General features: G+C 64.2%; 54 protein-coding genes (2 of these 54 only partly in view). 27 read left to right on the top strand and 27 right to left on the bottom strand.

All coding sequences use genetic code 11. The features are described 5' to 3' along the window. Positions 1-289 carry the end of an acyl-CoA dehydrogenase family protein gene (locus ACFQX9_RS26970; protein WP_085351673.1) on the top strand. The gene continues 872 nt to the left of window position 1, outside the view, so only the last 289 of its 1,161 coding nucleotides appear in the window; its start codon lies beyond the left edge, outside the window; the stop codon is at positions 287-289. 15 nt (positions 290-304) lie between these two features. Further along, entirely contained in the window at positions 305-1,123 is an 819-nt protein-coding gene (locus ACFQX9_RS26965; RefSeq protein WP_018452966.1) for an enoyl-CoA hydratase/isomerase family protein, read from the top strand. Between the two features lie 101 nt (positions 1,124-1,224). Here ACFQX9_RS26965 and ACFQX9_RS26960 read toward each other — a convergent pair whose 3' ends face one another. From ACFQX9_RS26960 to ACFQX9_RS26945, 4 genes are all read right to left on the bottom strand, one after another. Then, the gene (locus tag ACFQX9_RS26960) at positions 1,225-3,393 is read right to left on the bottom strand and encodes an acetate--CoA ligase family protein (RefSeq protein ID WP_377791090.1); all 2,169 of its coding nucleotides are present in this window, start codon (positions 3,391-3,393) and stop codon (positions 1,225-1,227) included. Between the two features lie 137 nt (positions 3,394-3,530). Next, positions 3,531-4,283 carry a hypothetical protein gene (locus tag ACFQX9_RS26955; RefSeq protein WP_026232430.1) on the bottom strand — a complete coding sequence of 251 codons (753 nt, stop codon included), beginning with the start codon at positions 4,281-4,283 and terminating at the stop codon, positions 3,531-3,533. 2 nt (positions 4,284-4,285) lie between these two features. Beyond that, positions 4,286-5,077, bottom strand: coding sequence for an enoyl-CoA hydratase (locus tag ACFQX9_RS26950; protein ID WP_085351625.1), 792 nt, complete (start codon positions 5,075-5,077; stop codon positions 4,286-4,288). Between the two features lie 134 nt (positions 5,078-5,211). Continuing rightward, positions 5,212-6,417, bottom strand: coding sequence for an ABC transporter substrate-binding protein (locus tag ACFQX9_RS26945; protein WP_018452962.1), 1,206 nt, complete (start codon positions 6,415-6,417; stop codon positions 5,212-5,214). Between the two features lie 254 nt (positions 6,418-6,671). Here ACFQX9_RS26945 and ACFQX9_RS26940 point away from each other — a divergent pair, with 254 nt between their 5' ends. Both ACFQX9_RS26940 and ACFQX9_RS26935 read left to right on the top strand, forming a co-directional pair. Then, a complete protein-coding gene (locus ACFQX9_RS26940; protein WP_377791089.1) occupies positions 6,672-7,511 on the top strand; it encodes a thermonuclease family protein in 840 nt (279 codons plus the stop codon). Positions 7,512-7,645: 134 nt separating this feature from the next. Then, a complete protein-coding gene (locus ACFQX9_RS26935; protein ID WP_018452960.1) occupies positions 7,646-9,037 on the top strand; it encodes a M48 family metalloprotease in 1,392 nt (463 codons plus the stop codon). Positions 9,038-9,235: 198 nt separating this feature from the next. Here ACFQX9_RS26935 and ACFQX9_RS26930 read toward each other — a convergent pair whose 3' ends face one another. Next, positions 9,236-10,561, bottom strand: a complete 1,326-nt coding sequence (locus tag ACFQX9_RS26930; protein WP_007604615.1) for an MFS transporter — start codon at positions 10,559-10,561, stop codon at positions 9,236-9,238. A gap of 181 nt (positions 10,562-10,742) precedes the next feature. Here ACFQX9_RS26930 and cyoA point away from each other — a divergent pair, with 181 nt between their 5' ends. From cyoA to ACFQX9_RS26895, 7 genes are read left to right on the top strand one after another with little or no spacing between them, the layout of a single operon-like run. After that, positions 10,743-11,903: a ubiquinol oxidase subunit II gene (cyoA, locus tag ACFQX9_RS26925; RefSeq protein ID WP_377791088.1), complete on the top strand. Its 1,161-nt coding sequence runs from the start codon at positions 10,743-10,745 to the stop codon at positions 11,901-11,903. An 11-nt stretch (positions 11,904-11,914) separates the two neighbouring features. Further along, positions 11,915-13,912 (top strand): cytochrome o ubiquinol oxidase subunit I, encoded by a 1,998-nt coding sequence (cyoB, locus tag ACFQX9_RS26920; protein WP_368509061.1) that lies wholly within the window; start codon positions 11,915-11,917, stop codon positions 13,910-13,912. Continuing rightward, entirely contained in the window at positions 13,913-14,542 is a 630-nt protein-coding gene (gene cyoC, locus ACFQX9_RS26915) for a cytochrome o ubiquinol oxidase subunit III (RefSeq protein WP_377791087.1), read from the top strand. After that, a complete protein-coding gene (cyoD, locus tag ACFQX9_RS26910; protein WP_018452955.1) occupies positions 14,539-14,925 on the top strand; it encodes a cytochrome o ubiquinol oxidase subunit IV in 387 nt (128 codons plus the stop codon). Before cyoC ends, cyoD begins: the two co-directional genes overlap by 4 nt. Next, the gene (locus ACFQX9_RS26905) at positions 14,922-15,782 is read left to right on the top strand and encodes an SURF1 family protein (RefSeq protein WP_377791086.1); all 861 of its coding nucleotides are present in this window, start codon (positions 14,922-14,924) and stop codon (positions 15,780-15,782) included. Before cyoD ends, ACFQX9_RS26905 begins: the two co-directional genes overlap by 4 nt. Continuing rightward, positions 15,754-17,133, top strand: a complete 1,380-nt coding sequence (locus tag ACFQX9_RS26900; protein WP_377791085.1) for an ATP-binding protein — start codon at positions 15,754-15,756, stop codon at positions 17,131-17,133. Before ACFQX9_RS26905 ends, ACFQX9_RS26900 begins: the two co-directional genes overlap by 29 nt. Continuing rightward, positions 17,123-17,656, top strand: a complete 534-nt coding sequence (locus ACFQX9_RS26895) for a response regulator transcription factor (RefSeq protein WP_018452952.1) — start codon at positions 17,123-17,125, stop codon at positions 17,654-17,656. Before ACFQX9_RS26900 ends, ACFQX9_RS26895 begins: the two co-directional genes overlap by 11 nt. A 37-nt stretch (positions 17,657-17,693) precedes the next feature. Here ACFQX9_RS26895 and ACFQX9_RS26890 read toward each other — a convergent pair whose 3' ends face one another. Beyond that, positions 17,694-18,404, bottom strand: coding sequence for a glutathione S-transferase family protein (locus ACFQX9_RS26890; protein ID WP_204512782.1), 711 nt, complete (start codon positions 18,402-18,404; stop codon positions 17,694-17,696). A 109-nt stretch (positions 18,405-18,513) separates the two neighbouring features. Here ACFQX9_RS26890 and ACFQX9_RS26885 point away from each other — a divergent pair, with 109 nt between their 5' ends. Then, positions 18,514-18,885, top strand: a complete 372-nt coding sequence (locus ACFQX9_RS26885; protein WP_377791084.1) for a winged helix-turn-helix transcriptional regulator — start codon at positions 18,514-18,516, stop codon at positions 18,883-18,885. A 135-nt stretch (positions 18,886-19,020) separates the two neighbouring features. Here the strand turns inward: ACFQX9_RS26885 and ACFQX9_RS26880 are convergent, their stop codons facing one another. From ACFQX9_RS26880 to ACFQX9_RS26860, 5 genes are all read right to left on the bottom strand, one after another. Beyond that, positions 19,021-19,845 carry a CarD family transcriptional regulator gene (locus tag ACFQX9_RS26880; protein ID WP_018452949.1) on the bottom strand — a complete coding sequence of 275 codons (825 nt, stop codon included), beginning with the start codon at positions 19,843-19,845 and terminating at the stop codon, positions 19,021-19,023. A 343-nt stretch (positions 19,846-20,188) separates the two neighbouring features. Beyond that, complete coding sequence (gene fdxA / locus ACFQX9_RS26875; protein ID WP_018452948.1) at positions 20,189-20,527, bottom strand: ferredoxin FdxA; 339 nt, start codon at positions 20,525-20,527, stop codon at positions 20,189-20,191. Positions 20,528-20,659: 132 nt separating this feature from the next. Further along, complete coding sequence (locus ACFQX9_RS26870) at positions 20,660-20,929, bottom strand: RNA-binding S4 domain-containing protein (protein WP_083926310.1); 270 nt, start codon at positions 20,927-20,929, stop codon at positions 20,660-20,662. Between the two features lie 22 nt (positions 20,930-20,951). Next, positions 20,952-24,335: a helicase-related protein gene (locus ACFQX9_RS26865; protein WP_377791083.1), complete on the bottom strand. Its 3,384-nt coding sequence runs from the start codon at positions 24,333-24,335 to the stop codon at positions 20,952-20,954. A 677-nt stretch (positions 24,336-25,012) separates the two neighbouring features. Next, the gene (locus tag ACFQX9_RS26860) at positions 25,013-25,822 is read right to left on the bottom strand and encodes a DUF3108 domain-containing protein (protein WP_377791120.1); all 810 of its coding nucleotides are present in this window, start codon (positions 25,820-25,822) and stop codon (positions 25,013-25,015) included. A 676-nt stretch (positions 25,823-26,498) separates the two neighbouring features. Here ACFQX9_RS26860 and rpmB point away from each other — a divergent pair. The 3 genes from rpmB to ACFQX9_RS26845 all read left to right on the top strand — a co-directional run bounded on the left by rpmB (position 26,499) and on the right by ACFQX9_RS26845 (position 30,601). Then, positions 26,499-26,810 carry a 50S ribosomal protein L28 gene (gene rpmB / locus ACFQX9_RS26855; RefSeq protein WP_026232426.1) on the top strand — a complete coding sequence of 104 codons (312 nt, stop codon included), beginning with the start codon at positions 26,499-26,501 and terminating at the stop codon, positions 26,808-26,810. Positions 26,811-27,024: 214 nt separating this feature from the next. Beyond that, positions 27,025-28,791: an ATP-dependent endonuclease gene (locus tag ACFQX9_RS26850; protein ID WP_377791119.1), complete on the top strand. Its 1,767-nt coding sequence runs from the start codon at positions 27,025-27,027 to the stop codon at positions 28,789-28,791. Between the two features lie 4 nt (positions 28,792-28,795). After that, positions 28,796-30,601, top strand: coding sequence for a UvrD-helicase domain-containing protein (locus ACFQX9_RS26845; protein ID WP_377791082.1), 1,806 nt, complete (start codon positions 28,796-28,798; stop codon positions 30,599-30,601). A 73-nt stretch (positions 30,602-30,674) separates the two neighbouring features. Here ACFQX9_RS26845 and ACFQX9_RS26840 read toward each other — a convergent pair whose 3' ends face one another. The 3 genes from ACFQX9_RS26840 to ACFQX9_RS26830 all read right to left on the bottom strand — a co-directional run bounded on the left by ACFQX9_RS26840 (position 30,675) and on the right by ACFQX9_RS26830 (position 31,669). Beyond that, entirely contained in the window at positions 30,675-30,953 is a 279-nt protein-coding gene (locus ACFQX9_RS26840; RefSeq protein ID WP_007599254.1) for a DUF1488 family protein, read from the bottom strand. A 160-nt stretch (positions 30,954-31,113) separates the two neighbouring features. Further along, a complete protein-coding gene (locus ACFQX9_RS26835; protein ID WP_085351639.1) occupies positions 31,114-31,410 on the bottom strand; it encodes a hypothetical protein in 297 nt (98 codons plus the stop codon). Beyond that, positions 31,403-31,669: a hypothetical protein gene (locus ACFQX9_RS26830; RefSeq protein WP_377791081.1), complete on the bottom strand. Its 267-nt coding sequence runs from the start codon at positions 31,667-31,669 to the stop codon at positions 31,403-31,405. The genes ACFQX9_RS26835 and ACFQX9_RS26830 overlap by 8 nt, the downstream gene beginning before the upstream one ends. Before the next feature lie 361 nt (positions 31,670-32,030). Between ACFQX9_RS26830 and ACFQX9_RS26825 the strand changes: the two genes are divergently transcribed. The 3 genes from ACFQX9_RS26825 (at position 32,031) to ACFQX9_RS26815 (ending at position 34,392) form a co-directional block, all read left to right on the top strand. Continuing rightward, positions 32,031-32,162 carry a hypothetical protein gene (locus ACFQX9_RS26825; RefSeq protein WP_007599247.1) on the top strand — a complete coding sequence of 44 codons (132 nt, stop codon included), beginning with the start codon at positions 32,031-32,033 and terminating at the stop codon, positions 32,160-32,162. Positions 32,163-32,456: 294 nt separating this feature from the next. Then, positions 32,457-33,794 (top strand): DUF2235 domain-containing protein, encoded by a 1,338-nt coding sequence (locus ACFQX9_RS26820; protein WP_377791080.1) that lies wholly within the window; start codon positions 32,457-32,459, stop codon positions 33,792-33,794. Positions 33,795-34,146: 352 nt separating this feature from the next. Then, positions 34,147-34,392: a PilZ domain-containing protein gene (locus ACFQX9_RS26815; RefSeq protein ID WP_007599245.1), complete on the top strand. Its 246-nt coding sequence runs from the start codon at positions 34,147-34,149 to the stop codon at positions 34,390-34,392. A gap of 243 nt (positions 34,393-34,635) precedes the next feature. Here the strand turns inward: ACFQX9_RS26815 and ACFQX9_RS26810 are convergent, their stop codons facing one another. The 5 genes from ACFQX9_RS26810 to cobS form a co-directional block, all read right to left on the bottom strand. Beyond that, positions 34,636-35,046, bottom strand: a complete 411-nt coding sequence (locus ACFQX9_RS26810; protein WP_026232425.1) for a hypothetical protein — start codon at positions 35,044-35,046, stop codon at positions 34,636-34,638. Positions 35,047-35,327: 281 nt separating this feature from the next. Next, on the bottom strand, positions 35,328-36,440 hold the full coding sequence (locus ACFQX9_RS26805; RefSeq protein WP_377791079.1) for an NADH:flavin oxidoreductase/NADH oxidase: 1,113 nt from the start codon (positions 36,438-36,440) through the stop codon (positions 35,328-35,330). A 118-nt stretch (positions 36,441-36,558) separates the two neighbouring features. After that, entirely contained in the window at positions 36,559-37,620 is a 1,062-nt protein-coding gene (locus ACFQX9_RS26800) for an esterase-like activity of phytase family protein (RefSeq protein WP_377791078.1), read from the bottom strand. After that, a complete protein-coding gene (gene cobT, locus ACFQX9_RS26795) occupies positions 37,617-39,521 on the bottom strand; it encodes a cobaltochelatase subunit CobT (RefSeq protein ID WP_018452934.1) in 1,905 nt (634 codons plus the stop codon). The genes ACFQX9_RS26800 and cobT overlap by 4 nt, the downstream gene beginning before the upstream one ends. Before the next feature lie 162 nt (positions 39,522-39,683). Then, on the bottom strand, positions 39,684-40,682 hold the full coding sequence (gene cobS, locus ACFQX9_RS26790; protein WP_018452933.1) for a cobaltochelatase subunit CobS: 999 nt from the start codon (positions 40,680-40,682) through the stop codon (positions 39,684-39,686). A gap of 296 nt (positions 40,683-40,978) precedes the next feature. On the opposite strand from cobS, the gene ACFQX9_RS26785 reads away from it, so the two are divergent. From ACFQX9_RS26785 to ACFQX9_RS26775, 3 genes are all read left to right on the top strand, one after another. Beyond that, positions 40,979-41,638, top strand: coding sequence for a DedA family protein (locus tag ACFQX9_RS26785; protein WP_377791077.1), 660 nt, complete (start codon positions 40,979-40,981; stop codon positions 41,636-41,638). 105 nt (positions 41,639-41,743) lie between these two features. Beyond that, on the top strand, positions 41,744-41,956 hold the full coding sequence (locus tag ACFQX9_RS26780) for an antitoxin MazE-like protein (RefSeq protein WP_143273843.1): 213 nt from the start codon (positions 41,744-41,746) through the stop codon (positions 41,954-41,956). Further along, on the top strand, positions 41,937-42,272 hold the full coding sequence (locus tag ACFQX9_RS26775) for a type II toxin-antitoxin system PemK/MazF family toxin (RefSeq protein WP_377791076.1): 336 nt from the start codon (positions 41,937-41,939) through the stop codon (positions 42,270-42,272). Before ACFQX9_RS26780 ends, ACFQX9_RS26775 begins: the two co-directional genes overlap by 20 nt. A 48-nt stretch (positions 42,273-42,320) precedes the next feature. Here ACFQX9_RS26775 and ACFQX9_RS26770 read toward each other — a convergent pair whose 3' ends face one another. Continuing rightward, positions 42,321-43,541 carry a citrate/2-methylcitrate synthase gene (locus ACFQX9_RS26770; protein WP_377791075.1) on the bottom strand — a complete coding sequence of 407 codons (1,221 nt, stop codon included), beginning with the start codon at positions 43,539-43,541 and terminating at the stop codon, positions 42,321-42,323. 74 nt (positions 43,542-43,615) lie between these two features. On the opposite strand from ACFQX9_RS26770, the gene ACFQX9_RS26765 reads away from it, so the two are divergent. Beyond that, positions 43,616-44,710, top strand: coding sequence for a citrate synthase/methylcitrate synthase (locus ACFQX9_RS26765; RefSeq protein ID WP_377791074.1), 1,095 nt, complete (start codon positions 43,616-43,618; stop codon positions 44,708-44,710). A gap of 198 nt (positions 44,711-44,908) precedes the next feature. Here ACFQX9_RS26765 and ACFQX9_RS26760 read toward each other — a convergent pair whose 3' ends face one another. Beyond that, positions 44,909-45,544: a J domain-containing protein gene (locus ACFQX9_RS26760; RefSeq protein WP_027515160.1), complete on the bottom strand. Its 636-nt coding sequence runs from the start codon at positions 45,542-45,544 to the stop codon at positions 44,909-44,911. Between the two features lie 152 nt (positions 45,545-45,696). Here ACFQX9_RS26760 and ACFQX9_RS26755 point away from each other — a divergent pair, with 152 nt between their 5' ends. After that, on the top strand, positions 45,697-45,972 hold the full coding sequence (locus ACFQX9_RS26755; protein WP_026232423.1) for a BolA family transcriptional regulator: 276 nt from the start codon (positions 45,697-45,699) through the stop codon (positions 45,970-45,972). Positions 45,973-46,114: 142 nt separating this feature from the next. On the opposite strand, the gene ACFQX9_RS26750 is transcribed toward ACFQX9_RS26755, so the two are convergent. The 3 genes from ACFQX9_RS26750 to ACFQX9_RS26740 form a co-directional block, all read right to left on the bottom strand. Further along, on the bottom strand, positions 46,115-47,419 hold the full coding sequence (locus ACFQX9_RS26750) for an HlyC/CorC family transporter (RefSeq protein WP_018452925.1): 1,305 nt from the start codon (positions 47,417-47,419) through the stop codon (positions 46,115-46,117). A gap of 90 nt (positions 47,420-47,509) precedes the next feature. Continuing rightward, on the bottom strand, positions 47,510-48,658 hold the full coding sequence (gene aroB, locus ACFQX9_RS26745; RefSeq protein WP_377791073.1) for a 3-dehydroquinate synthase: 1,149 nt from the start codon (positions 48,656-48,658) through the stop codon (positions 47,510-47,512). Next, on the bottom strand, positions 48,655-49,278 hold the full coding sequence (locus ACFQX9_RS26740) for a shikimate kinase (RefSeq protein ID WP_085384097.1): 624 nt from the start codon (positions 49,276-49,278) through the stop codon (positions 48,655-48,657). Before ACFQX9_RS26740 ends, aroB begins: the two co-directional genes overlap by 4 nt. A 184-nt stretch (positions 49,279-49,462) precedes the next feature. On the opposite strand from ACFQX9_RS26740, the gene ACFQX9_RS26735 reads away from it, so the two are divergent. The 4 genes from ACFQX9_RS26735 to ACFQX9_RS26720 all read left to right on the top strand — a co-directional run bounded on the left by ACFQX9_RS26735 (position 49,463) and on the right by ACFQX9_RS26720 (position 53,810). Then, complete coding sequence (locus ACFQX9_RS26735; RefSeq protein ID WP_035669499.1) at positions 49,463-49,609, top strand: hypothetical protein; 147 nt, start codon at positions 49,463-49,465, stop codon at positions 49,607-49,609. Positions 49,610-49,625: 16 nt separating this feature from the next. Beyond that, a complete protein-coding gene (xerD, locus tag ACFQX9_RS26730) occupies positions 49,626-50,609 on the top strand; it encodes a site-specific tyrosine recombinase XerD (protein WP_247360805.1) in 984 nt (327 codons plus the stop codon). A 281-nt stretch (positions 50,610-50,890) separates the two neighbouring features. Beyond that, positions 50,891-51,853 carry an acetyl-CoA carboxylase carboxyltransferase subunit alpha gene (locus tag ACFQX9_RS26725; RefSeq protein ID WP_007599220.1) on the top strand — a complete coding sequence of 321 codons (963 nt, stop codon included), beginning with the start codon at positions 50,891-50,893 and terminating at the stop codon, positions 51,851-51,853. A 412-nt stretch (positions 51,854-52,265) separates the two neighbouring features. Next, positions 52,266-53,810: a L,D-transpeptidase family protein gene (locus tag ACFQX9_RS26720; protein WP_377791072.1), complete on the top strand. Its 1,545-nt coding sequence runs from the start codon at positions 52,266-52,268 to the stop codon at positions 53,808-53,810. Positions 53,811-53,996: 186 nt separating this feature from the next. Here the strand turns inward: ACFQX9_RS26720 and ACFQX9_RS26715 are convergent, their stop codons facing one another. The 3 genes in view from ACFQX9_RS26715 to ACFQX9_RS26705 are tightly spaced (each overlapping or abutting the next) and all read right to left on the bottom strand, a layout consistent with a single transcriptional unit that may run on beyond the window. Continuing rightward, a complete protein-coding gene (locus ACFQX9_RS26715) occupies positions 53,997-54,692 on the bottom strand; it encodes an ABC transporter ATP-binding protein (RefSeq protein WP_026232421.1) in 696 nt (231 codons plus the stop codon). After that, positions 54,685-55,419, bottom strand: coding sequence for an ABC transporter ATP-binding protein (locus tag ACFQX9_RS26710; RefSeq protein ID WP_018452918.1), 735 nt, complete (start codon positions 55,417-55,419; stop codon positions 54,685-54,687). The genes ACFQX9_RS26715 and ACFQX9_RS26710 overlap by 8 nt, the downstream gene beginning before the upstream one ends. Further along, positions 55,406-56,155 carry the 3' portion of a branched-chain amino acid ABC transporter permease gene (locus ACFQX9_RS26705; RefSeq protein WP_018452917.1) on the bottom strand. Its footprint extends 357 nt past the window's final position, so 750 of the gene's 1,107 nt are visible here — the last part of the coding sequence; its start codon lies beyond the right edge, outside the window — the gene reads right to left on this strand; the stop codon is at positions 55,406-55,408. Before ACFQX9_RS26705 ends, ACFQX9_RS26710 begins: the two co-directional genes overlap by 14 nt.

The following is a 56,155-nucleotide window of genomic DNA, read 5'->3' as shown; positions in this document are numbered from 1 at the left end:
GCTCCACACCATGCGGCGCATGTCGGTCTCGGTCGCGGGCATGCTGCAAGCCGGCAAGGAGCCGGTCGTCGAAGCCTCCATCGTCAAGGACATCGGCACGGTGTGGGAACAGCAGCTGCCGCACCGCGTGCGCGATCTCGCCGCCTTCGTCGAGGAGACCGCGACCAACCGCGAGACGCTGGAGCGGCAGCTCGACTTCGCCATCAAAACCGCGCCGAAACTCACCATCCAGGGCGGCACCACCGAGGTGCTGCGCGGCATCATCGCCCGCGGGCTTGGTTTGCGCTAATCATTCGAGGACATCATGAGCACCTATAAAGATATCGGCGTCGAAAAAGTTGGTCACGTCGGCACCATCGAGATCCGCCGCCCGCCGCTCAACTTCTTCGACATTTCGCTGATCAACCAGATCGCGGACGCACTCGACGAGTTCGATCGCGACATCGAGATTCGCGCCTCGGTGCTATCGGCCCAGGGCAAGGCGTTTTGCGCCGGCGCCAATTTCCAGGACCCGGCACGACAGGCGCAAGAGGCGCGCGAAGCCGATAAGACGGCCAAGGGCGATCCGGCCGATAGCCTCGGGGCGATCAATCATCTCTACATCCAGGCCGTGCGCATCTTCCGCGCCAAGAAGCCGATCGTCGCGGCCGTGCAGGGCGCCGCCATCGGCGGCGGACTGGGCCTCGCGGTCTCGGCGGACTTCCGGGTCACCTGCCCCGAAGCGCGCTTCTCCGCGAACTTTACAAAGCTCGGCTTTCATCCCGGCTTCGGCCTGACTGTGACGCTGCCCGAGCTGATCGGAAAGAACAACGCCGAGCTGATGTTCTACACCAGCCGCCGCGTCACCGGTGAGGAGGCCTTCAAATGGGGCCTCGCCAACGAGCTGGTGCCGCAGGACCAGGTCAAGGCGGCCGCACTGAAGCTCGCCGGTGAAATCGCCGAATGCTCCCCGCTCGGCCTCGTCTCCACCCGCGCCACGATGCGCGCTGGCCTCGCCGATCGCGTGATGGCCGCGACCAATCACGAGCTCGAGGAGCAGACCCGACTGCGCGCCACGGAAGACTTCAAGGAAGGCGTGAAGGCCACGGAAGAGCGGCGGGTCGCGAATTTCAGGGGGCGGTAGGTCCTTTCTTCCTTCTCCCCTTGTGGGAGAAGGTGGCGCGAAGCGCCGGATGAGGGGTTATCTCCGCAAGCCATTCTCTTGCGCTTGTGGAGAGAGACCCCTCACCCGTCTCGCCGCTTCGCGGCGAGCCACCCTCTCCCACAAGGGGAGAGGGATGATCTCCGCCCCACCACCAGCGCGTCCACGATCGTCACGCCCTGCCCTTCCGCGTGCACCAGCACCGGGTTGAGCTCGATCTCCGCGATCTCCTCTGCATGTTGCGCGGCAATCACGGAAATGTCCGCGATCAACTGCGAGACCGCCGCAACATCCGCCATCGCCGCCCCGCGAAATCCCGTCAATAGCGGCGCGGCTTTCAAGCGCGCCAGCATCGTGCCGGCTTCTTCCGCGCTGACCGGCGCCGGGCGGTAGACGACGTCGCGGAACAATTCGGTCGTGATGCCGCCAAGGCCCACCATCACCATCGGCCCGAACGTCGCGTCTGTCATGGTGCCGATGATGATCTCGACACCCTGCTTCGCCATCGGGCAGACCAGCACGCCCTGAATGGCCGCCTCAGGCCTGTGCTGGCGCACATTGTTGAGCAGCGCCTCGAACGCCAGAAACGCTTCGCCCTTTGTGGTGATATTGACGCGAACGCCGCCGACCTCGCTCTTGTGCGCGATGTCCGGCGACTGGATCTTCAGCACCAGCGGAAAGCCGACGCGGGCGACGGCATCATCGAGCTCGCCCTTGTCCTTCACCAGCACTTCATCCGGCAGCGCGATGCCGGCGGCGCGGAGCAATGTCTTGCTGTCGGCTTCCGAGAGCGCAGGCGATTTCAGCTGTGCTGAGATGTCCCGCGCGGGGACTTGCGCCCCGTCCGCGGGCTTCTGCAGCTCGAAGGTGGCATAATCGACGAGCTGCCGCATCGCGACGCCGACATAAGTGAGGCCGGAGAGCACCACGACGCCGGATTTGGCAAGCTCGCGCCGCGCGAAATCGGACGGTACCGTGTAGGAATAGAACACCACCGGCTTGTGCTGCGCGGCCAGCACCGGCGTCAGCTCGGCTTCCTTGAAGGGCTTCCGGACGTCGCTCGACAGCGACAGCACGATCAGGATTGCGTCGATCTCGTCCGACGCGGTGAGCACATCGACGCTCTTTTGCAAGCCGCCCGAGGTCACGCCCTGCGCCGTGACGTCGATCGGGTTGCGCGCGGTGCCGTAGGACGGCATCAGCGCCTTAATCTCCGCCTGGACTTTTTCGGAGAGCTCCGGCACCCGCAAGCCTTGCAGCGCCACGGCATCGGCGGCCCAGATGCCGGCGCCGCCGGAGACGGTGACCACGGCGACACGATCGCCTTTCGACAACGGATTGCTCGCAAGCACAGCTGCGATCGTCAGCGCCTCGTCGAGATCGTTGGAGACGATGAAGCCATATTTGGCGAACACCGCGTCGTAGGCCGCCGACCATCCGGCCATGCTCGCGGTGTGCGAGGCGGCCGCGCGCATCCCGGCGCCGGAGCGGCCGACCTTCGTGACGATGACAGGCTTTTTCAGTTCGGCGGCGCGCCGCGCTGCCGCGAGAAACTTGTCGACGTCGCGAATGCCTTCGATGAACAGCAGGATCACGTCCGTTGAAGCGTCCTGCACCATGTAATCCAGAAACTCGCCGGCCCCGAGATCGGATTCGTTGCCGGCACTGACGACATAGCTCACGGCAATGCCGAGCGCACTGGCGCGGTGATAATACGCAAAGCCGATGCCGCCGCTCTGCGCCACGATGCCGATCCGCTTCGTCGTGGCGACCAGCGGCACCACGCTCGGCTTGACGTCCACGGCGGGACTGAACGTCGCCGCCACGCGCTGCTTCTGGCTGAAAAAGCCTTCGGCATTCGGACCGGAAATCCGCATGCCGGTGCGCCTCGCCAGCGCCGCGATCGCGTCCTGCATCGCCGCGCTCTCCCCGCCCTCCTCGGCGAAGCCGGAGGAGATGATAACAGCGTTCTTCACGCCGGCGGCGGCGCATTGTTCGAGCGCGGCGAGCACCGCGCGGGCGGGGATGAGGATGATTGCGAGATCGACCGGCGCGCCGATGTCGGTGATCGATTTGTAGCAAATGAGGCCGTCGATCTCGGCGTAGTTCGGGTTCACCGGATAGATTTTTCCGGGATACTCGTTCTTGCGCAACATCGACAGCAGGCGCCCCGGAATCTTCTCGTGATCGCGCGAAGCACCGATCAGCGCGATGCTGGCGGGTGCAAAGAAGCTGTCGAGCGGATGCGGCATGTGCAGATTCCAATTGTCGGTCTGGCGCTACCCCCGGTCATGGCCGGGCCTGTCTCGCCTGCGCGGCCGAAGCCGCTTCGGCCGCGCAGGCGGGACAGGCCTGGGCATGACGACACAACGAGAACTAGCGCAAGTGGTCAAGCAGCGAGCCGAAATGTCACGCCGCTCAGCAGAAACTCATTGCCCGCCACCGCGAGCCCCTTGGCCTTGGCGGCATGCAGCACCTGGGCCACATCTGTCACCTGAAACTCCAGCGCGCTCATGATTTCGCTGGCGCCCTTCACGAACCGGAAGGTCGCGTTGGTCAGCTTCAGTTCGACATCGCCACTCGGCGCCACGCCGATGAGCTTGCCCCAATGCTCGGCCAGCCCTTGCGGGTCCGGGCTCTGTATTTCCACGCTCGTCAACGCCTGCGTCACGTCCTTGCGGATGAATTTATGCCAGTCTGGCCCCGCTGGCGGATAAGGCCCCAAAATGTCGTCGCTGCCTTCGGTGTGGTTGAACTCGATGAAGGCGGCGCGACAGTCGCGGGGATGGAGCTGCACGCCGTGATAGGGCGCGTGGTCGATCACGTTGGCGGTGCGCACGCCCAGAGCGTTGGCGTTACGGCCGCGCTCGTCGGGATCGTTGCAGCAGAAGATCGCCATGTAGCCGCCGCGGCCGCCGCTCTTCTCGATGAAGCGGCCGGCCGTGGTGCCCTCCTTGAACGGCGCGACCACCTCCAGCAGGATCGTGTCGACCGGCAGCAGCGCGTTCTCCAGGCCGTATTTCGCGACGTTGCCGTCGCGGTAGCAGACAGCGAGGCCCATGATGTCAGCGATATCCGCGATCACGGGCGCGAGCTGCGGCGCGACCAGGCAGATCTGCCGCAACCGCATATAGGGCGCCATCGTCATGCGCCCTTGAAGGTCGGCTTGCGCTTCTCGACGAACGCCTTTGCGGCCTCCTTGTGATCCTCGGTATCGCTGCAGCGGGTGTGATGGATCGCCTCGCCGTCGAAGCAATCCTCCAGCGCGAGATGCTCGGCATTGTTGATGTTGCGCTTGATGAAGCCAAGCGCGATCGACGGGCCCTGCGCCAGCGACAGTGCGAGCTCGTGCGCGGCCGTATCGATCTCGGCGTCGGGGACAACCTTGGTCACCATGCCGATCGCATGTGCTTCCTTCGCGGTCAGCACCGGCGAGGTCAGATAGAGCTCGCGCGCCCGCGCACTGCCGAGCAGCTGGGTGAGGAAATAGGTGCCGCCGTAATCGCCGGAGAAGCCGACTTTTGCGAAGGCGGTGGTGATCTTGCAGGATTCGGAAGCGACGCGGAGGTCGCACGACAGCGCCATCGACAGACCCGCGCCGGCCGCAGCACCATCGAGCTGTGCCACCACGGGCTTTGGCATCTGGTGCAGGATACGCGACACTTCCATGCCGCGGCGCAGGTTCGCCATCTTCACTTCGAACGGCAGCGGCGCCCGGCCCTCGGCCATCGACTTGACGTCGCCGCCGACGCAGAAACTGCCGCCCGCGCCCTTGAACAAGACCGCGCGCACCTCCGGATCATCCGCCGCGCGCCGTGCCGCCACGACCAGCCCGGCCACCATGTCCGGGTTGAGCGCGTTCTTGCGCTCGGGCCGGTTCATGGTGATGGTGAGCAGCCCGCCTTCGAGCTTCTGCAGGACCATATCGTTGCTCATGGGACGTCTCCCTTGTTGTTGTTTGCTTCGGTCTATCGACGCTCGTCATTGCGAGCGAAGCGAAGCAATCCAGAGATGTTTCCGCGGAGACAGCCTGGATTGCTTCGTCGCTTCGTTCCTCGCAATGACGGTGTTTATTTCTTCACCAACGGGCAGCGCGACTGCTCCAGCGACTGGAACGCCTCGCTGCCGGGCACGGTGGCGAGCAGCTTGTAGTCGTCCCAGCGGCCCTTGGATTCCGACGGCTTCTTGACCTCGAACAGGTACATGTCGTGCAGCATGCGGCCGTCCTCGCGGATCTTGCCGTTCTTGGCGAAGAAGTCGTTGATCGGCGTCTCCTTCATCACTTTCATCACCGTCGCAGCGTCGGTCGTGCCGGCTGCCTTCACCGCTTTCAGATAGTGAGTCACGGACGAATAGACACCAGCTTGCGCCGAGGTCGGCGGCCGCTTCATACGCTCCTGGAAGCGCTTCGAGAACGCGCGGGTGTCATCGTTGAGATCCCAGTAGAAGGCTTCCGCCAGCAACAGGCCCTGCGCGGTCTCGAGTCCGATGGAGTCGATATCGGTCACGAAGGCGAGCAGCGGCGAGACCTTCTGGCCGCCCTTGGTGATGCCGAACTCGGCCGCCTGCTTGATGGCGTTGACGGTGTCGCCGCCGGCGTTCGCAAGCCCGATCACCTTGGCTTTCGAGGCCTGGGCCTGCAGCAGGAACGACGAGAAATCCGACGTGTTGAGGGGATGGCGCACGCTGCCGAGCACCTTGCCTCCGGTTTTGGTCACGACGGCGCTGGTGTCCTTTTCCAGATCCTGGCCGAAGGCGTAGTCGGCGGTGAGGAAGTACCAAGTGTCGAGGCCCGACTTCACGGCCGCAAGGCCGGTCACATTGGCCTGACCGTAGGTGTCGAACACGTAGTGAATGGTATAGGGACCGCAGGCCTCGTTGGTGAGGCGGATCGAGCCCGGGCCGTTGAACATGATGATCTTGTTGCGCGCTTTCGCGATCTCGCCGGCGGCGAGCGCGGTCGCGGAGGCCGCGACGTCATAGATCATTTCGACGCCCTGATTGTCGAGCATGTCGCGGGCGATATTGGCGGAGAGATCGGCCTTGTTCTGATGGTCGGCAGCCAGCACCTGGATCTTGCGGCCGAGCACCTCACCGCCAAAGTCCTCCACGGCCATCTTGGCCGCGGTCTCGCTGCCGGGGCCGGTGATGTCGGCATACAGGCTCGACATGTCGAGGATGCCGCCGATCTTCAGTGGCGGCTTGTCCTGGGCCTGCACGGCGCTCGCGCTCAGCGCCAACGCAGCGGCAAAAATGCCCGACAAAACATGCTTCATCGAAAAGACCTCCCTTATCGCGCCGTACTCTGATGGCGGCTTGGTTATTGCTGTTACCGCAATCATGCCGCATGCGCGACAGCGCAGCAAGCGCACGGGACGATGCAGATGAACGATCAACACGCGCTTTCCGCAAAGCGGAATGACGAGATGCGGAAGAGTGCCTCCGCCGTCATTGCGAGCGCAGCGAAGCAATCCAGGATCTTTCCTCGGAGGGACTCTGGATTGCTTCCCTGCGCTCGCAATGACGGAGTATGAACAAACAGTCTTCGCGCCCCACCGCGCTTGAGTTATGGTTGGAGCGCAACGCAACCTTTCCGGGCAACGTGACGCGACTGCTTCATCTCATCGTCGCATGTCTTCTGGTCGCGGCTCGCGGTGCGTCCGCCACGCCGTGCCAGTTCGAGTCCCAGGGCGAAGGCCGCGTCACCGCGATCGATGCGCGCAGTCTGCGTCTCGATGACGGCCGGGAAATCCGCTTGACCGGCATCGAGCCGACCGCAACCACGAAGCAGGCGCTGACGACGCTGCTCGTCGGTCGCGACGTTATTTTGCGCAGCGCCGACGACACGCCCGACCGCTACGGCCGCCAGGGCGCGCTGGTCTTTGTCGGCGAGAGCGACATCTCCGTGCAGGCGACGCTCCTCGCCCAGGGCGACGCCATCGTCTCCGCCGAGATCGCCGATAAGGACTGCGCGGCCGCCCTGATGGCGGCGGAGGCCGAGGCGAGGCGCCAAAAAAAGGGCAGCTGGGCTGACCTGTCGGCCATAAAAAACGCGGAAAGTCCGGACGATATTTTGGCGGGGATCGGGCGTTTTGTGGTGGTCGAGGGCAAAGTCCTGTCGGTCCGGCAAGCTGGGGCAATGACCTACCTCAACTTCGGACGAAACTGGACACGCGGCTTCGCCGTGACTATTTCAAAGCGCATGATACCCGCGTTCGAAAGCGCCGGGATTGCCCTTAAGTATCTGGAAAATAAGCGTATTCGTGTCCGGGGCTGGGCTGAGGGGAATACGGGGCCGCGTATCGATGTACGCCTCGTGGGACAAATCGAGTTGCTGGGCGCAAACGAGCCGACAGGGGTAAGGCCCTAAAAAGGGCCAGGCACGGGTTAAGCGACGTGAATGGGGTGCTAGGACGGCACGGACGAGGTGAACGCCGCCGCCTGCGGGCAGCGCCGGCTGCGCTATGCCTCGTGCTGGGTTCAGCCCTCGCCGGTTGCGGCGATATGGGCCGGTTCCAGACCGCGGCGGCGCCCCCGACCGTCGCAATGCCCAAGCCGAAGCCGGCCGTCGCGCAGACCCCCGCCACCGAAAAGGAGCACGAGCGCATCCTGGCGAGCTACGGCGGCACATATGACGACCCCAGGCTCGAATCGCTCGTCACCAAGACCGTCGACCGGCTGGTCGCAGCGTCCGACCGCCCTGATCAGGGTTACAGGGTCACGATCCTCAATTCCGGCGCGGTGAACGCCTTCGCGCTGCCGAACGGCCAGCTCTATGTCACGCGCGGTCTTCTTGCGCTGGCGAGCGATACGTCGGAATTGTCCTCCGTGCTCAGCCACGAGATGGCGCATGTGCTGTCCAAGCACGCCGCGATGCGCGAGGACCAGGCCCGCCAGGCCGCGATCGTCACCCGCGTCGTCACCGACATGAGCAACGATCCCGATCTCACCGCGCTGGCGCTCGCCAAGACCAAGCTGACCATGGCGAGCTTTTCGCGCAATCAGGAGTTCGAGGCCGACGGCGTCGGCGTCGGCATCTCCGCCAAGGCCCATTTCGATCCTTATGGTGCTGCACGCTTTCTCTCGGCGATGGAGCGCAATGCCGAGCTGAAGGTCGGCAAGACCTCACTCGATCCGCGCGCGCAGGATTTCACCTCGTCGCATCCGGCAACGCCCGAGCGCGTGCAGAACGCGCAGACCATCGCGCGGCAATACGCAGCGCCAGAGGGCGGCGAGCGCGACCGCGAGACCTATCTCGCCGCGATCGACAATCTCGTCTACGGCGAAGACCCAAGCGAAGGTTTTGTCCGCGGCCGGCGCTTCCTGCATCCGAAGCTCGGTTTCACCTTCCAGGCGCCGGACAATTTTACGCTCGACAATACCGCGCAGGCCGTGATCGGCGTGCGCGACGGCGGCTCGCAGGCGATGCGTTTCGATGTCGTGCGGGTGCCGGCCGAACAGTCGCTGGGCGATTACCTGAATTCCGGCTGGATGGAGGGCGTCGAGAAGGCCTCCACCGAGGACATCACCATCAACGGTTTTCCGGCTGCGTCCGCCACCGCCAAGGGCGACCAGTGGCAGTTCAAGGTCTATGCGCTGCGCTTCGGTAGCGACGTCTACCGCTTCATCTTCGCGGCACGGCAGAAGTCGACCGAGAGCGAGCGCAATGCGCGCGAGACCGTCGGTTCATTCCGCCGCCTGACGCTCGACGAGATCCAGGCCGCGCGCCCGCTGCGCATCAAGGTCATCACCGTACAGCCTGGCGACACCGTGGAATCGCTCTCCCACCGCATGGCCGGCGTCGACCACCCGGCCGAGCGTTTTCGCGTGCTCAACGGGCTCGATCGCAACGCGCAGGTGAAGGTGCGCGATCGTGTGAAGGTCGTGGCGGATTGACGCGCGGTGGTTCCGCAAACTCCGCTGTCGTCCCGGCGTCGGCCGGGACCCATAACCACAGGGAGCAATTTGGCGGGTGCTGGTCGTTCGGGATTAAGTACACCCGCGTTCGATAGATCACGCGGTATGGGTCCCGGCCCCCGTGCGCAATTGCGCACTAGGCCGGGACGACATTCGCTTGTAGCTGCAGCTCACGCCCTAACCGCCCGCGTCCATATCGCCGGCCTCGCGCTGGCCGCTGAGCCAGAGCGCGAGCAAGGTCCAGAACGCGCCTGACAGCAGGTACGCACCCGAGGCGATGACGCCGAGATTGGTCGCAAGCAACAGAGCGACCAGCGGTGCAAAGCCGGCGCCGAACAGCCAGGCCATGTCGGAGGTCAGTGCCGAGGCCGTGTAGCGATACGCCTGCTTGAAGTTCGAGGCGATCGCACCCGAGGACTGGCCGAACGACAGGCCGAGCAGGATGAAGCCGATCACCATGTAGATGGTCTCGCCGAACGCGCCGGCATCGAGCAGCTGCGGGGCAAAGCCGCTGTAGATCGCGATCGCGATCGCCGATCCCATCAGCAGCGACTTGCGGCCGACGCGATCGGCGATGACGCCGGAGAGCACGATCGCGCCGACGCCGAACACGGCGGCGACGATCTCGATGATCAGGAAGCGCACCGGGCTTTCGCGGGTGAACAGGAACACCCAGGACAGCGGAAACACCGTGACCATGTGGAACAGCGCGAAGCTCGCCAGCGGCGCAAACGCACCGAGCATGATGTTCTGGCCTTCGCGCGCCACAGTCTCGGAGATGCGCGAGGGTTGCAATTCGCGGGTCTCGAACAGCGAGGCATATTCTTCCGTCGTCACCATGCGCAGGCGCGCGAACAGCGCCACGACGTTGATGGCGAAGGCGACGAAGAACGGATAGCGCCAGCCCCAATCGAAGAAATCGTCGGCCGACAGATTCCCGGCGAAATAGGCGAACAGCCCGCTCGCCACGATCAGACCAAGCGGCGCACCAAGCTGCGGCACCATCGCGTACCAGCCGCGCTTTGAAGGCGGCGCGTTCAGCGCCAGCAGCGAGGCCATGCCGTCCCAGGCGCCGCCCCAGGCCAGACCCTGTGCGATGCGCGCCAGCGCCAGCAGCCAGATCGCGGCAGCGCCGATCTCGTGATAGCCGGGCAGGAACGCGATCGCGACGGTGGCGGTGCCGAGCAGGAACAGCGCCGAGATCAGCTTGGCCGTCTTGCCGTACTCGCGGTCGACCGTCATGAAAATGACGGTGCCGATCGGCCGCGCCATGAAGGCCAGCGCGAAGATCATGAAGGAATAGAGGGTGCCGGTCAGTTCGCTCGTGAACGGGAAGACCAGGCGCGGGAACACGATCACCGAGGCGATCGCGAAAACGAAGAAGTCGAAGAATTCCGAGGTGCGGCCGATGATGACGCCGATGGCGATCTCGCCGGGACTGGCCTGGTCGTGGCCGTGCTCGCCCGAGTGGTCTGCCATTGCGGGGGTCTGTGCCATCGCCATTCGCGCGCCCTTAACGTCCTGAAAACCAAAGCCGACCGCCCGGCGAGGTGCCAGGCAATCTAGCCCTGTCTGGCGCAACATCCCGCACTGCAACATTGGACAAATTGTCCACTGTCCGGATTGCTGCGCCGCAGCTACCCTTTGGTCCGCAAAAGAAACTCATTCTCATAAGGCTCGGCCCGTGTCCCGTTTCAAGATCCTGGCGCTGCTACCCCTGGCGGTTGCGCTCAGCGGCTGCAACTACGTCGTGCTGGCGCCGGCCGGCGATATCGCAGCGCAACAGCGCGACCTCGTCATCATCTCCACCGTCCTAATGCTCCTGATTGTCGTGCCCGTGATGGCGCTGACGGTGCTGTTCGCCTGGCGCTACCGCCAGTCCAACACCGACGCCCGTTACGAGCCGGAATGGGACCACTCGACCAGCCTCGAGCTGGTGATCTGGTCGGCGCCGCTTCTGATCATTGTTTGCCTTGGCGCGCTGACCTGGATGGGCACGCATCTGCTCGACCCCTATCGCACGCTCGGCCGCATCCATGCCGACCGCGCAGTCGACCAGTCCAAGGCCCCGCTCGAGGTCGACGTCGTGGCGCTCGACTGGAAGTGGCTCTTTATCTATCCGGATTACGGCATCGCCACCGTCAACGATCTGGCAGCTCCGGTCGATCGTCCGATCAACTTCCGCATCACCGCGTCCTCGGTGATGAACTCGTTCTACATCCCCGCGCTGGCCGGCCAGATCTACGCAATGCCGGGCATGGAGACCAAGCTCCACGCCGTCGTGAACCACGCCGGCAGCTATCGGGGCTTTTCGGCGAACTACAGCGGGGCCGGCTTCTCCGGCATGCACTTCAACTTCCAGGGTCTCGACGACAAGGGCTTTGACGCCTGGATCGCCAGCGCCAAGTCCGGCGGCGGCTCGCTCGGCCGCGCCGAATATCTCCAGCTCGAAAAGCCCAGCCAGAACGAGCCGGTGCGGCGCTACGGTACCGTGGATTCCGATCTCTACCGCCTGATCCTCAACATGTGCGTCGAAACCGGCAAGATGTGCCAGAGCGAGATGATGGCGATCGACGCCAAGGGGGGCCTCGGCCATGAGGGTCTGAACAACACCCTGCGGCTGGCCTACGACAAGTACGCGCGCCGCGGCACCGCGCTTGGGCCGGAGCCGACTTTCGTCGCCGGCACCTGCACGCCCGATGCGCCGCAGGGCAGGACCACCGCTTCCATCACGGCACCTGTTGACACCGCGCCGTTGCTCGGCGCCGGCCTGAAGCGGCCGAGTTTCACGCCGCTGAAGTCCTCGTCCTTCTTCCTCGGACAACGTCCGAAGTCAGATTCGTAAAGAGATCCCGCATGTCTCCTGATCTTCTCAAGCTCATCTTCGGCCGGCTCACCTTCGAATCGCTGCCGCTGCACGAGCCGATCGTCGTCGGCACGTTTGCCGTGGTGGCGACCGGCGGCCTCATCATGCTCGCCGGCCTGACCTATTTCCGCGTCTGGGGTTATCTCTGGAGCGAGTGGTTCACCAGCGTCGACCACAAGCGCATCGGCATCATGTACATGATCCTCGGCATCGTGATGCTGCTGCGCGGCTTCGCCGACGCGCTGATGATGCGGTTGCAGCAGGCGCTCGCCTTCGGCGGCTCGGAGGGCTATCTCAACGCCCATCACTACGACCAGGTATTCACCGCCCACGGCGTGATCATGATCTTCTTCGTGGCGATGCCGCTGGTCACCGGCCTGATGAACTTCGTCGTGCCGCTCCAGATCGGCGCGCGCGACGTGTCGTTCCCGTTCCTGAACAATTTCAGCTTCTGGATGACGGTCGGCGGCGCGGTGCTGGTGATGGCCTCGCTGTTCATCGGCGAATTCGCCCGCACCGGCTGGCTCGCTTATCCGCCGCTGTCGAACATCGGCTACAGTCCGGATGTCGGCGTCGACTATTACATATGGGGGCTACAGGTCGCGGGCGTCGGAACGACACTGTCCGGCATCAACCTGATCTGCACCATCGTCAAGCTGCGGTGCCCCGGCATGACCATGATGCGGATGCCGGTGTTCACCTGGACCGCGCTCTGCACCAACGTGCTGATCGTCGCTTCCTTCCCGGTTCTGACCGTCGTGCTCGCGCTGCTCTCGCTCGATCGCTACGTCGGCACCAACTTCTTCACGAACGATTTCGGCGGCAGCCCGATGATGTACGTGAACCTGATCTGGATCTGGGGTCATCCCGAGGTCTACATCCTGGTTCTCCCCGCCTTCGGCATCTTCTCGGAAGTGACATCGACCTTCTCGGGCAAGCGGCTGTTCGGCTACACCTCGATGGTCTACGCCACGGTGGTCATCACCATCCTGTCCTACCTGGTCTGGCTGCACCACTTCTTCACGATGGGGTCGGGCGCCAGCGTCAACTCCTTCTTCGGCATCACCACGATGATCATCTCGATCCCGACGGGCGCGAAGATGTTCAACTGGCTGTTCACGATGTATCGCGGCCGCATCCGCTTCGAGTTGCCGATGATGTGGACGATCGCGTTCATGCTGACCTTCGTGCTCGGCGGCATGACCGGCGTGCTGCTCGCGGTGCCACCGGCCGACTTCGTCCTGCACAACAGCCTGTTCCTGATCGCGCACTTCCACAACGTGATCATCGGCGGCGTCGTGTTCGGCGCGTTCGCCGGTATCGGCTACTGGTTCCCGAAGGCATTCGGCTTCAAGCTCGACCCGTTCTGGGGCAAGCTGTCGTTCTGGTTCTGGGTTACGGGCTTCTACCTCGCTTTCATGCCGCTCTATGTGCTCGGCCTGATGGGCGTGACCCGCCGCCTCCGCGTGTTCGACGACCCGAGCCTGCAGATCTGGTTCATCGTCGCCGGCATTGGCGCCTTCCTGGTCTTCCTTGGCATCCTCTCGATGCTGATGCAGTTCGCCGTCAGCTTCCTCAGGCGCGAGCAGCTCAAGGACGTCACCGGCGATCCCTGGGACGCGCGCACGCTGGAATGGGCGACCTCGTCGCCGCCGCCGGCCTACAACTTCGCCTTCACCCCCGTCGTTCACGACAATGACGCGTGGTGGGACATGAAGAAGCGCGGTTATCAGCGCCCGCTCACCGGGTTCAAGCCGATCCACATGCCGAGCAGCACCGGCACCGGCATCATCCTCGCCGGCTTCGCCACCGCGATGGGATTCGGCCTGATCTGGTACATCTGGTGGCTGGCGGCCGCGAGCTTCATCGCGATGCTCGCCGTCGGCATCGGTCACACCTTCAACTATCACCGCGATTTCGATATTCCGGCCGAGGACGTCATCCGGGCCGAAGACGCGCGCACCAAGCTGCTCGCCGGAGCCAAGTAAATGACTGTCGCTGTCAATCCCACGCAAACCGGCGAGCCGGTCTTCTACCTGGCCGACGAACACCCGCATCCGGAAGGCTACAGCACCTCGCTCGGCTTCTGGATCTATCTGATGAGCGACTGTCTCATCTTCGCGATCCTGTTCGCCACTTTCGGCGTGCTCGGCAGCAATTACGCCGCCGGCCCGGCGCCGAAGGATCTGTTCGAGCTGCCGCTGGTCGCGGTCAACACCTCGATGCTACTGCTGTCGTCGATCACGTATGGTTTTGCCATGCTGACGATGCAGCAGAACAAGATCGCGCAGACCCAGATCTGGCTGGCGATCACCGGCCTGTTCGGAGCCGCATTCATCGGCATCGAGCTGTCCGAGTTCGTCCACACGATCCATGAGGGCGCGACGCCGCAGCGTAGTGCTTTCCTGTCCGCCTTCTTCACCCTGGTCGGCACCCATGGCCTGCACGTCAGCTGTGGCCTGATCTGGCTGGTGACCCTGATGGTGCAGGTCTGGAAGTTCGGCCTGATCGAGGCCAATCGCCGCCGCCTGATGTGCCTGTCGATGTTCTGGCACTTCCTGGACGTGGTCTGGATCGGCGTCTTCACCTTCGTCTATCTCCTGGGAGTTCTGCGATGAACACCGATACTCACGCCGCCCACGCGGACGATCATCATCACGGCGACAGCCACGCCAATGCCCACGGCTCGTTCTCGACCTATATGCTCGGCTTCGTGCTCTCGGTCGTGCTCACCGCGATTCCGTTCTGGCTGGTGATGAGCGGCGCGCTTCCGAGCAAGCAGATCACCGCGCTCGTGATCATGGCCTTTGCGGTCGTGCAGATCGTCGTGCACATGATCTACTTCCTGCACATGAACACGACGTCAGAGAACGGCTGGAGCATGATGGCGCTGATCTTCACCATCGTCATGGTGGTGATCGCCCTGTCGGGTTCGCTGTGGGTGATGAACCACCTCAACAGCAACATGATGCCGATCCACCAGATGACCGGGATGAAATGAACGAGACCCGGACCGTGACGAGCGAGGCAAACGGGACGCGCAGCAACGCAGCGCGCCCGCCCTTGTGGCTCACGATCCTCTCGCTCACGGCCTTTGCGCTTCTGATCGCGCTCGGCGTCTGGCAGATCGAGCGCCGCGCCTGGAAGCTGGCGCTGATCGATCGCGTCGAGCAGCGCGTTCATGCCCCGGCCCAGCCGATCCCCTCGCCGGCGGCATGGCCGACCGTCTCCGCCGCGAACGACGAATACAGGCACGTCAGCGTCTCCGGCCATTTCCTGCATGACCGCGAGACCCTGGTTCAGGCCGTCACCGAAGAAGGCCCGGGCTATTGGGTGCTGACGCCGCTCAGGCGCGACGACGGCACGCTGGTCCTGGTCAACCGCGGCTTCGTGCCGCCCGAGCGGCGCGACGCCTCGACGCGCCGGGACGGCAATCCGCAAGGCCAGGTCGAGATCACCGGCCTGTTGCGCGTGACGGAGCCAAAAGGCGGATTCCTCAGGACCAACGTGCCTGAGCACAATCGCTGGTACTCGCGGGATGTCGCCGCGATTGCGGCGGCACGCGGCCTCGACCACGTCGCGCCCTTCTTCGTCGATGCCGACGCTCGATCACAATCCGGCAACGGCCCAATCGGCGGATTGACCGTGATCAGCTTTCCCAATAACCACCTGATCTACGCGCTGACGTGGTTTGCCCTGGCGTTCATGCTGGCCGGCAGACTTTTCGTCACATTCGGCGGCGGGCTGTTCCGCCGCAAGGAGCCCTGGAGCGGCTTCGTCCACGAAGCGGCCGGCGGCCCAGATGCTGTCGCCCGCAGGACGGGATCAGATGCTGGAACGATCGGCGAGCCCACCTGACGACGGACGAACGCATGGCGCCGTCACGCTGCAATCGCAGGCGGACGCGCGCAGCGAGCTGATCGGCACAGCGCCAACCGACGACGAGACCAACCGCAAGAACATGGCGCTGCTGATCCAGCTGCGCTGGACCGCAGTGGTCGGCCAGATCGTGACCATCGGCGGCGTGCATGTGTGGCTCGGCATTCCCCTGCCCCTCACCCGCATGGGGGCGGTAATCGGCGCCCTGATATTTCTCAACATCTCCAGCCTGGTCTGGGTGCGCCATCGCGCCGCGATCACCAACAATGAGTTGCTGGTCGCCCTGATGCTGGACGTCGCCGCGCTGACCGCGCAGCTTTACCTCAGCGGCGGCGCCACCAATCCCTTCACCTCGCTGTTCCTGCTCCAGGTGACGCTGGGCGCGGTGCTGCTCGATGGCCGCTCGACTTGGTCGCTGGTCGCCTTGACCTGCGCGAGCTTCGTCTGGCTGACCGTCGCCTACCGGCCGCTCGATCTGCCGCCGAACCCGCTGAGCGAGACCTACACGCTCACGGTTGCAGGCATGCTGCTGGGCTTCGTGCTCAACGCCGTGCTGCTGGTGGTGTTCGTCACCCGCATCAACAGGAATTTGCGCGAGCGCGACGCGCATCTGGCGGCGCTGCGCCAGCATGCCGCGGAGCAGGATCATATCGTGCGCATGGGCCTGCTCGCCTCCGGCGCGGCTCACGAACTCGGCACGCCGCTCGCCTCACTCTCGGTCATCCTCGGCGACTGGCGCCGCATGCCCGACCTCGCCGCCGATCAGGAGCTGGCCGAGGACCTCGCGGAGATGGAGACCTCGTTGCAGCGCTGCAAGTCCATCGTGACAGGCATCCTCGTGTCGGCGGGCGAGGCCCGCGGCGAAGGATCGTCGCCGACGACGGTTGCGGCTTTCGTCACCGCGCTCGTGGAAGAGTGGCGGGACGCGCGCTCGGCGCGCACGTTGTATTTCGTCAACACTTTCGGCGAAGACGTCGCAATCGTCTCGGACGTCGCGCTGAAGCAGGTGATCTTCAACGTGCTCGACAACGCCTACGAGGTCTCGCGCGACTGGGTCGAGCTCGTTGCCGGGCGCGAGGGCGATCATCTCGTGCTGTCGATCAGCGATCGCGGCCCCGGCTTTGCGCCGGAGATGCTGGCACAGCTCGGAAAGCCCTATCAATCGAGCAAGGGCCGCGCCGGCGGCGGGCTCGGCCTGTTCCTGGTGGTGAACGTGGTGCGCAAGCTAGGGGGCAGCGTGACCGCCGAGAACCACAGGAAGCGCGGCGCCACGGTCCGCCTCACGCTGCCGCTCGCAACGCTCGCGATCGGAGGCAGCTTTGACGCCTGATCGTTCGCTCGTCGTCGTCGAGGACGATGCCGGCTTCGCCCGCACCCTGAAGCGTTCGTTCGAGCGCCGCGACTACGAGGTCGTGCTCGCCGCCTCGATCGAGGACGTGCGGAAAGTCCTGGAGGAGCGATCGTTCGGCTATGCCGTCGTCGACCTCAAGCTCGGCGGCGCCTCGGGACTGGCCTGCGTGGAGCTCTTGCACACGCACGATCCGGAGATGCTGATCGTGGTGCTGACGGGCTTTGCCAGCATCTCCACCGCCGTCGAGGCCATCAAGCTCGGCGCATGCCACTATCTGGCAAAGCCGTCGAACACCGACGACATCGAGGCCGCCTTCAACAAGGCCGCAGGCAATGCCGAGGTCGCGCTCGACGCCCGGCCGACATCGATCAAGACGCTGGAGTGGGAACGCATCCACCAGACCCTGATCGAAACCGATTTCAACATCTCGGAAGCCGCAAGGCGGCTCGGGATGCATCGGCGGACGCTGGCGCGGAAGCTCGAGAAGCGGCCGGTGAAGTGAGGAGGAGCGGATCGAAGCCGCTCCTCCTCTCCACTGGTTAGGCTTGCTTGCCATATCGCGCGATGACGTCGGCCAGGGCGGTGTGGCCTGCGCAGGATCCTGTTCCCGGATCATTGCTGCCGCTCTCCACGGCGGTGGCGTAGATGACCCCGGGATCGGCCTCGAGTTGTTGGCGCAGCGCGGCCAGCTTTGGCCAGCGGCTCCTGTCCGCGACAGCGTGGAAGTCGAGCCAGCGCGCCACACCTGCCAGCAAGGCGTCCGCGAGGGTCGGCCGGTCGGCGAGCAGGAACCTTGCCGGCTCGATCATGCCTTCGAGCTTGTCGTGGCGTTCGATCACCTTTCTCCTTCCGAACTCCCGCAAGGCCGAACGCATGGCGTCGTCCATCGCCACGCCTTCCATTGCGACCCAAAGCGGCGCGAAGGCGCCGGTAAAGCCGGTATTCACGAACGCCATCAGCTGGTGCATGCGATCGGCTTGCGGCGACAACGGATCAAAGCTGATGCGCCGTTCGGTATCCCTGGCTTCGAGCCAAGCCGCGATCGCCATGGTTTCCGTCAGCACATCGCCCTGGTCCGTGATGAGTGCAGGTGTCTCGTGTCGCGGATTGATCCTGGCGTATGACGGGCTCAGCATCTCGCCCAGCATGTCGACGCGACACAGGCGATATGGCCTGCCAAGCCATTCAAGAGCTGCAACGAGCCCCATGGAGCTTCCCATCGGGAAGCCGTAGAGTAGGATTGGATCCATCGATCTATTCTCCGTGATTTCTGATGATCACGCTGCGCAGCGGTCCCGAACCCTAGTCGCTCGCTCCATCAAGTAAATTGCGAACATTTTTGTAACCTGGAGTCCGCCGATGAAAGACCTCGTTTCGAGATGTCCCATCGAGGAAGTGATGCAGATCCTGAGCGGCCGGTGGCCTACGCTTCTGATCTACTATTTGAAACAGGGCACCAAACGGTTCAGCGACTTGCGTCGGGACAATCCGACCATCTCGCACAGGATGCTCGCCCTCGAGCTTCGCAAGCTGGAGGACGCCGGTATCGTGACCCGCACGGAATTCGACGGATACCCGTTGAGGGTCGAGTACGATCTGACCGCCGCCGGCCACACCTTGGTGCCGTTGATCGATGCGTTGGGCGCCTGGTGGTGGACGGTTGCGACTGATGCGCGCGGAGACGACCGCGAGACCGGGCGCGGCGCTTCGGGAAGCGCATCGCGGGTTTGATCCTGCTCAGGACCGCATAGGCTCAAAGCAATTCCGCCCGCTGACGTCCCCGAACCGGGGCGGTCAGCGTCTCCAAAACAAAAAGCCCGGCCGTAAGGCCGGGCTTTGATCTGTTGCGTTCGACGCGCGAGACGCTTACGCGGCCTCGTCGGCGACCGTGGCGCCGCCCTCGGTCTCGTCGCTATCGCCCTCGGCGTCCGCATCGGCCTCGCCTTCGGCGGCTTCGGACTTGGCGCCAGTGCGGCGCGGGCTCTTGGCGAGCTGGGCCTCGATCTCCTTGACCGCTTCGGTCTCGGTCGAGTGCTGCACCACCGCGATCTCGCGGGAGAGACGGTCGAGCGCTGCTTCATAGAGCTGGCGTTCGCTGTAGGACTGCTCGGGCTGCGACTCGGAGCGATAGAGGTCGCGCACGACTTCCGCGATCGCGACGATGTCGCCCGAATTGATCTTCGCTTCGTATTCCTGGGCGCGGCGCGACCACATGGTGCGCTTGACGCGGGCACGGCCCTTGAGGGTCTCGAGCGCACGCTTCACCAGCGCGGGGTCGGAGAGCTTGCGCATGCCGACATTGGCGACCTTGGCGGTCGGCACGCGCAGCGTCATCTTGTCCTTGATGAAGTTGATGACGAACAGCTCGAGCTTCGCGCCGGCGATCTCCTGCTCCTCGATGGCCAGAATCTGGCCGACGCCGTGAGCGGGATAGACGACGAATTCGTTGGCCTTGAAGCCCTGACGCTGGGTCACAACCTTCTTTTCCTCGACCTTCGGCGCAACAGCCGCGGGCTTCACGGCCGGCTTGGCGGCAGCAACAGGGGCCTTGGCAGGAGCAGCAGCAACAGGAGCCTTTGCGGCGGGCTTGGCAGCGGGAGCCTTGGCAACAGCGGGCTTGGCGGCAGGCTTGGCGGCAACAGGCTTGGCAACGGTCGCTTTCGCGGCCGGCTTGGCAGTCTTGTTAGGCATTGCGCTTCTTTTGTTCTTCGAGGACTTTGCAGCCGGCGCCTTCGTCGCGGTCCGACCCTTGGATGCGCTACGGCTGGCCGCGGCGACTTTCTTGGCGTCCTTATGGGAAGCCTTCGCTGAAGTACTCTTTTTACGCGTTTTCTGTGACACAGCCTGCGCGCGGAAACTGCCACGCCCCTGTTCGACATTTGGTTTCACGGGAACCCAAGGGGCCGACGGGGCTAACCAGGGTTCGGCTCAATGTGCCCAATATAGCACATTTCCCGCAAAAATCAATGATTTAGGGGTGTTAAGGGCTGGTTTTCGGCGGTAAGGCCGCTAATAGGGTTAAGTTTGGCCCGAATTAGTCGCCGGAGCCGGGGTTCGGCGAGAAATACTTGTCGAACTTGCCCTCCATGCCGTCGAAATCCTTGGCGTCGTCGGGTGATTCTTTCTTCTGGGTGATGTTCGGCCAGCTCTTGGCGTAGTCGGCGTTGACCGTGAGCCACTTTTCCAGGCCCGGTTCCGTGTCCGGCTTGATGGCATCGGCGGGGCATTCCGGCTCGCACACGCCGCAGTCGATGCACTCGTCAGGATGGATGACGAGCATGTTCTCGCCCTCATAGAAACAGTCGACCGGGCAGACCTCGACGCAGTCGGTGTACTTGCACTTGATGCACGCTTCAGTGACGACGTAAGTCATCCAACGCTCCGAAAAGCTCTTTTAAAAGTCGCGGCTTGCGTAGCGCGGATGGCCCGGCGCCGCAAGCTCAGGAACGGCCGATCATGACGGCTTTATGCGCTTGATCGACCAAGAAATGAATTCAAAGCGCAATTAATTGCGCTGAGAACTTGGCGGGCCTTCACCGAGCTCTTCGTAGAGCACACGGGCCGAGGCGGCGTCGCCGCGGCGCTCGTTGAAGGCGATGACTTTCAAGACGCGCACGGTGCGATCGAGCGCGATGGTGAGCACGTCGCCGATCTTGATCGCATGCCCCGGCGATTTCTCGCGTGCGCCGTTGACGCGAACATGGCCGGACTCGACAAGCGCGGCCGCGGAGGTGCGCGCCTTCACCACCCGCGCGTGCCACAGCCATTTGTCGATGCGCTGCCGCTCGGTCGTGGGCTCACTCCTTACGCCCGGACAGCTGCTCCTTCAGCGCAGCGAGCTTCGCGAACGGCGAGTTCGGATCGACCGGACGATCGCGCTCGCGCGGGGTGGCGCTCGATGCGTAGGGACGCAGCGACGGTCCGCCCTGGCGGTCGCGGCCCTTGTCGCGGTCGCGGCCGAACTTGCCCTTGTTGCGGTCCTTGTTGTCGCGGTCCTTGTTGCCGCCATTTTTGCCCTCGAAGCGGCGGTTCTTGTCGTCGCGGCCCTCGGGACGCGGCGCAGCTTCGGCGCTACCTTCTCGCGGCTTGCGGAAGTCCCTGCCACCATCTCGACGATGACCGCCGCCATGGCGATGGCGCTCACCGCGCTTCTCGCCGTCGGCGGCAGGCTGGGCTTCGCCTTCGGCAGGCGCAGCGCCGGCTTCAGCGGCCGCCTGTGGACGCGGCTGGTGATGACGCTGGTTGCGATGGCGCTCGTGGCGCGGCTTGCGATCATCGTGACGGCCCGCGGGACGCCAGACCTCGATGAGCTCGGGCTCGGCGGGCGTCGCCGCGGCTTCCACGGGCGCTGCCGCATCGGCCGACGCAGTGGCTTCAGTTGCAGCGGTCTCTGCAGGCGCGGTTTCGGCAGGTGCGGTTTCGACAGCTTCAGCGGGGGCAACAGGCTCTTCCGCAGGTGGCGCGATGCCGGGAGCGTCTTCCGGCGTGACGGAAGCTTCGAGCGCCGGCTCGTCATGCGCGGGCTCGTCGTGTTGCTCCATCCCGGGCGCGTCTTCGACGGTCACAGGCTCGGCGGCGGCTTCGATTGCGGTGTCAGCGGGCGCTGCGGCGTCTTCGACCGGCGTTTCGGTTGCGGGCGTCTCTTCGCTAGATGCTTCAGCAACAGGCGCGTCAGCAATAGGCGTCTCGACAACAGCCGCGGCGGGCTTCGCCGGCAGCGGCGGGCGCTTGTCCATGCGATAGCCGAGCGCACGCAGCACGGAGGCAAAGTCTTCGCCGGCGGAGCCGGTGAGCGAGGTCATCGCCTGCGTCACCACAAAGCTGCGGCCGTCGAATGCCCCGGCGGGCTTTTCGCCAGACGCGTTCTCGCGCCAGGCCAGCGCCGGACGGATCAGATCGGCCAGGCGCTCGAGGATATCGACGCGCACGGCGCGCTCGCCGGCCTGCTTGTAGCCGAGCACGCGATAGGCGTCGCGCGGCAGCTGCTTGTCGACCGGGAACGAGGTGCGGCCCGAGCTCGCCAGATGCTGCGCGCCCGACAGCGCGGAGGGATCGACATTGTCCTGCTTCAGCGCCCAGAGCAGCGCGGCCAGCGCACGCCCGGCCGGCTTGAGCAGGCCGGGGAAATAGAGGTGATAGGCGCCGAAGCGGACGCCGTATTTGCGCAAGGTCGCGCGCGACGGCTGGTCGAGATCCTTCAGCTCGTTGGCGATCTTCGGGCGCTCCAGCACGCCGAGCGCCTCGACGAGCTGATAGGCGATGCCGCGGGCGATGCCGGTGACGTCCTCGGCCTTGCTGAGCTCGAACAGCGGGCCGAGCAGCTTTTCGATATGCGTCTTGAGCCAGAGCTCAAGCCGGGCCTGCACCTTGTCGCGGGGGGCGCCCGTGAGGCGTTCGTCGGAGATGATGCGGATGCGCGGATGCAGCGCTTCCTCTGCGGCAGACAGCCGCGCCACGGCGTCGCCGGTCCAGCGGATGATGCCTTCCGAGGTCAGCACGAACTGCTCGTCCGGCGCATTGCCCAGTTTTTCGGCGCGCGCGTTGATCTCGCCGGCGAGCACGGCCTGCGCTGCAGCCTGCAACGCTTTCGCATCGGAGCCGGCTTCCGCCGCATCCGGTGCAAAGGTGAAGCCATCGAGGCGGCCGATGACATGGCCTTCGACGATGACTTCGCCGGTCTTGCCGATTTCCGTATTCAAGCTCGTGTTCTCCCGCAGGCGGCGCATCAATACACTGGTCCGGCGATCAACGAAACGCTCAGTCAAGCGTTCATGGAGCGCATCCGATAATTTATTTTCGACCTCGCGGGCGATCCCCTGCCAGCGTTCGGGGTCTTTCAGCCAGTCGGGGCGGTTGGCGACGAAGGTCCAGGTGCGAATCTGCGCGATCCGGGCCGACAGCGTGTCGATATCGCCGTCGACGCGGTCGGCCTGGTCGATCTGGGTCCTGAACCAGGCGTCGGGGATGCATCCCTTCCGCATCAGGAAGCCGTAGAGCGTCGTCACCAGCTCGGCATGGGCGGCCGGCGACAGCTTTCGATAATCCGGGACCTGGCAGGCCTCCCACAGCCGTTCCACCGCATCCTTGCCATGCGCGACATCGCGCACTTCGGCGTCGCGGGCGGCGTGGTCGAGCACGCGCATGTCCTCGGCGATCGGCGCACGCGTCAGCGCGTCGTGGCCGGGGGCGAGGTTCAGCGAGACCTGGAGCGCGCCGAGGGAAGCGAAATCCAGCTTCGAATTGCGCCATTGCAAAACCTTCACGGGATCGAAGGTGTGATTCTGCAGCGCATTGACGAGCTCGGGCTCGAACGGCGCGCAGCGGCCGGTGGTGCCGAAGGTGCCGTTGCGGGTGGCGCGGCCGGCGCGGCCGGCGATCTGGGCGAATTCGGACGGCGTCAGGCGGCGGAACTGGTAGCCGTCGTACTTGCGGTCGGAGGCAAAGGCGACGTGGTCGACGTCGAGATTGAGGCCCATGCCGACGGCGTCGGTGGCGACGAGGTAATCGACCTCGCCGTTCTGGAACATCGCGACCTGCGCGTTGCGGGTGCGCGGCGACAGCGAACCCAGCACCACGGCGGCGCCGCCATGCTGGCGGCGGATCAGCTCGGCGATGGCGTAGACCTCGTCGGCCGAGAAGGCGACGATGGCGGTGCGGCGCGGCTGCCGCGTGATCTTGCGATCACCCGCGAATTCCAGCTGCGACAGGCGCGGCCGCGTGATCATGGAGACGCCCGGCAGCAGCCGCTCGATGATCGGGCGCATGGTCGCAGCGCCGAGCAGCAGCGTCTCGTCGCGGCCGCGGCGATTGAGGATGCGATCGGTGAAGACGTGGCCGCGTTCGAGATCAGACGCGATCTGCACCTCGTCGACGGCAAGGAACGAGACGTCGAGATCCCGCGGCATCGCCTCGACGGTCGAGACCCAGTAGCGCGGCGCTTTCGGCTTGATCTTCTCCTCGCCGGTCACAAGCGCGACGGCGTCGGGGCCGACCCTTGCTGCGATCTTGTTGTAGACCTCGCGCGCGAGCAGGCGCAGCGGCAGCCCGATCATGCCCGAGGGATGCGCGAGCATCCGCTCGATGGCGAGATGGGTCTTGCCGGTGTTGGTGGGACCAAGCACCGCAGTGACGCCGGCGCCGGGAAGCCGCTCGGAAGCGAAGGGGGAGGAGGAAAAAGGCATCTGGGGGATTAGGTAATGGCGATTGGGGCGAATGTCAGTGCTGTTTTGGGGCGGTGGCGCGAAGGGCTCGCCTCACACGCTGCTGTCCTCGCCCGGCTCGACCGGGCGATCCAGTATTCCAGAGGCGGCGCAGATCAAACCGAGAGGGCGCGGCGCACTGGATGCCCCGGTCAAGCCGGGGCATGACGGCGGAGAATGCGGCGCCCCTTCCCAGATCCCGCGCAACTGTCTCACTTTGCGACGCTTTTCCCGTTGGCTTTAAGCTTCGGAACGAGTTGAGAACGAATCGCGGCCGAATCGCTGACTCCCCCTTGAGTCCTGTTCCGTTCTCGCAAGATGTCGCGGGAGGCTTGTGGGTTCGCACTAGATGGAGTTTTGCTCCGCCGCACAAGCGACGTTTCGGTAGCGGATTCGTTAAAGCTGGGGACGGCGCGGAGTCGAATCAGAATCGGGGAGGAGTCAAATGGATTCCCGGTTCTCGACCCCCTCCAAACAAAAAGCGCGAAAACAACCCCATGCACAGTAGGGATGTTGTTGAAATCATTGATGTTTATTTTCACCAAAAGGGAGGTCCGTAGCCCGCATGGAGCGGAGCGCAATGCGGGGGCCGAAGCAAAGAACCCCGGATTACGCTGCGCTCCATCCGGGCTACGGCAGCGGGGCTACGGCACCCAGCCCTACTGCGTCTTCGCGACCTTGGGCGGCTGGGCGCTGGTGATGAAGCTGGTCGCTTCCAGCATGGCCGGCCCGAGCGGCGTCGGCACTTTCAGCCAGAACGGGACCAGGATGCGCGTGCCCGCGATCGGCGCGAACGCGACCTCGATGTTGCGCTGGGCGGCGAGATATTTGATCACGGGACGGTCGGGGATGTAGCCGGCGATGGGCACGAAATACAGCGAGCAGACCACCACCTGGCCGTGATAGCCCTTCTCCGCCTTCACGTTCTCCATGCGCTTGAAATCGAGCTTGAGCTCGTAGCGCATGCGGCCGTCGAACACGGCGGCGCTGCCGTGGCAGGCGTCCGGCGACAGCACCTCGCCGCTGCCTGAGACGCGCACCAGCGAGGCCGTCATCGGGTCCCAGACGCCGCGGCGATGCGCGTCGGTGACGACGATGCGGTCGGGATCGACCGGCGGCTCCGGCAGGATGGCAAAATCCTTCACATTGCCCTTGTCGAGCGTGATGCGGATCTCTTCGGTCTTCTTCGAGGTGGTGGTGGAGGCCTGATAGCCGGTCGCGACCAGCGCGCCGTTGACCACGCGGCCCTGCGAGGCGCCGGTGCCGGACCCGCCCGCGAAGGATTTTAGAAGCCCCGAGGTGCCGCCGGAGGCCGCGGCCGCGAACACGTCGTCTTGGATGTCGATATTCCAGGCGCCCTTGCCGACCGGAATGCCCGCCAGCGTCGCCTCATATTGCGCCTCGAGCTTGCCCTGCGCCGCCGCGGGCTCCGCCGCCCACGCCAAGACCAGCCCGCCAAGGGCCGCCATGACCCAGCGGCCGGCAGCGCGCGGATTCCTCGCGCGCCGCTCCGCTGAGCGCAGGCCGGGCGCAAGATGAGGCGTTGTGAGCACGAAACAATCCAATCGGGGCGCGAACGGTTGTTACTTAAGCCAAATACCGCGCCAAGCAATGCGTCCGGGCCTGTCGGCGTCCGGAACTCCACCGGACTCTTCGGGCGCGAATACGCCCTTTATGTGATGGTAAGGCGCGATAATCATTGCCGTTTTGGTGATCGAGGCGGGTCAGAACCGCGCACCTCACCCCGCCACCTCCACCGCCGTCATGCCCCGGCTTGACCGGGGCATCCAGTACGCCGCGGCCCCTCTGGTCAGCCGTACCGTCTCGGAGTACTGGATCGCCCGGTCCCGGCTCCGCCAAGGCTACGCCGAGGCCCACACGGGTGCTCGGCCCGCCGAAGCTTCAGCGAAGGCGGCAAGCCGGGCGATGACACCGAATGCCGGGCGATGACACCGCATTATGCCGCTCGAGATCCCGGTTTCGCGCTCTCGCGCGCCCCGGGACGACGGGCCAAAAACGGCTCGTCGCCTTGACGTCCCGCCGCTTCCCCCCTATACGTCCGCCCGCTCCCTGCAAGGACAGAGATTTGCCCGTGGCGCCCCGAATGGCGGCCGCACATCGTTGGGAAAGATTGAGGATTTTGCCATGTCTCGCCGCTGCGAATTGACGGCCAAGGGCCCCCAGGTCGGCCACACGGTCAGCCACTCCAACATCAAGACCAAGCGCCGCTTCCTGCCGAACCTGGTCAACGTGACCTTCATCAGCGAAGCGCTGGGCCGCAACGTGCGCCTGCGCGTCTCCACCAACGCGATCAAGAGCGTCGACCACAATGGCGGCCTCGATCCCTTCCTGCTCAAGGCCAAGGCCGCCGTGCTGTCGCCCCGCGCCCTCGAGCTGAAGCGCGCCATCCAGAAGAAGGTCGGCCCGACCCCCGCGCCGGAGAAGAAGGCGAGCTAAGAATTTTCGGATTGGGCGAGGGCTTGCGTCGCGAGGCGTAGGTTTAGCTGGAAGAGTTTTGCGAGACGGCCGGATCGGAAGATCCGGCCGTTTTTGTTTGTGCGATGCAAGAAGCTTTTCTCACTGAACTCTAACAAGAAGATGGATTGCTTTTAGCGAGTGATCAGACAACCATGACGTGCATTAAGACTAAGCGCTGTTGTCCGAGGTTATTTTGAAGATCAGCCACCTTTCCATCGAAAATTTTCGAGGTATCCGCGCCGCTTCTGTGCTCCTTCCAGATCACGCGGTTCTCATAGGTGACAATAACGTCGGCAAGTCGACGCTTCTGGAAGCGCTCGATTTGGTCATGGGACCAGACCGCCTCTCGCGACAATCCCCCATTGATGAACACGACTTTCATCTTGGTCAGTATTTGGCAGGCGGTGCGCGTCCTGATGGTTCAGAGACTACGCCGCGAATAATTGTAGAAGCAACCGTCACCGGGCTTTCCGAAGAACAGCAGATACACTTTCGAGATTACATCGAGTGGTGGGACGTCTTGAAACACGCGATGTCAGATGTATCTGATCCCGCCGAGCTTGATCTGTCCGCTACTATTCCTGCCTTACGCGTCACGTTCATCGGGAGCTACAATCCCCAGGAGGACGACTTTGAAGGGAAGACTTATTACACCCGAACAATAGATGAAAATGAAAAGCCGGAGCATTTTACAAAGTCGGACAAGCAGAAGTGTGGATTTCTATATCTACGATCGCTTCGTACGGGCGCGAGGGCCCTTAGCCTTGAGCGCGGAAGTCTCCTCGACATAATTCTTCGCCTTAAAGAAATACGACCAAAGATGTGGGAAACCACTCTTTCTGAATTGTCAAACTTCGATGTAGCAAGCGCCCCCGAGCTAGGTATCTCTGGTGTCCTAAGCAGCATTGATAGAGCACTAAAAAAGTATGTCCCTCGTGAGTGGGGCATCCAACCTCATCTCAGGGTCTCGGCTCTTACGCGAAGACATCTGCGGGAAGTGATTACCGCGTTTATCGATACCGGAACAGGCTCGTATTCTGCGCCCTACTTTCGCCAAGGCACGGGCACCATCAACCTGCTGCTCCTTGCCATGTTGTCGCAGATTGCGGAAGACAAGCAGAACGTGATTTTTGCGATGGAAGAGCCGGAAACCGCAATCCCTCCATATGCACAAAAACGCATTGTGCATGAACTGCGAAAGCTTTCCGCGCAGACACTTTTCACATCGCATTCTCCGTACGTTCTGGAAGAGTTTGCCATCGAAGAAACGGTGGTTCTGAGCCGATCCTCAACAGGGAAAATGCTCCAATCGACAGTAACCCTGCCCGAGAGCATCAAGCTCAAGAGGTATCGACAGCAATTCCGCACTCGCTTCTGTGAGAGTCTTCTGGCTCGACGCGTGCTCGTAGCCGAAGGCGCAACCGAGGCGACTGCACTCTCGTCTGCAGCACGACGACTGAGTGAACTAAACCCTCAAAGTTACTCATCTCTCGAAGCTCTCGGCATTTCAGTCCTTGATGCAGGATCGGAAACACAGATTGTCGATTTAGCCCGCCTATATGCAAAGCTCGACAAAGAAGTATTCGCCTTTTGCGACAAACAGTCTGATGACAGCAAAACTGCGATTGAAGCAGTAGTGAAGACTCTCTTTATGCATGATGAGACAGGCATGGAGAACCTTGTGCTCAAGAACACTTCTCAATCCGCGCTAAAACGATTTGCATCAGGATTAGACTGGCCCCCGCACATCAAAGCGAAGCATCCCAACTGGAAGGATGACCCGCTAGCTGCCCTTGCAGAATTCTTTGGATCCGCCAAGGGAAACTGGGGGCTCGCTGATTATCTCGCTCAATGCTCCGAGACTGAGATGCCCCAGTGGATACGTGATGTTTGCACCTCGCTGAAACAGTCGTGTGAACCTGTCATTTCGTCTCCGCACTCCGAAAAAATTCCGAAATAGGGTCGTGGTAGATCTCACAAAAACGCAGAAGGAAATCTTAGGCACAGCTGGCCCTCTATTGATCCGTGGCGGACCAGGTTCGGGCAAGACGACGATCGCAATCCTGAAGGCTGCCCAGCAGTCTACAGTTCTAAGGCCAGCTCAACGCATCCTCTTCCTTAGCTTCGCAAGGGCTACCGTAGCCCGAATAATCGAAACTATCGAGGAAGAAGGAGTTTCACCAACAGCGAAGCAAAGGATAGAGGTTGACACCTATCATGCATTCTTCTGGCGTATATTGAGAACGCACGGGTACCTCGTTGGATTGCCAAGGCGCGTAACTCTAGTCACGCCCCCGAACGAAGCCATTGCTCTAGCTGCTACTCGGCGCAAGTACAAATCAAACTCGAAATTGTCAGAAGATGAACGAAAGAGGAAGCGTCAGTCCGAGGACGTTGAACGAATACGTCTCGCCCAGCAGGAGGGGCGAATTTGCTTTGACGTCTTCGCGCACTTCGTAGGCGCGCTCGTGAAGGACTCAAAGAAAATTCGGTCAATGATCGCGACCGCATTCCCAATAATCATTCTGGACGAATTCCAAGATACTACGGCCGACCAATGGAGCGTTCTGAAGGCTATAGGCAAGCACAACACATTAATTGCCCTAGCCGATCCTGAACAACGAATTTTTGAATTCGCAGGTGCTGAAGAAAAGCGGCTTCAGCAGTTCAGAGACACATTTCATCCAAACGAGTTTGATCTGAAATCGGACAATCACCGGAGCAAAGGCACGGACATCGCAAAATTTGGAAACGATTTGCTCAAGGGACACTTCAGTCAGGATCGTTATGTGGGCATTCAATTTTCGGGGTTTGAGCCGAATGCCAACCAGGCATTGGCCACATTGCGCGGACATACGTTACAGGCAAGACAAAGACGCCTAAAGGCAGGCAAGAAGAATTGGACGGTGGCGATTCTAGTTCCAACAAAACGAATGACTCGGCAAATATCCGAATCTCTTCGCGAGCCTACATCAAAAATGCCGTCGATATCTCATACGGCCGCCGTCGACATGGACGGCCCTATACTCGCCGCGGAGACGATTGCCTGCCTGCTCCAACAAGAAGCCGACACAGGCCTTAAAGATTGCATCGAACTATTGTGTGCATTCTATCGGGGACGCGATGGAGACGACCCCGGTAAAGGAAACCTTGCGGAAGCTGACGCGATCGAAAAGGCCTATCAGAAGCGTAACAAAGCGAAGGCTTGGTCAGCTAACAGCGTCGTTCAGGCGATACGCCGCACTGTAGATGAGGTCCAGTCGCAGCCACTCTCGGGAGACCCAGACAAAGACTGGATAAAGCTAAGAATGTTGCTTGACGAATGCGACTGCCCGCGCCTTAGGGAGATTGCCGAGGAGGCTCGCAGTATTCGGATGTTAGAGCGAGGCCAGGTATTGCGTCAGTCATTGTCCCAAGACTGGCGTGCCCATGGCAAATACCAGAATGCACTAGCTATCGTCAGACAAGCTTTCGTTCAGGAACACTTTGCGACTGCCGGCCGCCCCGAGCGCGGAGTGATCATCATGAATATGCATAAGGCCAAAGGTAAACAATTTGATGAAGTCATCATCTTTGAAGGCTGGCCTCGGCTCGCCGGACGCAAGATCGTTTCGAATCCAGATCGGATAGTACGCAACAACGTCACCAGCACCAATATCGGTCAAGATCGTCAGAATCTTCGCGTCAGCGTAACCCGCGCCAGATTTCAGACGACAATCCTAACGCCTAACGGCGATCCTTGCGTCCTTCTGATGAATAGGAAGCCCTAGCTGCACTAGCGATAAACGCGCGGCGTCAGAAGATACCAAGAGTGGGTCGTGCAGACCCTTTATGTGGCTCCCCCTACCCCCGAAAATCAATGCTCCGCAGCACGATCCCCGGCGGGGTGCCTTCGAACTCCGTCGCCTGATATTTGCGTCCGGTGCAGGCTTCGATGCGTTCGCGCAGGCGCGTGAACTGCTCTTCCCGCTCGCTCGGCCTGGCGCGCGGGCCGCGCTCGAGGTCATCCATCGCGGAGGTCGAGATCGCGCAGGCGATCTCCTTACTGCCGTCCTGCATCGAGAACTGGACGATGCCGCGGTCCTGGTCGTGGGCGATGAAGCGGCTGGTGGTGAGCGTCATGGGGTGTTCCTTTTGCGGCCGCGCGTCGTGCCTTGCGCGCGATTGCGCACGGGGGGCGCCGGTCGGCGTTGTCGAAGCAGGCTGTGGCACAAGCGTGCACAACAAGTCGCTTCGGTGGTTATGGGTCCTGGCTTTCGCCAGGACGACGAGTGGCTCGCCTTCAGCCGTCGCCGTTCAATCTTGCGAAATCGTCGAACAGCGCGGCCACCAGCGCGCGGTGGCGGGTGTCCTCGCTGGGCAGGCTCGCAGCATAGAGGTTGAGCAGATGGCGGGCCTTCACGGCGGCCTCCGGCCAGGAGGTGGCGGGCACCGACATCATGCGGTTTTCGAGCTCGGCCTCGCGCTCGCGCAGCTCCCTGACTTGGGCCTCGACATCGGCCAGCGCGCGGCGCAGATCGGTTGCCTTCTGGGCGGCCATGCCGCGGTGGCTGTCGAGATCGACCGGAATTTCAGTCATTGGCGGCACTCGCGTCGATACGTTGGGCATCCGCAAGGTCGACCGAGCCGATCGACAGCATCTCCGTCGCACCGCGCACGCCTTCGGAGGGCACCGTGATCATGGTGGCGACGCGGCGATAGGACGCGAAGGACAGGCCCTCGATCATCTCCTCGTCGGTGACGACCTCATAGGCGCCGGCCGGCAACTGGCGCTCGAGGCCGCGGATGTGGAATGGATGCTTGAAGGTGATGGTTTCTCGCCGCGAGCGGATGGTCATGCGCGCCTGCCTTTCGCAAAGAAGGGGCCCCAACCGACACCAGCTATGGCGGACCATGCGCTTGTTACCCGGCAATAGCCAGCATTATGTCAGCGTGGGCCGGGACTTAAGCGGCAAGCGCGGCGCTCGCACGCGGCGTTTTAGTTCTCGCAATCGGCAGGACGCGGGCGTACGCTCGACCACGTCAGCGCAGCTCACGCAATTGCCGCGCGTCGATGTTGCGCTGCATCTTTCGCGCCTCGTGTGCGCAGCGGCGATCTTTCAATGGCTCGGGCGGACGCATCTCGTCGTCATGCCCAGCGACCATTGCAGCGCCGATCTCGCACGCGGACGAACTCGAAACCCAGGAGGAGACGACGTCATGGCCAAGGGACAGCAACGCAGCAACCGCGAGACCAAGAAGCCGAAGAAAGACAAGATCAAGACCAGCGCCGCAGCGCCGAGCCGCAAGGATGCCGCCTGGCAGCCGGAGATCGGCCAGAAGAAGAAGTAGGGGGCGGGCGCTGTTTTCCCTTCTCCCCTTGTGGGAGAAGGTGGCATAGGCGGCCTTCGGCCGCCGTTCTTGAAAACGCCGATGCTTCGCATCGGCGTTGGCGCCGGATGAGGGGTCTGTCTCCGGGAGTTCTGACGCGAGAGATTCGCACGCGGAGAGTGACCCCTCACCCGTCTCGCCGCTTCGCGGCGATCCACCCTCTCCCACAAGGGGAGAGGGGAAGAAGCGTCATCTCCCTCTCCCCGCCCTTTTCCGCTATACTCGCCCGGGTAGCATCAGCGGGAGGGGCATCCTGTGGATCACGAGCGTAACGCCGACCACACATCCGAGCCGAAAAATCTCGTCATCTGCTGTGACGGCACCGGCAACGAGATCTCGGAGAATATCTCCAACGTCCTGAAGCTCTATCGCTGCCTGCGCAAAACCGACAAGACGCGGCCGCGGCAGCTGGTGTTCTACGATCCCGGGGTCGGCACGGTGACGGAGCCCTCGACGTGGCACCGCTGGAAAGCCAACGTCAATCTGGTGCTGGGGCTCGCCACCGGCTACGGGCTCGATGACAACACGCTCTCGGCCTATTGCTTCCTGGTCGAGCACTACGCGCCGGGCGACAGGATCTATCTGTTTGGCTTCTCGCGCGGCGCCTACACGGTTCGCGTGCTGGCGGGGCTGATCCACAAGATCGGCCTGATCTCGCCGGAGCAGGCCAACCTCGCAGGCAGTGGCCTCGTCGCCTACAAGCAATATTCCGGCACCGGGCGCGGCAACGATGTCAGCGACCTCGTCGATGAGGGTTTTGACGACAGCGGGCCGCTGCCGAAAAACAAGTTCGATCTCGCCGCCCAGTTCGCACGCATTACTTCGTCGCGCTGGCCGACCATCCACTTCATCGGCGTCTGGGACACGGTGGCGAGCGTGATCGTGCCGCGCGCCGACCGGGGCTATCTGCCGAGCTTCGAGGAGCTCGCCTTCACGCTGCGCAATCCCAGCGTCAACATCTTCCGCCAGGCGATCGCGATCGACGAGCGGCGCTGCATGTTCCGCCTCAAGGCGTATGAGGAGCCGCAGGAGTACTGGCGCAACCGCTTCGTGCCCGACGACAAGAAGGAGCCGCAGGACATTTTGCAGGTGTGGTTCGCCGGCGTGCATTGCGACGTCGGTGGCGGCTATCCGGAAGTCGAGAGCGGCGAGTCCAAATATCCGCTGCTCTGGATGATCGAGGAGGCGACCAAGGCGGGGCTGAACTTCAACCCGCGCACGGTGAACCAGCTCGCCTGGGGCATCCAGCGCAAGAACTCGCCGTTCCAATACGTGCCGCCGGCTTACACCGGCAAGACCGGCGAGCTGCATGATTCGATGACGGTGCCCTGGCGCGTGCTGGAGTATCTGCCGAAGAGCGCCAAGTACCGGGAATGGCCGGCGCGGAAGGTGTTTCTCGGGCTCTACATCCCCGATTGCGAGCCGCGCCTCATCCCCGTGGGCGCGCATGTGCATGAGAGCGTGGTGAAGCGGATGGCGGTGGAGCCGGGCTATCGGCCGGTGAATTTGCCGAAGGAGTATGTGACGGTGCCGATGCCGCTGCCGCCGGGTGTGGGCATGGTGGCGGAGTCGGGGGAGATCGTGGTGGGGTGAGGGCCTTCCCTTCTCCCCCTGTGGGAGAAGGTGGCATAGGCGGTCTTCGGCCGCCGTTCTTGAAAACGCCGATGCTTCGCATCGGCTATGGCGCCGGATGAGGGGTTGTCGCCGCGAACGCGAAAGCTTCGTATGCCGTGCGAGACCCCTCACCCGTCTCGCCACTTCGTGGCGATCCACCCTCTCCCACTAGGGGAGAGGGGGAAGCCTTCCCACCCCGCTACCGCCGCTTTCTCCATTCGCCGACACTTTTCATTAAAATTCTCCAGCCCGCCTTAGCCGGATCGAATCAACTCCTTGGCATCATCTCCCGATCACCCGCGCCATCCGCGGAAATTGGAGGAGAGTGCCAATGCATCCGCGACGACACGCCCGCGTCAAACCCGCGGGCCTCGTGTCCCGCCAGGCCAAGATCATCACCGACCCGCGCGCGCCGGTGATCCCCTGCACGCTGATCGACTATTCGCCGGGCGGCGCCTGCGTCGATCTCGGCGGCCAGGTGAAGATTCCCGATCGCTTCGAGCTGCTGCATGTGAACACGAAAAAACGCTGCCGCGTGGCGTGGAAGCGCGGCACGAAGGTGGGCGTGGTGTTTTGACTCCTTCCAGCTGCTGAACAAGGCCGCGCTCCACACTCCGCTCGGCTCCCTCCCCCCTTGTGGGGGAGGGTTGGGGAGAGGGGTGGCCCAGCAAAAGGTGTTAGTTACGTGCGAAGCGATGCAACAGAGTGTCGCTTCATTCGACAGAGCACGCCGTGTGGCTACCCCTCTCCCTAGCCCTCCCCCACAAGGGGGGAGGGAACGCAGTGTACTTGCGGCGCGATCTCTCCCAACACAACAAATTCACGGCTTCCGCATCCGCGCCTTTGCGCCCGCGACGATCTGCATCGCGACGCCGGCGATCCAGCCGAACAGAGCGAACCAACTCCAGGCGATGTGCGGATCGAGGCGGAGCACGATGATGGCGACGGAGGCGAGTGCGGTGAGCGTGGCGCAGAGCGTGCCGGCCGCGCTCAACAGTTCCGCGGCGTCGATGTCGCCATGGGCCTCGTCGAAAGGCAGCTGAGGTGTGTCGATGCCGAGATAGAAGCCGACGAAGCCCAGCACCATCATCAGCAGCAGGAAGCCCTCGGTGGTGAGCGCGGGGATCGCGGATCCCACATAAGCGCCGACAAACAGCCCGCACGCCGCGCCCGCCATCGCAAGGCCCACGCGCTCGATGACGTGGGCAGCTTTTCGAACACGAAATCGCATGGCGGGCCTCCGCGAGGCGTTGGACGCACGCGAGGTTAGGCCAGATTTGGGTGGGGTGGAAGCTGAGAGGGTTTACGGATGCGTGAGGCGGAACGGCACGGGACCAAAAGGTACGCGGAGCAACGACCTTGGCGTGTGTCGCATGGCTGCCTCCCCATCCTCATGGCGAGCGCAGCGAAGCAATCCAGGCTCTTTCCGCGGACACAGCCTGGATTGCTTCGTCGCAAGGGCTCCTCGCAATGACGAGTTTGCGGCGCGGTCCTCGCGCCACACTCGCCCCCTCACCGCGCCCCGAACGTCGTCTTGCCGAACAGCGCCTTCTGGGTCGAGGGCTGCGAGCGCCAGTATTGCGGCGGGGCTTCGACCTCGCCGCCGAGTTCGGCTGCGGCGTGCCAGGCCCAGCGCGGGTCGTAGAGCAAGCCGCGGGCGAGCGCGACCATGTCGGCCTTGCCGGATGCGACGATCTCTTCGGCCTGCTTCGGCTCGGTGATCAGGCCGACGGCGATGGTAGGCAAACCGGTCTCGCGCTTGATGGCCTCTGCAAACTGCACCTGATAGCCGGGGCCGAGTGCGATCTTCTGCAGCGGCGAGACGCCGCCGGAGGAGGCATCGATCCAGTCGACGCCGCGCGCCTTCAGCGCGTTGGCGAATTCAAGCGTCTGCGCCAGGTCCCAGCCGCCCTCGACCCAGTCAGTCGACGACACCCGCATGCCGACCGGCTTGTCGTGCGGGAATACGGCGCGGACCGCGTCGTAGACCTCCAGCGGGAAGCGCATGCGGTTCTCGAGCGAGCCGCCATATTCGTCGGTGCGCCTGTTCGAGATCGGCGACAGGAATTGATGCAGGAGATAGCCGTGCGCGCCGTGCAGCTCGATCGCGTCAATGCCGATGCGATCGGCGCGCTTGGCGGCATCGACGAAGGCCTCGCGGATGCGCTTGAGGCCCGCGGCATCGAGCGCCAGCGGCGCGGCCTCGCCCTCCTTGTGCGGCAGCGCCGACGGCGCCACGGTCTGCCAGCCGCCCGCGTCCTGCGGAATCAGCTGGCCGCCGTCCCAGGGCCGCGCGCTGCTGGCTTTCCGGCCGGCATGCGCGAGCTGCATCGCCACCGCGGTCGAGGAATGTTTCCGCACCGAGATGAGGATCTGCTTCAGCGCGGCCTCGGCGGCATCGCTGTAGAGCCCGAGGCAGCCCGGCGTGATGCGGCCGATCGCCTCGACATGGGTCGCCTCGATGCAGAACATCGCGGCGCCCGACAGGCTGAGATTGTTGATGTGGGTGAAGTGCCAGTCGGTGGGGACGCCGTCCTCGGCCGAATATTGGCACATCGGCGACACCACGACGCGGTTCTTCAAAGTCAGGCCGCGCAGCTTGATCGGGGAAAACAGGGCGCTCATGCGGGGGAGTTCCGAAGGGATAGAGGGCGATGCAGGGGAGTGTAGTGGGCGATGCGCCGATTGCCAGCCGCGCGGGGGGCATGGCGGCTCGCGGGGGATGCATTGCGGCCGCGCCGCCCTACTCCACCAGCGCGAACTGCAGCAGCAGGGTGCGCTGGAGCATCGAGAAATTGTCGTCCGACACCAGCGTCAGCACGGTCTCGCCGTCGGCCGTGACGTGGGCGTCGATGCCTTCCATGTTGTCGATCTCGTGGCCGAGATCGGCCTTGAACAGCACGGGGCCGTCGACCAATGCGCCCGGCGCGATCGATTTCAGGGGGATCGCGCGGATGCGGATATCGACGCCGGTGAACCAGGAGAATTTGCGTTCGAGGATCAGGAGATCGCCCGAGGGCAGCAGCACGGCGTCGCTGATGAGCTGCTGGTCGGTGCGGCGAATGCTGAACTGGCCCGGTGTGGGGCCGCCGAGCAAAAATCCGATCAGATTGCCGTCGGCATCGAAGCCGCCCTCCGACAGCGCGATCAAGGTGCCCGCGAGCGGCTGCCCCTTCGGAACGAACACCAGCGCCTCGAGCCCTTTGTTGTAGGGCAGCTTGCGCACCGCCGGCGGGGTCGGCAGCACCTCGCCGCGCGCGCGTGTGCCGCCCTTCGCAAAATCGAACCGCATGATCTGGTTGACGCGCTCAAGCCCGACATAGACGAGGTCGCCGTCACGCGCGAGCGACTCGGTGTCGTACCACAGCCGCTTCTCCGTGATCGGCCGCCCCTCCGCATTGAGCACCGGCGCGGCCTCGACGTCGTCGAGACCCGTCATGCTCCGCCCGGAATAACGGATGCGACCGGTGAACCAGGTGCCCTGGTCGGAGATCGCGAGGAAGCGCTCGCCTTTGCTGTCGAGAAAGCGGAAGCCGGACAGGCCGCCGAAGCCGCGATGCGGCGAGGTCAGCACCAGGCCGCCGCGATAGTCCAGCGAACCGAACCGCGTGCGCGCGCGGTCGCGCGGCTCGAAATTGGGGATCGGCCGCGCGTTGACCTCGATGCCAACGGGCGCGGCGACGGCGTGCTCGATCAGCGCCGGCTTCGGCGCGGGCTGTGCCTGCGCCAGGCGAGACAGTGCGAGAGTGGAGAATCCCGCCGCCGCGTGGCCGATGAAGCTGCGGCGGGATCGATGCTTGCTCACGAATGCAATTTGCGTCGCGGGCGGTTGGCCGGCTGCGTGGGCGCGGTGTTGGTCTCGCTGAACAGTTCGGCGAGTTTTTCGGTGATGGCGCCACCGAGCTCTTCGGCGTCCACGATCGTCACCGCGCGGCGATAATAGCGCGTCACGTCATGGCCGATGCCGATCGCGATCAGCTCGACCGGCGAGCGGGTCTCGATCTCCTCGATGATGTGGCGCAGGTGCCGCTCGAGATAGTTGCCGGGATTGACCGACAGCGTGGAATCATCGACCGGCGCGCCGTCCGAGATCATCATCAGGATCTTGCGCTGTTCCGGCCGGCCGAGCAGGCGCTTGTGCGCCCAGTCGAGCGCCTCGCCGTCGATGTTCTCCTTCAACAGCCCTTCGCGCATCATCAGGCCGAGGTTTTTCCGCGCACGACGCCAGGGGGCGTCCGCCGACTTGTAGATGATGTGGCGGAGATCGTTGAGGCGGCCGGGGCTGGCCGGCTTGCCGGCGGCAAGCCACGCCTCGCGCGATTGCCCGCCCTTCCAGGCGCGCGTGGTGAAGCCGAGAATCTCGACCTTGACGCCGCAACGCTCCAGCGTGCGGGCGAGGATGTCGGCGCAGGTCGCCGCGACCGTGATCGGCCGCCCGCGCATCGAGCCGGAATTGTCGAGCAGCAGCGTCACCACGGTATCGCGGAACGTCGCCTCCTTCTCGTGCATGAAGGACAGCGGGTGATAGGGATCCGTCACCACGCGCGACAGCCGCGCGGGGTCGAGAATGCCCTCTTCGAGATCGAACTCCCAGGCGCGGTTCTGCTGCGCCATCAAGCGCCTCTGCAGCCGGTTGGCGAGACGGGCGACGATGCCCTGCAGATGCGCGAGCTGCTTGTCGAGATAGGCGCGCAGCCGCTCCAGCTCGTCATGGTCGCAGAGGTCTTCGGCGGCGATGACCTCGTCGAACTTCGGCGCGAAGGCGTGATATTCCGGGCCACGCGGCTCGTTCTTGCCGTGCGAATTCGGTCGCGTCGCCTCGCCCGGCGTCTCGTCGTCGCCGAGCTCGCCGTCGTCGAAGGTGTCGGAGGTCGACGCCTGCGCGCTTTCCATCGCGCTCTCGCTCATCTCCTCGCTCGATGCCTGCGCCTGATCGGCGCTCATCTCCTGCGCGGCGTCGGAATCGGGCGAGCCCTCGGCGCCGGACTGGTCGTTGTCGCCGTCCTGGTTCTCGTCGTTCTCGTCATTGTCTTCGCTGTCGGCGCTGCGCTCGTCGCCGATCTCGAGCGCCGTCAGCAGATCATGCACGGCATCGCCGAACCTGGTCTGGTCCTCGACCACGGTATCGAGCCGGTCGAGCCGCCTGCCGATCTTGTCTTCGAGAATAGGGCGCCAGAGATCGACCATCTTCTTGGCGGCCGTCGGCGGCGCCATGCCGGTCAGGCGCTCGCGCACCAGCATCGCCAGCGCGTCGGCGAGCGGCGCGTCGGCGCGATCGGTGATCTCGTCGAACTTGCCGCGATGGAAATGGTCGTCGAGCATCGCGGTGAGGTTTTTCGCAACGCCCGCCATGCGCCGCGCGCCGATCGCCTCGACACGGGCCTGCTCCACCGCCTCGAACACGCCGCGCGCCTGCGGATTGCCCGGCATCAGCTTGCGATGCACCTTCGGATCGTGACAGGCGAGCTTGAGCGCGATGGAATCGGCGTGGCCGCGCACGATGGCGGCATCACGCCTGGTCATCTTTCGCGCGGGCTCGGGCAGCCGCGCCTTGCCCGGCGCGAGCCCGGGACGCTCGGCGGCGAAGCTGACGTCGAGCTCGGGCGCCTTGGCGATCGCCTTCAGGCAGGAGGCCACCGAGCGCTTGAACGGCTCGGTCGGGGCTTCCTTGGTGTTGCGGAATTTGGAGTTGGAGGTGGTGCTCATCTCGCCCTTACCCGTCGTCCCCGCGAAGGCCGGGACCCATAACCACCGGCGATCATTGCGTCAGGAGAAATTAGCAGCGTCGCTTCACAGAGAGACCTCGCGGTATGGGTCCCGGCCCCGTGCGCAATTGCGCACTCGGCCGGGACGACACACCGAGAGCGATCAGCTGAGCGCCACGTTCACCGACGATTCCGGCAGCTCCGCGTTGAAGCAGCGCTGGTAGAACTCGGCGACGAGGGGACGTTCGAGCTCGTCGCATTTGTTGAGGAAGGTGACCCGGAACGCAAAGCCGATGTCGCTGAAGATGTCGGCGTTCTCCGCCCAGGTGATCACCGTGCGCGGGCTCATCACCGTCGACAGATCGCCATTGGCGAAGGCGTTGCGGGTGAGGTCGGCGAGGCGAACCATCTTGTTGACGATGTCGCGGCCCTCCGTGGTGCGATAGTGCTTGGCCTTGGCCAGCACGATCTCCACTTCCTCGTCATGGCTGAGATAGTTCAGCGTGGTGACGATCGACCAGCGGTCCATCTGGCCCTGGTTGATCTGCTGGGTGCCGTGATAGAGGCCCGAGGTGTCGCCGAGGCCGACGGTGTTGGCGGTCGAGAACATGCGGAATGCCGGATGCGGCTTGATCACCTTGTTCTGGTCGAGCAGCGTCAGCCGGCCGGAGACTTCCAGCACGCGCTGGATCACGAACATCACGTCCGGGCGGCCGGCGTCGTATTCGTCGAACACCAGCGCGACGTTATGCTGGAGCGCCCAGGGCAGGATGCCGTCGCGGAATTCGGTGACCTGCTTGCCGTCGCGGACCACGATCGAGTCCTTGCCGACGAGGTCGATACGGCTGATGTGGCTGTCGAGGTTGACGCGCACGCAGGGCCAGTTCAGTCGCGCGGCGACCTGCTCGATATGGGTGGATTTGCCGGTGCCGTGATAGCCCGTGACCATGACGCGGCGGTTGTGGGCGAAGCCGGCGAGAATGGCGAGCGTGGTGGCGCGGTCGAAGCGGTAATCGGAATCGACTTCGGGGACGTGAGGATCGACTTCGGAATAAGCGGGGACTTCGAGATCGCTGTCGATCCCGAACACCTGGCGCACCGACACCTTCATGTCGGGCAAACCGGAAACTTCCTCAACTTTGGACATCGCGGCGGTCGTCATCAATCCTCCGAGGTCCCGGGCGATCCCGAGACCAGTTATTGCACGTTGGCTGCGGCTGGGTGCTGTTGCGAACCTATCAGAGACAACGGGCGGGCAGAAGCCCGCCCCCCGATCAAAGTTCCGTTGTCTTTTCATTTAGATAGGCAAGGAACGCGATTTTTGGAAGGCTGCCCTGCGAATCACGCCTGAATTTCGTGCCGAAGGCACCGTCCTGCCCACGCGGGTGGCACTTTTACCGCCGCTCATTACTTATGTAGGGTCCGAACCCCGAGGCCCAATCCCAGCACAGAGACGATGTGACGTCCTTTCTCGATCCCCTCATTTCATTCGTCTCGGCCCATGCGTGGCTGGCCTATCTGACCCTGTTCCTGGCGGCCCTGCTGGAGGCGGTTCCGGTGTTGGGGTCGGTCATCCCCGGCTCGACTATCATCCTGGCGCTAAGCGCCCTGGTCCCGGGCGGCGAGCTCAAGCTGCAATGGGTGTTGCTGGCGGCGGCGCTCGGCGCAGTGCTCGGCGATGGTTCGGCCTACTGGATCGGACACCGGCAACAACGGGAGATCCTCAACACCTGGCCGCTGACCAAGTATCCGCGTGTGGTCGAACAGAGCGAGAATTTCTTCCACCGCTTCGGCACCTGGGCGGTGTTCTTCGCCCGCTTCGTGCCGCCGATCCGTGCCTTCGTCCCGGTCACGGCGGGCGCGCTCGGCATGCCCCCGGCCCGCTTCTACGCCATCAACATCCCGGCGATCCTGGTCTGGGCGCCGGCGCATGTGCTGCCGGGCGTTTTGGCGGTGTCGGCCCTGCACGAATATGCCGGGCTGCCGCACCATGGGCATCCGTATAAGCATATGTGGATTTTGACCGTGGTCGGCGTGGCAATCGTCGTAGGCCTGGCGGTTTGGATCTATCGCCGCCGGAACGGCGGCGGCGTGGCGGTGGCGAAGCCGCGAGGGTGATAGCGTCGAGCGGCGCACTGCGGTTTGGAAACTTCGCAACGTGGCGGCCCTTGCCTCCAAGCCGTAACGCGTTACATTGTAACGCGTTACATGGGACCGTCTCCAATGACTGCACCCGCTGAAAGAATGAAAATGATGCGCCAGCGGAGGCGGCTGCGGGGCTTGCGCGAACTGCGCCTCGTCGTAGCTGATGCTCGCTCGCGGTCAGTTCGACGACGGGTGGCGAAGCAAGTTGCCAGCCTCGACCCCGATCGCGAGCGCAACGCGCTGCAGTGGATCGAGTCGGTCTCCGAGTTTGATGCAGATGCAACGCGGTGACGTCGTGACCGTCGCTGCAACGGGCGACTATGGCAAACCCCGCCCGGCGGTCATCGTGCAGAGCGACGCTTTCCCTGAAACTCATGCCTCCGTCGTGATCTGCCAGTTGACTTCCGAACTGGCGCACGCCCCGGATTTTCGGGTGACTATCGAGCCAACCCGCGAAAATGGATTACGACTGAGATTGCAGGCGATGACCGACAAGCCGATCACCGTGAGACGCGAACGGATCGGACAGAAGATCGGGCGCCTCGGCAGCCAGGATATGGCGCGGATCGGGATTGCTTTGGCGTTCGTGTTAGGGCTTGCGGATTGATCAGGTACCCGAGCACGGGCTTCCGCCAGGACGACCGCAGCAGCGATCCTAGCTAGCAGCGCCTCCCCTCCGCCCCGGTGCCGGCCCGACATACCTCGCCCGGGGCCTGATCAGCTTGCCGAACTGCAACTGCTCGCTCGCATGTGCGATCCAGCCGACGCTGCGGGCCATCGCGAACAGGGCGAGCTCGCTGCCGCCAGGCAGGCGCAACGCGTGCACGAGCACCGCGAGCGCGTAGTCGATATTGACGAGTTCGCCGGTCGCCTCCGCGATCCGCTCGGGCACCTCCTTGGTGAATTTGCGCGGTGCGCCTGCGCGAGAGAGCGCGTTGAGCAGCGATTGCGCGCGCCGATCGCCCCGCTTGTAGACGCCGTGACCGAAGCCGGCAAAGCGTTCGCCGAGCGCGACACGCTCGCGGACCATTGGCTCGACGTCACGATCGACCAGTGCCTTGACGAGCTGCGAGGCCAGCACGCCGGCACCGCCGTGCTTCGGTCCCTTCAGCGCGGCGAGGCCGGCGATGACGGAGTCATAAAGATTGAGGCCGGTCGAGGCTGCGCAACGCGCGGTGAAGGTGGACGCGTTCAACTCATGCTCGGCGAGCAGAACCAGCGCGCGGCGTATGAGATCGGCCGCGTGCTTGTTGTCGGGAGCCCAGGCACTGGCGATCTGCTGGTGCAGCGGCTCGGCGGACGGCTCCGTATTGAGCATGGTCGCGACCAGGAGCCGGACGATGCGCGCACCGACCATCGCACGTCCATCATGCGCGCGGGTGAAGGCGCGGGGATCGGCGCTCGATGCGAGCGCCAGCACGGCAATGGCGCGATCGATCGGCGCGGCGCGCCGCGCGGCCTGCGCGATCAGGCGCATCTCATCGGACACCGCGGGAAAATTGTCCGGCGCAAAGGGATCGACGCCGGAGACGTCCCACAGAAGCGTCGCCGTGTGCTCCAGCGTGTCGTTTTCCGCGAGATCGACGCAATTGACGCCGCGATAGATCGCGCCCTCCTCGGTGATGGTGGAGATCTCCGTGTCCATGACCGGCAGATCGGCATCGAAGCTGCGCAGGCCGCGCGGCTCCGGCGACGGCACCCGGCGCTCCTTCAGCGCCCGGACGTCCTCGGCGCGATAACGGTTCTTGCGCGAGTCCGGCGTCGGCTCGGACCGGACCAGGCCGCGGCTGACATAGGCGTAGAGCGTCGCCGGGGAGATCGCGAGCTCAGCGGCGGCTTCCCGGGCGGAGAGGTAGAGACCTTCCGGATTTTTCATATTGATTTATGTAATCAAGATTGATCAATCTGTCGAGAAGCCTGATCTTTGGCTGGTGCAAAGGAGATTGGGCCATGAACATCCACCTCACCAAGAGCCAGATCGGGCTGGACGGCGTTCCCGCGGCCGAAACCGTGCTGAGCCATGTCGACGGCGAGCGCGGCGAGTTGATCATCGCCGGCGAGCATGTTGGCCGACTGGCGAGCCAGTCGAGCTTTGAGGGCGTCACCGCCCGGCTCTGGAACGGCGCCAGCACGACCACGCTGAGCGAAGCCAATGTGCGCGCGAGCCTGGGCGCCGCACGCGAGCGCGCCTTCGCGCGGCTGGATGAGCTGCTGCCGGCAACGCGCGGCATGGGCGTCGTCGACGGGTTTCGCGCGGCAGTCGCGGGACTTCGCGCCGAGCACGGGCTCGCCCATGAGGCGACAATCGTCGGCGCATTCCCGGTGATTGCGGGCGCGCTCGTCCGCCGGGTTAGGGGTCTCGATCCGGTGGCACCCGATCCGAACGTGAGCCAGGCCACCGACACGCTTCGCATGCTGCACGGGCGCGCGCCTGAACCACGCGAGGTCGCAGCGCTGGACGCCTATCTTGTCACCGCCAGCGACCACGGCATGAACGCCTCGACCTTCACCGCGCGCGTGGTGGCCTCAACGCACGCAGATCTGTTTGCCGCCGTCACCGCCGGCTATTGCGCGCTGACGGGTCCGCTGCATGGCGGCGCGCCGGAGCCGGTGCTGGAAATGCTCGACGCGATCGGCTCGCGCGAGCGCATCCAGCCCTGGGTGGACGCGGCACTCGCCCGCGGCGAGCGAATGATGGGCTTCGGCCACCGCGTCTATCGCGTGCGCGATCCCCGCGCCGACGTGCTCAAGACCGCGATCGAGGCGCTGGCCTCGGACGGCGCCGACCTGCCGTTTGCCGGCGAGGTCGAGGCCTATATCCGCGCAGCCTTGCGCAAGAAGAATCCGGACCGGCCGCTGGAGACCAATGTGGAGTTCTTCACCGCGATCCTGCTCGATGCGCTGGCGATTCCGAGGCAGGCCTTCACGCCGATCTTCGCGGTGGCGCGCGCAGCCGGCTGGACGGCGCATGCGCGCGAGCAGCAGCGGACCGGGCGGCTGATCCGGCCGAGCTCGTCATATGTGGGCGCGATGCCGAAGGCGTAGGGAATGCGTAGCCCGGAGCGCGTGCTTCCCCTCTCCCCTTGCGGGAGAGGGTGGCTCGCCGCAAAGCGGCGAGACGGGTGAGGGGTTGTCTCGACACCCTCATATCTTGCAGTTGAATTCGCCGAGAGAAACCCCTCATCCGGCGCTTCGCGCCACCTTCTCCCGCAAGGGGAGAAGGGAAGAAAGCGCGCGCGAAGCCTACGCCTCGCGCACCACGGTCTTCAGATAATTATACGCCTTGATGATTTCGATCAGGCGATCCTCGGTGGAGCGGTCGCCACCGTTGGCGTCGGGGTGGTGTTGCTTCACCAGCGCCTTGTACTTGGACTTGACGTCGGCGAGCGTGGACTCGGGGCCGAGGCCCATCACCTGGAGCGCCTTGCGCTCGGCGTTCATGATCTTGCGCGTCTCGGCCTTGGGCGCGGCCTGCGGGCCGGCGCGCCAGCCCGTACGGCCGTTCAGCTCCTGGAACATGCTGAACGGATCGAAGGCGCCGTCGATCTCGGCCTCGGCGCCCTTCTTGACGCCGCCATTGGCGCCCATCTTCCAGGTCGGACGATGACCGGTCAGCGCATCTTTCTGATAGCGCGCGACAGCGTCGGCATTCATGCCGGAGAAAAAATTGTAGTTCTGGTTGTACTCGCGCACGTGGTTCAGGCAGAAGTGCCAGTACTCACGCTGATTGTCGCGACCCTTGGGCGCACGATGCGCGCCCTTGTTCTGACACCCGGTCCATTCGCAATTGACCACGGCGTCGCGCGGCTTCACCTCCGGCTGCTTGCCTTTCGGCTTGATCCGGATGGAGTCGAAGAACTTTGATGAATCGATCGGCATGGCTGACTTTGACTACGCAATGCAAAAACCTTCAAGTCTTGACATTGCAATTAGCTGAAAAGCATAGCCGAAACTATGCTGAGGCGTCCTTGAACGGCCGCTAGAGGCGGCCTATGCAATACGGAGAGCGATCTCGCACCGTAATGACCCAGATGGCCATCAGAGACACTATCAGCAACAAGTTGCAGGAAGCTTTCACGCCGGAAAGCCTGCAAGTCGTCGACGAGTCACATTTGCATGAGGGCCACGCCGGCCATCGGCCGAGCGGCGAGACGCACTTTCGGGTTTATATTGTGTCTTCCGCCTTCAAAGGGAAGAGCCGGGTCGATCGCCACCGCATGATAAATTCGGCGCTGGCCGCGGAACTCTCCGGCAGCGTGCACGCGCTGGCGATCCACGCGCAAGCGCCGGGAGAAGGCGGCAGCTAGCTCGCCGATGCGGCTGTCATGCCCGCAAAGGCGGGCATCCAGTAGTCCGAGGCGGCGCGGCTAGAATCGAGCCGCTGCGGCTTACTGGATCGTCCGCCCCAGTGCGCAAGCGCGCACAAGGCGGACGATGACAGCTACCGCTTCAAAACGACGTCCCCGCCCGCCGCCGCTTGGCTTCCTCCATTTCCGTCTCGCGCGGCACCGGTGAGATACGGAGCGCGGTGATGCGGTTGCGTTCGCGGCGGAGGACGCGGAAGCGGAAGCCGTGAAAGGTGAAACTCTGGCCGCGGTCGGGGATCGAGCGCGCCTCGTGAATGACGAGGCCGGCGACCGTCGTTGCCTCTTCGTCGGGCAGGTGCCAGTCCATGGCGCGGTTGAGATCGCGGATCGGGACCGAGCCGTCGACGACGACCGAGCCGTCCGGCTGGGCGCGCACGCCCGCGACCACGACGTCATGCTCGTCGGAGATGTCGCCGACGATCTCTTCCAGAATGTCTTCCAGCGTCACGAGACCTTCAACTTCGCCGTACTCGTCGACGACCAGGGCGAAATGAGTCTTGCGGCGGCGGAACGCCTTGAGCTGCTCGGAGACGGGCCGCATTTCCGGCACGAACCAGGGCGGCAGCGCGATGGTCGAGACGTCGATGCGCGAGGTATCGCCGTCGGACGCGCGGATCGCGCGCAGCAGATCCTTGGCGTGGAGCACGCCGATGATGTTTTCCGGTTTCTCCCGCCACAGCGGGATGCGGGTGTATTCGGCCGCCAGCACCTCGCGCACCAGATCCTCCGGCGGCAGGTCGGCGTTGATCATCGTCATCTCGGTGCGATGGATCATGACGTCGGAGACCTGGAGCTCGCGCAGATCGAGCAGCCCGCCGAGCATGTCGCGGTCGTGCTTCTCAAACTTGCCTTCATGATGCAGCAGGTCGACCGCGCCGCGGAGGCGCTCGGTCGGCGACAGGATCGCCTGGTGCTCGCCGGCAAGGCCAAACAGGCGCATCAACAGCCGCACGATGACTTCCACGATCCGCAGCAGCGGCCCCAGCACGTACATCGTCAGCCGCATCGGGCGCGCGACCGCGAGCGCCATACGGTCGGGCGCGTTGATCGCGATGGTCTTGGGCAGCACCTCGGCGAAGATCACGACCAGTGCGGTCATCAAGCCGGTGGCATAGAGCACGCCGACGTCGCCGAACCAGGCCGTGAAAATGCTGGTGGCCAGGGCGGATGCACTGATATTGGCGATGTTGTTGCCGAGCAGCAGGGCGCCGATCAGGCGCTCGCGCATGTCGAGCAGCTGCGAAACCACGTCGGCGTCGCGATTACCCTGCTTGGAGAGCCGCAGCATGCTGGCGCGCGAGGCGCCCGTCAGTGCGGTCTCGCTCGCGGCGAAGAAGCCGGAGACCAGCAGGCAGAGAATGACGATGGTGAATCCGAGCCAATCCATGAACCACTCTGGTTTCTTGTTTTGACGCGTTTCTTACGCGAACCGGTACCCACTTCGCGCGAAAACGCTGTAGCGCCGTTCAGCCTCGCGTCATGCCTTTTGCGCGAGCTTGTCCTTCAGGAAGTCGCGCACCGGAGCCGGCTCGACGTTCTTCACGGCGACGGCCCGCCCCACCGCCTCCAGCAGGATGAAGGTGAGCCTGCCGCGCTCGACCTTCTTGTCCTGCGCCATCAGCGTCATCAGCGCGTCGGCATCGGCAAGCCCCTCCTGCGCGAAGCCCGCGATGTCCTGCAAGCGCGTCGGCAAGCCGGCGTCAATGAGGTGACGCTCGACTCGCATCGCATCGGCTTCGCCGATCATGCCGAGCTTCGCCGAAAACTGCGCCGCCAGCGTCATGCCGATCGAAACGCCCTCGCCGTGAAACAGGCGGTCGGAGAAGCCGGTCGCGGCTTCTAGTGCATGGCCGAACGTGTGGCCGAGATTGAGCAGCGCACGCTCGCCGGTCTCGCGCTCGTCGCGCGAGACGACGCCGGCCTTGGCGCGGCAGGAGGTCGCGATCGCATGCTCGCGCGCCGAACCGCCTTTGGAGATGTCGGAATGGTTGTTCTCGAGCCAGGCGAAGAAGGCCTCGTCGCCGAGCACGCCGTATTTGGCGACCTCGGCATAGCCGGCGCGGAACTGCCGCGGCGACAACGTGTCGAGCACGGCGGTGTCGGCGATCACAAGCACCGGCTGGTGGAAGGCGCCGAGCAGATTCTTGCCCTGCGGCGAGTTGATGCCGGTCTTGCCGCCGACGGAGGAATCGACCTGCGCCAGCAGCGAGGTCGGCACCTGCACGAAGTCGACGCCGCGGCGCAGGATCGCCGCCGCAAAGCCGGCGAGATCGCCGACCACGCCGCCGCCGAGCGCGATGACGAGATCGTTGCGCTCGATCTTGGCGGCGATCAGGGCTTCGCTGACCTTTTCGAGCCCGGCATAGGTCTTGGAGATCTCGCCTTCCTCGACGACGATGCGCGATGTCGGAACGCCGCTGGCTGCGAGGGACGCCTCGGCGGGTTCGAGCCAGTATTTCGCGACGGTGCGATCCGTGACAATCGCGGTGCGCACGCCGGGACGTAAACGCGCCACCCGTTCGCCGAGCGAGGCCAGCACACCGCGGCCGATGACGATGTCATAGGCGCGATTCTCCAGCGCGACCTCGACGTTGACGGGCTCGGAATGTTTCAAAGGCGCGGTCATCGTGCGGCACTCGCGACGTCGGCTGGTGGCGGGGACGCCCGTTCGCCGCAAAGATGCGCGCGCAGCGTCTCTATCGTCTCATCGACGATCTTGTCGTGCGGCACGTCGCGCGAGGCGATGGTGAGGTCGGCATGGCCGTAGACCGGCTCGCGCTCGGTGAGCAGGCGCGTCACGGTTCCTTCGGGATCGGCGGTCTGGAGCAGCGGACGGTCGGCGCGCCGGCGCACGCGGCGCATGATGACATCATGATCGGCCTTGAGCCAGATCGATATCGCCTTCGCCGCGATCCGGGTCCGCGTCTCCTCGCGCATGAAGGCGCCGCCGCCGGTCGCCAGCACGATGGGACCGCCGTCAAGCAGACGCGCGATCACGCGGGCCTCGCCGTCGCGGAAATGCGGCTCGCCATGACGCTCGAAGATTTCCGGTATGGTCATGCCGGCCGCCGCCTCGATCTCGGTGTCGGCATCGACGAAGGGCAGCTTGAGCCGGAGAGCCATGCGGCGGCCGATGGTGGATTTGCCCACCCCCATCATGCCGACGAGCACGATCGAGCGCGTCCCCAGCGCCGACAGGATGTCGGCCTCGGGCGAGGCTTGGATCGGCAACGCGGCGTCGGGCATTTGTCTCGCTCGAATGGGTCTCGCTCGATCTGCCGCCAAAGGCGGCATCCTTTGGCCACCTATACGACCCCGCAGGGGCCCTCGCCAGAGGACTCTTGCCACGAAACGGCGAACGTGTTGGATGATTTCATTGGTTAATTTGCCCGCCAAGCCCCTGACCGAGACCCTCTCCGAGATCCTGCCGATGCCCAGCCTGTTCCGCTTCCTGACGGTCGTCGCCGTGATCGCCGGCATCGTCTATGGCGTGGTCTTCGCGCTGGCGAACTTCGTCAATCCCAAGCCGCGGGAAATGACGGTGACGATCCCGCCGGATAAGTTTCTCAAGAAATAGCAGCTAGGCTGCCGGCATGCGTGCCAGATCTTCCGATAACAAGTCCTCAGACGCCAAGCTCACCGGCCTGTTCCTCGACATGCTCGCGGCGGAACAGGGCGCCGGCCCCAATACGCTCGACGCCTATCGCCGCGACCTCACCGACTTCTCCGAGTTTCTTGGTCGCGCCGGCCATGCATTCGCGGACGCGGAAACACAGACGCTGCGCGACTATCTCGCCGATCTCGATACGCGGGGCTTCAAGTCCACCAGCGTCGCGCGACGGCTGTCGGCGATGCGGCATCTCTATCGCTTCCTCCTGAACGAACGCATCAGAACCGACGATCCCGCGGCGATCCTGTCCGGCCCCAAGCGCGGCCGCGGCCTGCCGAAGGTGCTGTCGATTGCGGATGTCGACCGCATGCTCCGCCGCGCCAAGGAATTGAGCGAGGCGGAGGATGCTTCGCTCTCGAAACGGCTGCGCGCCCTGAGACTCTATTGCCTGCTCGAGGTGCTCTACGCCACCGGCCTGCGCGTCTCCGAACTGGTGGCGCTGCCACGTACGGCCGCGAAGCGCGACGCCCGCATGATCGTGGTGCGCGGCAAGGGCAACAAGGAACGGCTGGTGCCGCTCAACGAGGCCTCGCGCCAGGCGATGGCCGATTATCTCGCGGCGACCGAGGCGGCCAAGGACAACAACAAGACCGACAAGAAGAACAGCGTGGCGGCCTCGAAATGGTTGTTCCCCTCGTTCGGCGAGAGCGGACATCTGACGCGGCAGCATTTTGCCCGCGACTTGAAGGAGCTCGCGGTCGCTTCGGGCCTGCAGGCCCGGCTGGTCTCCCCCCACGTGCTGCGCCACGCCTTCGCCAGCCACCTGCTGCACAACGGGGCCGATTTGCGCATCGTGCAGACGCTGCTCGGCCACACCGACATCTCGACGACCCAGATCTACACCCACGTGGTCGAGGAGCGGCTGAAGAGCCTGGTCCGCGACCTGCACCCGCTGGCGGAGAAATAGTTGCTGCCGTAGCTGCAGTAGCCCGGATGAGCGAAGCGACATCCGGGATTGACGATCGGGCGACCTGCCCCGGATATCGCTTCGCTCATCCGGGCTACGGTACTGGAACGATGAAACCGCCTTGACTTCGGCCACATCTCCGCAGAAAGAGCCGGGGCCTCACGATGATTTGGCCTGCGCTCGTTGCGAGCACACAAGCCAACTCATTGACGAACCTACACTTCTTTCCGCGACATCGAATCCGCTTCGCCGCCTCGCCCCGTCCTCCCTATATTGAGTTGATGCCAGACCAGATGCGCAGCTATCTCGATTTCGAAAAGCCCGTCGCCGAGCTCGATTCCAAGCTCGATGAATTGCGGACGCTTGCGGCCTCCGGCAGCGACATCGCCGAGGAGATCGGGCGGATCGAGGACAAGGCGGCGCAGGCGATGGCCGACCTCTATCTGAACCTGACGCCGTGGCAGAAAACGCTGGTCGCGCGGCATCCGCAGCGGCCGCATTTCAACGACTTCATCAAGGGCCTGATCACCGAGTTCACCCCGCTCGCCGGCGATCGCAAGTTCGGCGAGGACGAGGCGCTGGTGGCCGGCTTCGGCCGCTTCCGCGGCGAGGCCATCTGCGTGATGGGCCAGGAAAAGGGCGATTCCACCGAGAGCCGCATCAAGCATAATTTCGGCATGGCGCGGCCCGAGGGCTATCGCAAATGCGTGCGGCTGATGGAGATGGCGGAGCGGTTCGGCCTGCCGGTGCTGTCGCTCGCCGATTCCGCCGGCGCCTATCCCGGCATCGGCGCGGAAGAGCGCGGCCAGGCCGAGGCGATCGCGCGTTCGACTGATGCCTGCATGGCGCTGACCGTGCCGAACGTCGCCATCATCACCGGCGAGGGCATGTCGGGCGGCGCCATCGCCATCACCACCGCCAACAAGGTCCTGATGCTGGAGCACGCGATCTACAGCGTGATCTCGCCCGAGGCGGCGTCCTCGATCCTCTGGCGCGACGGCTCCAAGGCGCAGGAAGCCGCCAACAACATGAAGATCACGGCCCAGGACATGCTCCGCTTCGGCGTGATCGACAGCATCCTGAAGGAGCCGGTCGGCGGCGCCCATCGCGACCCCGCCGCCATGATCGCCACCACGGGCGACGCCATTGCCAAGGCCTTTGACGAACTCCGGGGTCTGGACGGGGACGCCATCCGCAAGCATCGGCGGCAGAAATTCCTCGATATTGGCCGGAAACTGGGCTGATTCGGGCGGGCTTTGGGGCCCGTTGGACGCGTCCCCCTCCGCCGTCGTCCTGGCTTTCGCCGAGACGACGCTGAATTTGAGGCCGGCCAAACCGTCCCGGAGGCCCCCGGTAACCCCGCGTTAACCCTTTTTTTGCCCAAATCAGCGATCTCAGTGCTGGTTTGGCCGAAAGGCCCAAGTTTCAGCCCAGTTTAAGTCTTCGTTGACCACGCCTTTGGGCCAACGGGCTCGTGATCCCCGTGCGGGTTGCGACCACATGACCCAGAGGTTAGAATTTTAATCAATGGCTTCAGGGCATAAGCGCTGGAGCGTGATTGCGAAAAAGCCCGTCGCGACGGGTCCCGGTCTCCGGTCGGATCATGCTTCAAGATTGGGGTTTGCGCGCGATGCCTTGGACGGTGTGGGGTCCATCTTGATTTCTCGTTCGCTTGCTCGCGCGTTTCTGGTTTCGGTGGCGCTTGCCGCCAGCTTCGTGCTGGCCGGCTGCGACACCGACCAGGTTTCGCTTGCGACCAATGCCAAGGCCAACCAGCCGGTGCCGCCAAAGCTTCTCGCCGCGATGGTCGAGAAGAACATGGATCTGCAATCACCGATCCTGGTGCGCCTGTTCAAGCAGGAGGCCGAGCTCGAGGTCTGGAAGCAGACCCGCAACGGCCAGTTCGCGCTGCTCAAGACCTATCCGATTTGTCGCTGGTCGGGCGATCTCGGCCCGAAGGTGCGCGAAGGCGATCGCCAGGCGCCGGAAGGATTCTACTCGATCAATCCGGGCCAGATGAATCCGCAATCGGCGTACTATTTGTCGTTCAACACGGGCTATCCGAACGCGTTCGACAAGGCTTTGGGCCGCAGCGGCTCGCAGCTGATGGTGCATGGCGATTGTTCGTCGCGCGGCTGCTACGCGATGACGGACGAGCAGATCGCCGAGATCTATTCGCTCGGGCGCGAATCCTTCTTCGGCGGCCAGAAGGCGTTCCAGCTGCAGGCCTATCCGTTCAAGATGACGCCGGTGAACATGGCCAAGCACCGGAACAATCCGAACATGCCGTTCTGGAAGATGATCAAGGAAGGCTATGATCATTTCGAGGTGACGCGGCAGGAGCCGAAGGTCGATTTTTGCGAGAAGAAGTACGTGTTCGACGCGGCGAAGCCGCCCGACGCCAATCGCGATCCGGTGTTCGATGCATCGGCAAAGTGCCCGGCCTATGTGATCCCCGAGGAGATCGCCAGCGCCGTGCGCGAGAAGGATGCGCGCGACCAGGCGGAGTACAACAAGCTGGTTTCGCGCGGCACGCCCGTTGCGCGCATGAACACGGGCATCGACGGCGGCATGAACAAGATCTTTGCCGCGAAGATTCCGGAAGGCTCGACCGGCCTGTCGGAGGGCGCCGAAGGCACCACGCTCCAGATGTTGGCGATGGCGAAGGCGCCGGGCACCATCCCTGGACACGTCAATCCGCCGAAGCCGAATCTCGATGCAGCCGCGCCCTCGCCGCAGGAAGAGCCGGTCGTCGCCGTCAGCGCGCCCGCCGCCAGCGCCCGCGTCGCCACCGCAGCTCCGCCCGAGAAATCCGGCTTCTTCTCCAATCTCCGCCGCAAGATAGGTGTGGGCAATGCCGACGCCACCGCGACCACGCCGCCGCCGCAGGCCACGGCATCCGTCGCCCCGGCTGCGACGTCGACGACGCCGCCCACCGCAGCCTCGAGGCTGAAGGCCGCGGTGACCCGGTTCGTACCGGGCCGCGACACGTCCAAGGACGCAGCGAAGGATGCACCGAAGCCGGCTGTTGCCACTGCCAAACCCGCCGAACCTGCGAAGCCCGACACCCGCCTCGCCGCAACCCGCCCGACGCTGAAGCCGTCGGTCTCGGATGGCGCGGGTGAAGCGACCCAGATCATGGGCGCCGCGCCGGTGGTGCAATCGAACTCGTTCGACAGCCGGTTTGGGGCGGTGAAGTAAAGCGGGCGCTCCGCTTAATCTCTTCGATCCATCCCAGCCTGACGCCGTCATTCCCCGCGAAGGCGGGGAATCCAGTATTCCAGAGGCACCCCTTATCGATCGAGAAGCTGCGGCGTACTGGATGCCCCGCCTTCGCGGGGCATGACAGCCGAGTTCGGTGTGAGAGGGACGCGCTTCACGCGCGCCCTACGGCGCCAGATACCGCAGCAGCTCCGGATTGCCCCTCACCTCGCCTGCTTCGCCTTGCAGCGCGACGCGGCCGCGGTCCAGCACGTAGGCGTAATCGGCGACGCGGAGCGCGAGGTCGAGGTGCTGCTCGACGATGATGACGGCGATGGTTTTCGCAAGCTCGATCAGGCGCTCGGTGATCTCCTCGATTACGCCGATCCAGACGCCTTCGGTCGGCTCGTCGAGCAGAAGAAGTTTTGGATCGCCCAGCATGGCGCGGCCGATGGCGAGCATCTTGCGCTCGCCGCCGGAAAGCGTGCCGGCGGGCTGGTCGAGGCGCTGGCCGAGCTTTGGGAAGATGGTCAGCACGTGCTCGACCGCGTCGGCTTTCCTGCTCGCGAGCGACCCGACCGCGAGATTGTCGCGCACCGACAGGCGCGCGAACACCGAATGCTCCTGCGGCACGTAGCCGATGCCGGCGCGCACCCGCTCCTGGGTCGCGCGGCGGCTGATGTCGCGGCCATCGAAGGCGACCTCGCCCTTCCACGCCGGCAGTTCGCCGACGATGGTCTTCATCAGCGTGGTCTTGCCGGCGCCGTTGCGGCCCAGCACGGCGACACCGCCGCGCCAGGGAATGCCGAGGTTGACGTCGAACAGGACCTGGCTGCGACCATAGCCGGCGTCGAGATGCTTGATGTCCAAAAATTCAGGCACGGCGCAAATAAATCTCCTGGACGGCCTTGTTGGCCTGGATCTCCGACACCGTGCCGGACGCCAGCACCTTGCCCTGGTCGAGCACGGTGAGACGATCGCAGATGTCGCGGATGAAATCGAGATCGTGCTCGACGATGACCAGCGAGCAATGCTTTTTGATCGGCTGCAGCAATTCACCGGTGACGCGGCGCTCCTCCAGGCTCATGCCGCCGGTCGGCTCGTCCAGCAGCAGAAGCTTCGGCTTGCAGGCCAGCGCCATCGCGATCTCCAGCCATTGCTGCTGGCCGTGCGACAGCGCCGCCGCCGCGTCGAAAGCGCGGTTGGCGAGGCGAAATTGCGTCAGCATGGTCATGACCTGATCGTGCAAGAGCCCGCGCGTGCGCGAGAACACGAGATCGAACAGCGAGGATTGCGCCTGCAGCGCGAGCAGAATGTTGTCGTAGAGCGTCAGCGTCGGCAGCACGGATGTGATCTGAAATTTCAAGCTCATACCGGCGCGGGCACGCTCGGTCGGCGTGAACGCGGTGATATCGGCGTTGACGAAGGAGACCTTGCCCTGTGTCGGCACCTCGGCGCCGGCGATGCACTTCATCAGCGTGCTCTTGCCGGAGCCGTTCGGGCCGATCAGGCCGTGAAACTCGTTCTCGCCGACGGTCAGCGCGGCGCCGTCGAGCGCGGTGAGCTTCCCGAAGATCTTCTTGACGCCGCTGGCTTCAAGGAGCGGCATCGCGCTTCTCCTTCCCGGTCTTCCTGGATTTGCCACCAAAGCTGCCGACCCGCTCGCGCTCGCCGAGCACGAAGCTGATCAGGCCGAGCGGCCGGAACAGAATCACCAGCAGGAGCAGCACGCCAAGGATGATCGGCCAGACCTCGCGGTAATTGTCCGAGAGCCAGAAGCTGACGCCCTCAACGATGACGGCACCGATGACGGCGCCGATCAGCGTGCCGGAGCCGCCGAACAGCACATAGAGCACCACTTGCGTCGAGACCACGACGCCGACCATGTTGGGCCAGACGAAACCTTCGTGGAAGGCATAGAGGCTGCCGGCGAGGCCGGCCACTGCGCCTCCGATCGCAAAAATGATCGCCTTCAGATGCTGCGCCTTGTAGCCGAAAAAGGCGATGCGCTGCTCGTTCTCGCGCAATCCCGCGAGCGCCAACCCGAACTGCGAGCGCACCAGAAAGCGGCAGAGGAGATAGACCACGACGAGCAGGCCAAGCACGAGATAATAGAACGGCGGCCCTTCCGAGAACTCGTAACTGCCGAGCGTCATCGAGGAGATCGAGGGGATGCCGTTCTGGCCACCGAGATAGTACCAGCCGCGCGCAAGCCGATCGGCGGCGTAGGATCCGGTCAGCGTGCCCAGCGAGACGAAGATCACGCTGGAGGGATGCCGTCCAAGCAGCAGGAAGCCGCCCAGCAGTAGCGCAAAGGTGAGCCCGATCATGGTGCCCGCGGGCAG

Origin of the sequence: Bradyrhizobium sp. GCM10028915 (genome assembly GCF_042666195.1) — a bacterium.
Lineage (GTDB): Bacteria > Pseudomonadota > Alphaproteobacteria > Rhizobiales > Xanthobacteraceae > Bradyrhizobium > Bradyrhizobium canariense_D.
The sequence above is the reverse complement of the archived record's forward strand: the minus strand, read 5'-3'. Positions and strand labels throughout refer to the sequence as shown.

Bases quoted from the DNA above. Each gene is read 5' to 3' on its own strand.
- rpmB (WP_026232426.1), top strand. From the start codon at position 26,499: ATGTCTCGCCGCTGCGAATTGACGGCCAAGGGCCCCCAGGTCGGCCAC.
- ACFQX9_RS26755 (WP_026232423.1), top strand. From the start codon at position 45,697: ATGGCCATCAGAGACACTATCAGCAACAAGTTGCAGGAAGCTTTCACG.
- ACFQX9_RS26890 (WP_204512782.1), bottom strand. From the start codon at position 18,404: ATGGATCCAATCCTACTCTACGGCTTCCCGATGGGAAGCTCCATGGGG.
- ACFQX9_RS26810 (WP_026232425.1), bottom strand. From the start codon at position 35,046: ATGCGATTTCGTGTTCGAAAAGCTGCCCACGTCATCGAGCGCGTGGGC.
- ACFQX9_RS26760 (WP_027515160.1), bottom strand. From the start codon at position 45,544: ATGCCGATCGATTCATCAAAGTTCTTCGACTCCATCCGGATCAAGCCG.
- ACFQX9_RS26960 (WP_377791090.1), bottom strand. From the start codon at position 3,393: ATGCCGCATCCGCTCGACAGCTTCTTTGCACCCGCCAGCATCGCGCTG.
- ACFQX9_RS26955 (WP_026232430.1), bottom strand. From the start codon at position 4,283: ATGGCGCCCTATATGCGGTTGCGGCAGATCTGCCTGGTCGCGCCGCAG.
- ACFQX9_RS26815 (WP_007599245.1), top strand. From the start codon at position 34,147: ATGCATCCGCGACGACACGCCCGCGTCAAACCCGCGGGCCTCGTGTCC.
- cobT (WP_018452934.1), bottom strand. From the start codon at position 39,521: ATGAGCACCACCTCCAACTCCAAATTCCGCAACACCAAGGAAGCCCCG.
- cyoB (WP_368509061.1), top strand. From the start codon at position 11,915: ATGTCTCCTGATCTTCTCAAGCTCATCTTCGGCCGGCTCACCTTCGAA.
- ACFQX9_RS26835 (WP_085351639.1), bottom strand. From the start codon at position 31,410: ATGACTGAAATTCCGGTCGATCTCGACAGCCACCGCGGCATGGCCGCC.
- xerD (WP_247360805.1), top strand. From the start codon at position 49,626: ATGCGTGCCAGATCTTCCGATAACAAGTCCTCAGACGCCAAGCTCACC.
- ACFQX9_RS26860 (WP_377791120.1), bottom strand. From the start codon at position 25,822: ATGGCGGCCCTTGGCGGGCTGGTCTTGGCGTGGGCGGCGGAGCCCGCG.
- cobS (WP_018452933.1), bottom strand. From the start codon at position 40,682: ATGACGACCGCCGCGATGTCCAAAGTTGAGGAAGTTTCCGGTTTGCCC.
- ACFQX9_RS26725 (WP_007599220.1), top strand. From the start codon at position 50,891: ATGCCAGACCAGATGCGCAGCTATCTCGATTTCGAAAAGCCCGTCGCC.
- ACFQX9_RS26765 (WP_377791074.1), top strand. From the start codon at position 43,616: ATGAACATCCACCTCACCAAGAGCCAGATCGGGCTGGACGGCGTTCCC.
- ACFQX9_RS26775 (WP_377791076.1), top strand. From the start codon at position 41,937: ATGCAGATGCAACGCGGTGACGTCGTGACCGTCGCTGCAACGGGCGAC.
- ACFQX9_RS26830 (WP_377791081.1), bottom strand. From the start codon at position 31,669: ATGACCATCCGCTCGCGGCGAGAAACCATCACCTTCAAGCATCCATTC.
- cyoC (WP_377791087.1), top strand. From the start codon at position 13,913: ATGACTGTCGCTGTCAATCCCACGCAAACCGGCGAGCCGGTCTTCTAC.
- ACFQX9_RS26945 (WP_018452962.1), bottom strand. From the start codon at position 6,417: ATGAAGCATGTTTTGTCGGGCATTTTTGCCGCTGCGTTGGCGCTGAGC.
- ACFQX9_RS26825 (WP_007599247.1), top strand. From the start codon at position 32,031: ATGGCCAAGGGACAGCAACGCAGCAACCGCGAGACCAAGAAGCCGAAG.
- ACFQX9_RS26935 (WP_018452960.1), top strand. From the start codon at position 7,646: ATGGGCCGGTTCCAGACCGCGGCGGCGCCCCCGACCGTCGCAATGCCC.
- ACFQX9_RS26950 (WP_085351625.1), bottom strand. From the start codon at position 5,077: ATGAGCAACGATATGGTCCTGCAGAAGCTCGAAGGCGGGCTGCTCACC.
- aroB (WP_377791073.1), bottom strand. From the start codon at position 48,658: ATGACCGCGCCTTTGAAACATTCCGAGCCCGTCAACGTCGAGGTCGCG.
- ACFQX9_RS26840 (WP_007599254.1), bottom strand. From the start codon at position 30,953: ATGACGCTCACCACCAGCCGCTTCATCGCCCACGACCAGGACCGCGGC.
- ACFQX9_RS26710 (WP_018452918.1), bottom strand. From the start codon at position 55,419: ATGCCGCTCCTTGAAGCCAGCGGCGTCAAGAAGATCTTCGGGAAGCTC.
- ACFQX9_RS26770 (WP_377791075.1), bottom strand. From the start codon at position 43,541: ATGAAAAATCCGGAAGGTCTCTACCTCTCCGCCCGGGAAGCCGCCGCT.
- ACFQX9_RS26965 (WP_018452966.1), top strand. From the start codon at position 305: ATGAGCACCTATAAAGATATCGGCGTCGAAAAAGTTGGTCACGTCGGC.
- ACFQX9_RS26805 (WP_377791079.1), bottom strand. From the start codon at position 36,440: ATGAGCGCCCTGTTTTCCCCGATCAAGCTGCGCGGCCTGACTTTGAAG.
- cyoD (WP_018452955.1), top strand. From the start codon at position 14,539: ATGAACACCGATACTCACGCCGCCCACGCGGACGATCATCATCACGGC.
- fdxA (WP_018452948.1), bottom strand. From the start codon at position 20,527: ATGACTTACGTCGTCACTGAAGCGTGCATCAAGTGCAAGTACACCGAC.
- ACFQX9_RS26735 (WP_035669499.1), top strand. From the start codon at position 49,463: ATGCCCAGCCTGTTCCGCTTCCTGACGGTCGTCGCCGTGATCGCCGGC.
- ACFQX9_RS26740 (WP_085384097.1), bottom strand. From the start codon at position 49,278: ATGCCCGACGCCGCGTTGCCGATCCAAGCCTCGCCCGAGGCCGACATC.
- ACFQX9_RS26885 (WP_377791084.1), top strand. From the start codon at position 18,514: ATGAAAGACCTCGTTTCGAGATGTCCCATCGAGGAAGTGATGCAGATC.
- ACFQX9_RS26905 (WP_377791086.1), top strand. From the start codon at position 14,922: ATGAACGAGACCCGGACCGTGACGAGCGAGGCAAACGGGACGCGCAGC.
- ACFQX9_RS26930 (WP_007604615.1), bottom strand. From the start codon at position 10,561: ATGGCGATGGCACAGACCCCCGCAATGGCAGACCACTCGGGCGAGCAC.
- ACFQX9_RS26780 (WP_143273843.1), top strand. From the start codon at position 41,744: ATGACTGCACCCGCTGAAAGAATGAAAATGATGCGCCAGCGGAGGCGG.
- ACFQX9_RS26865 (WP_377791083.1), bottom strand. From the start codon at position 24,335: ATGCCTTTTTCCTCCTCCCCCTTCGCTTCCGAGCGGCTTCCCGGCGCC.
- ACFQX9_RS26940 (WP_377791089.1), top strand. From the start codon at position 6,672: ATGAACAAACAGTCTTCGCGCCCCACCGCGCTTGAGTTATGGTTGGAG.
- ACFQX9_RS26900 (WP_377791085.1), top strand. From the start codon at position 15,754: ATGCTGGAACGATCGGCGAGCCCACCTGACGACGGACGAACGCATGGC.
- ACFQX9_RS26750 (WP_018452925.1), bottom strand. From the start codon at position 47,419: ATGGATTGGCTCGGATTCACCATCGTCATTCTCTGCCTGCTGGTCTCC.
- ACFQX9_RS26880 (WP_018452949.1), bottom strand. From the start codon at position 19,845: ATGCCTAACAAGACTGCCAAGCCGGCCGCGAAAGCGACCGTTGCCAAG.